The 55,335-nt window shown below is 43.0% G+C and carries 38 protein-coding genes; 16 read left to right on the top strand and 22 right to left on the bottom strand.

Annotated elements, in window-relative coordinates; genetic code table 11:
• Nucleotides 1-427: 427 nt before the first annotated feature.
• The gene (locus DP116_RS01485) at nt 428-640 is read left to right on the top strand and encodes a hypothetical protein (protein ID WP_169153479.1); all 213 of its coding nucleotides are present in this window, start codon (nt 428-430) and stop codon (nt 638-640) included.
• A 9-nt stretch (nt 641-649) separates the two neighbouring features.
• On the opposite strand, the gene DP116_RS01480 is transcribed toward DP116_RS01485, so the two are convergent.
• The 3 genes from DP116_RS01480 to DP116_RS01470 all read right to left on the bottom strand — a co-directional run bounded on the left by DP116_RS01480 (nt 650) and on the right by DP116_RS01470 (nt 4,729).
• A complete protein-coding gene (locus DP116_RS01480) occupies nt 650-2,191 on the bottom strand; it encodes a SulP family inorganic anion transporter (protein ID WP_169153478.1) in 1,542 nt (513 codons plus the stop codon).
• Nucleotides 2,192-2,579: 388 nt separating this feature from the next.
• Entirely contained in the window at nt 2,580-3,251 is a 672-nt protein-coding gene (locus DP116_RS01475) for a response regulator transcription factor (RefSeq protein WP_169153477.1), read from the bottom strand.
• A complete protein-coding gene (locus tag DP116_RS01470; RefSeq protein ID WP_246275434.1) occupies nt 3,248-4,729 on the bottom strand; it encodes a sensor histidine kinase in 1,482 nt (493 codons plus the stop codon). Before DP116_RS01470 ends, DP116_RS01475 begins: the two co-directional genes overlap by 4 nt.
• A gap of 512 nt (nt 4,730-5,241) precedes the next feature.
• Here DP116_RS01470 and clpB point away from each other — a divergent pair.
• On the top strand, nt 5,242-7,881 hold the full coding sequence (gene clpB / locus DP116_RS01465) for an ATP-dependent chaperone ClpB (RefSeq protein WP_169153476.1): 2,640 nt from the start codon (nt 5,242-5,244) through the stop codon (nt 7,879-7,881).
• 281 nt (nt 7,882-8,162) lie between these two features.
• On the opposite strand, the gene vapC is transcribed toward clpB, so the two are convergent.
• Together vapC and DP116_RS01455 are read right to left on the bottom strand one after the other, a co-directional pair.
• A complete protein-coding gene (vapC, locus tag DP116_RS01460; protein WP_169153475.1) occupies nt 8,163-8,570 on the bottom strand; it encodes a type II toxin-antitoxin system tRNA(fMet)-specific endonuclease VapC in 408 nt (135 codons plus the stop codon).
• Nucleotides 8,567-8,821 carry a hypothetical protein gene (locus DP116_RS01455; RefSeq protein WP_169153474.1) on the bottom strand — a complete coding sequence of 85 codons (255 nt, stop codon included), beginning with the start codon at nt 8,819-8,821 and terminating at the stop codon, nt 8,567-8,569. The genes vapC and DP116_RS01455 overlap by 4 nt, the downstream gene beginning before the upstream one ends.
• 479 nt (nt 8,822-9,300) lie before the next feature.
• Between DP116_RS01455 and DP116_RS01450 the strand changes: the two genes are divergently transcribed.
• A complete protein-coding gene (locus DP116_RS01450) occupies nt 9,301-9,570 on the top strand; it encodes a GlsB/YeaQ/YmgE family stress response membrane protein (protein WP_169153473.1) in 270 nt (89 codons plus the stop codon).
• A gap of 165 nt (nt 9,571-9,735) precedes the next feature.
• Here DP116_RS01450 and ilvC read toward each other — a convergent pair whose 3' ends face one another.
• From ilvC to DP116_RS01435, 3 genes are all read right to left on the bottom strand, one after another.
• On the bottom strand, nt 9,736-10,728 hold the full coding sequence (gene ilvC, locus DP116_RS01445; RefSeq protein ID WP_169153472.1) for a ketol-acid reductoisomerase: 993 nt from the start codon (nt 10,726-10,728) through the stop codon (nt 9,736-9,738).
• A gap of 80 nt (nt 10,729-10,808) precedes the next feature.
• A complete protein-coding gene (locus tag DP116_RS01440) occupies nt 10,809-11,426 on the bottom strand; it encodes a hypothetical protein (protein WP_211173012.1) in 618 nt (205 codons plus the stop codon).
• Between the two features lie 402 nt (nt 11,427-11,828).
• Complete coding sequence (locus tag DP116_RS01435; RefSeq protein ID WP_169153470.1) at nt 11,829-12,695, bottom strand: aldo/keto reductase; 867 nt, start codon at nt 12,693-12,695, stop codon at nt 11,829-11,831.
• A gap of 565 nt (nt 12,696-13,260) precedes the next feature.
• On the opposite strand from DP116_RS01435, the gene DP116_RS01430 reads away from it, so the two are divergent.
• Nucleotides 13,261-14,793, top strand: coding sequence for a SagB/ThcOx family dehydrogenase (locus DP116_RS01430; protein ID WP_169153469.1), 1,533 nt, complete (start codon nt 13,261-13,263; stop codon nt 14,791-14,793).
• A gap of 90 nt (nt 14,794-14,883) precedes the next feature.
• Here the strand turns inward: DP116_RS01430 and DP116_RS01425 are convergent, their stop codons facing one another.
• Nucleotides 14,884-16,236, bottom strand: a complete 1,353-nt coding sequence (locus tag DP116_RS01425) for a selenium-binding family protein (RefSeq protein WP_169153468.1) — start codon at nt 16,234-16,236, stop codon at nt 14,884-14,886.
• Between the two features lie 62 nt (nt 16,237-16,298).
• Nucleotides 16,299-16,901 (bottom strand): NIL domain-containing protein, encoded by a 603-nt coding sequence (locus DP116_RS01420; RefSeq protein ID WP_169153467.1) that lies wholly within the window; start codon nt 16,899-16,901, stop codon nt 16,299-16,301.
• A 629-nt stretch (nt 16,902-17,530) separates the two neighbouring features.
• Between DP116_RS01420 and DP116_RS01415 the strand changes: the two genes are divergently transcribed.
• From DP116_RS01415 to DP116_RS01405, 3 genes are all read left to right on the top strand, one after another.
• The gene (locus DP116_RS01415; protein WP_339381538.1) at nt 17,531-18,853 is read left to right on the top strand and encodes an RNA-guided endonuclease InsQ/TnpB family protein; all 1,323 of its coding nucleotides are present in this window, start codon (nt 17,531-17,533) and stop codon (nt 18,851-18,853) included.
• A gap of 101 nt (nt 18,854-18,954) precedes the next feature.
• The gene (locus tag DP116_RS28905; RefSeq protein WP_169153466.1) at nt 18,955-20,589 is read left to right on the top strand and encodes a chemotaxis protein CheB; all 1,635 of its coding nucleotides are present in this window, start codon (nt 18,955-18,957) and stop codon (nt 20,587-20,589) included.
• A 77-nt stretch (nt 20,590-20,666) separates the two neighbouring features.
• On the top strand, nt 20,667-21,644 hold the full coding sequence (locus tag DP116_RS01405) for a PAS domain S-box protein (RefSeq protein WP_169153465.1): 978 nt from the start codon (nt 20,667-20,669) through the stop codon (nt 21,642-21,644).
• A 96-nt stretch (nt 21,645-21,740) separates the two neighbouring features.
• On the opposite strand, the gene DP116_RS01400 is transcribed toward DP116_RS01405, so the two are convergent.
• Nucleotides 21,741-23,429, bottom strand: coding sequence for a DUF8738 domain-containing protein (locus DP116_RS01400; RefSeq protein ID WP_169153464.1), 1,689 nt, complete (start codon nt 23,427-23,429; stop codon nt 21,741-21,743).
• Nucleotides 23,430-24,042: 613 nt separating this feature from the next.
• On the opposite strand from DP116_RS01400, the gene DP116_RS01395 reads away from it, so the two are divergent.
• A complete protein-coding gene (locus DP116_RS01395) occupies nt 24,043-25,293 on the top strand; it encodes a glycoside hydrolase family 10-like protein (RefSeq protein ID WP_169153482.1) in 1,251 nt (416 codons plus the stop codon).
• A 45-nt stretch (nt 25,294-25,338) separates the two neighbouring features.
• On the opposite strand, the gene DP116_RS01390 is transcribed toward DP116_RS01395, so the two are convergent.
• Nucleotides 25,339-26,838 (bottom strand): site-2 protease family protein, encoded by a 1,500-nt coding sequence (locus DP116_RS01390; RefSeq protein ID WP_169153463.1) that lies wholly within the window; start codon nt 26,836-26,838, stop codon nt 25,339-25,341.
• Nucleotides 26,839-27,048: 210 nt separating this feature from the next.
• Nucleotides 27,049-28,143, bottom strand: a complete 1,095-nt coding sequence (locus DP116_RS01385; RefSeq protein ID WP_169153461.1) for a hypothetical protein — start codon at nt 28,141-28,143, stop codon at nt 27,049-27,051.
• A 645-nt stretch (nt 28,144-28,788) separates the two neighbouring features.
• Between DP116_RS01385 and DP116_RS01380 the strand changes: the two genes are divergently transcribed.
• Nucleotides 28,789-30,435: an ABC1 kinase family protein gene (locus DP116_RS01380; protein ID WP_246275435.1), complete on the top strand. Its 1,647-nt coding sequence runs from the start codon at nt 28,789-28,791 to the stop codon at nt 30,433-30,435.
• A gap of 67 nt (nt 30,436-30,502) precedes the next feature.
• Here the strand turns inward: DP116_RS01380 and DP116_RS01375 are convergent, their stop codons facing one another.
• Nucleotides 30,503-30,643, bottom strand: a complete 141-nt coding sequence (locus DP116_RS01375) for a hypothetical protein (RefSeq protein WP_169153459.1) — start codon at nt 30,641-30,643, stop codon at nt 30,503-30,505.
• On the opposite strand from DP116_RS01375, the gene DP116_RS01370 reads away from it, so the two are divergent.
• Nucleotides 30,642-31,010: a hypothetical protein gene (locus DP116_RS01370; protein WP_169153458.1), complete on the top strand. Its 369-nt coding sequence runs from the start codon at nt 30,642-30,644 to the stop codon at nt 31,008-31,010. The two genes, DP116_RS01375 and DP116_RS01370, sit on opposite strands and share 2 nt — an antisense overlap.
• Before the next feature lie 472 nt (nt 31,011-31,482).
• On the opposite strand, the gene DP116_RS01365 is transcribed toward DP116_RS01370, so the two are convergent.
• The 4 genes from DP116_RS01365 to DP116_RS01350 form a co-directional block, all read right to left on the bottom strand.
• Nucleotides 31,483-33,147 (bottom strand): phosphatidylglycerol lysyltransferase domain-containing protein, encoded by a 1,665-nt coding sequence (locus DP116_RS01365; protein WP_169153456.1) that lies wholly within the window; start codon nt 33,145-33,147, stop codon nt 31,483-31,485.
• 354 nt (nt 33,148-33,501) lie between these two features.
• The gene (locus DP116_RS01360) at nt 33,502-34,401 is read right to left on the bottom strand and encodes an alpha/beta hydrolase (protein ID WP_169153454.1); all 900 of its coding nucleotides are present in this window, start codon (nt 34,399-34,401) and stop codon (nt 33,502-33,504) included.
• Nucleotides 34,398-35,348: an alpha/beta hydrolase gene (locus tag DP116_RS01355; RefSeq protein ID WP_169153452.1), complete on the bottom strand. Its 951-nt coding sequence runs from the start codon at nt 35,346-35,348 to the stop codon at nt 34,398-34,400. Before DP116_RS01355 ends, DP116_RS01360 begins: the two co-directional genes overlap by 4 nt.
• Before the next feature lie 52 nt (nt 35,349-35,400).
• Nucleotides 35,401-36,261, bottom strand: a complete 861-nt coding sequence (locus tag DP116_RS01350; protein WP_169153451.1) for an alpha/beta fold hydrolase — start codon at nt 36,259-36,261, stop codon at nt 35,401-35,403.
• 459 nt (nt 36,262-36,720) lie between these two features.
• Here DP116_RS01350 and DP116_RS01345 point away from each other — a divergent pair, with 459 nt between their 5' ends.
• The 4 genes from DP116_RS01345 to DP116_RS01330 all read left to right on the top strand — a co-directional run bounded on the left by DP116_RS01345 (nt 36,721) and on the right by DP116_RS01330 (nt 42,212).
• A complete protein-coding gene (locus DP116_RS01345; protein ID WP_169153449.1) occupies nt 36,721-37,662 on the top strand; it encodes a putative bifunctional lysylphosphatidylglycerol flippase/synthetase in 942 nt (313 codons plus the stop codon).
• Nucleotides 37,663-37,694: 32 nt separating this feature from the next.
• Nucleotides 37,695-39,521 (top strand): aspartate kinase, encoded by a 1,827-nt coding sequence (locus DP116_RS01340; protein ID WP_169153448.1) that lies wholly within the window; start codon nt 37,695-37,697, stop codon nt 39,519-39,521.
• Between the two features lie 439 nt (nt 39,522-39,960).
• Entirely contained in the window at nt 39,961-40,767 is an 807-nt protein-coding gene (locus tag DP116_RS01335; protein ID WP_169153447.1) for an FHA domain-containing protein, read from the top strand.
• A gap of 743 nt (nt 40,768-41,510) precedes the next feature.
• Nucleotides 41,511-42,212, top strand: coding sequence for a Uma2 family endonuclease (locus DP116_RS01330; protein ID WP_169153446.1), 702 nt, complete (start codon nt 41,511-41,513; stop codon nt 42,210-42,212).
• 150 nt (nt 42,213-42,362) lie between these two features.
• Here DP116_RS01330 and dacB read toward each other — a convergent pair whose 3' ends face one another.
• Nucleotides 42,363-43,847: a D-alanyl-D-alanine carboxypeptidase/D-alanyl-D-alanine endopeptidase gene (dacB, locus tag DP116_RS01325; RefSeq protein ID WP_169153445.1), complete on the bottom strand. Its 1,485-nt coding sequence runs from the start codon at nt 43,845-43,847 to the stop codon at nt 42,363-42,365.
• Nucleotides 43,848-44,892: 1,045 nt separating this feature from the next.
• Nucleotides 44,893-46,920, bottom strand: coding sequence for a GAF domain-containing sensor histidine kinase (locus tag DP116_RS01320; protein WP_169153443.1), 2,028 nt, complete (start codon nt 46,918-46,920; stop codon nt 44,893-44,895).
• Nucleotides 46,921-47,013: 93 nt separating this feature from the next.
• Between DP116_RS01320 and cobN the strand changes: the two genes are divergently transcribed.
• Complete coding sequence (gene cobN / locus DP116_RS01315) at nt 47,014-51,108, top strand: cobaltochelatase subunit CobN (RefSeq protein WP_169153441.1); 4,095 nt, start codon at nt 47,014-47,016, stop codon at nt 51,106-51,108.
• 15 nt (nt 51,109-51,123) lie between these two features.
• The gene (locus DP116_RS01310; RefSeq protein ID WP_169153440.1) at nt 51,124-52,284 is read left to right on the top strand and encodes a peptidoglycan-binding domain-containing protein; all 1,161 of its coding nucleotides are present in this window, start codon (nt 51,124-51,126) and stop codon (nt 52,282-52,284) included.
• A 133-nt stretch (nt 52,285-52,417) separates the two neighbouring features.
• On the opposite strand, the gene DP116_RS01305 is transcribed toward DP116_RS01310, so the two are convergent.
• Nucleotides 52,418-52,873: a Fur family transcriptional regulator gene (locus DP116_RS01305; RefSeq protein ID WP_169153439.1), complete on the bottom strand. Its 456-nt coding sequence runs from the start codon at nt 52,871-52,873 to the stop codon at nt 52,418-52,420.
• Nucleotides 52,874-53,582: 709 nt separating this feature from the next.
• Entirely contained in the window at nt 53,583-54,833 is a 1,251-nt protein-coding gene (sigC, locus tag DP116_RS01300; protein WP_169153438.1) for an RNA polymerase sigma factor SigC, read from the bottom strand.
• Nucleotides 54,834-55,335: the final 502 nt, after the last annotated feature.

Genomic DNA, 55,335 nt, shown 5'->3' with positions numbered 1-55,335 from the left:
GCAGTCATCTTTTAGATGACTTTGCCTATGAGACTGGGATTTCAATCCCAGGCGGACGAGAGTGCAAGACGTGAGAATTGTGCAAGATCTGAGCCTCCAACTAGCGGTGTACCGCAAGTGAAATATGAAAGAAACACATTTTCCTTCAATCTCTAAAAGCTTTGCTATATATGGGTTTAAAAATGTGTTTCTTAGGAGCGTACTACGCAGTCATCTTTTAGATGACTTTGCCTATGAGACTGGGATTTCAATCCCAGGCGGACGAGAATACAAGGTGTGAGAATTGTGCAAAACCTGAGCGTACTTAGGTGAGGTGAAAGATTTGAGGCGATAAATTTTCAAAGGTGTCGAATATGGGAGGCTGAGCCTCTTGATATAGCATTCCCAGGCTGAGCCTGGGAACGAGAAGAACGAGAAGAAAGTGAATATGAATTTCCAGGAGGAATCTGCTCAAGAACTTTGGTATGCTTCGGTTTGTGCTCTGATGGCAGTAGGCATTGGTGCAGTACGTTTCTTTTTAGGAGCCATAATGACAGACAGAAGTTTGGGGAAAGCAAAACAAGCAATAGTGTTCAGTAATGTTAAGATTACTGCATCTATCGTATTCATAGTGAACTCCTCTTTTGTGAAAGTTGAGTAGTGAAAACTTCTACGCTGCTAGGTGCGATCGCCCAGAAATAAGCGGTTTGCGGTAGCGCTCTACCAACCTATCCCGCTGCATGACGACAGTACTTCCCTTCTTTTCCTCTTGTTTTTCCCACATCGACAAAAAGTCAAGACAAGAATGGTCAATATAGCTCAGCATCTCTAGGTGAATATGAATTTCCTTGCCTGGAGAAATTTGCTCAAGAACTTTGGCAAGATAAGGTAGCCGAATAAATGTAGCCATACCATCCAAATACACATCAACGCGCTGGTTGTTTTCATCTGAAAGGACATGGATAGAGAGATGGGAAACTTTGTAAATCAGCTTGAGTGCTGACAACACAAGACCGAGTAGCACGCCAAAAAGTAGATCAGCTGTGAGAATTCCGCCTAAGGTGGCAAAGTAGATGAATACAGGGATGCGCCCGTATTGTTGCAGCTTGCGGATATTCTCAACTTTCACCAGCTTATAGCCTGTGACCACCAAAATCGCTGCGAGGCAGGAGGTGGGAATCAGATTCAGTACAGAAGGCGCGGCGACAACAAGAGCCAACAGCCAGACTCCGTGAAAAATCGCAGACAGTCTGGTTTTGCCTCCTGCTTCCACGTTTACAGAACTGCGGACAATCACACCTGTCATTGGTAGCGCCCCTAATGCGCCGCAAACCATGTTGCCAAAGCCTTGGGCTGCGAGTTCGCGGTCAAAATTCGTTTTTGGTCCAAAGTGAAGTCGATCTACCGCTGCTGCTGAGAGTAGGCTTTCGGCACTGGCGATAAAGGCGATCGCCATCGCCTCCATAAGCACAGATGGCTTGAGTAGACCGATGAAGTTCTCTAACTTTGGCAGGTGAATCGTGCCGATAAGATTATCGGGTACATTGACGTACTGAATAGGCAACTTCATCACAGTGGCGATCGCAGTTGCAATCACGACAGCAATCAAGGAACCGGGCAGCAATTTTAATCTTTTTGGCTTAAACTTTTCCCAGAGAATCAGAGTAATAATAGTAATTAAAGCTACAATCCCAGCAATGAGATGGTTGTTGCCTTGGGCGGAAAAGATAGTCTTATATATCTGGCTAGGTATAGAAATTAAGTTATCGATTCCGTGTGCGCTTGGCTTGCTATCAAACATCACATGGAATTGAGAAGCAAAGATAAGCACGCCAATTCCTGCTAGCATCCCGTAGATGACTGCGGGAGATATTGCTCGGAAAACCTGTCCCAGCTTGAAAATTCCTGCTAGTAACTGGAACAAACCCGCCAGCATTAGGATTGGTCCTAGCATTTCAATGCCATACTGTTGAACCAGTTCCCAGACTATAACAGCAAGCCCAGCCGCTGGTCCACTGACCTGCAAGGGTGAACCAGCAACAGTACCAACAATAATTCCGCCAACGATTCCTGTGATGATTCCCAACTCTGGAGGAACCCCAGAAGCGATCGCAATTCCCATGCACAGTGGCAGAGCGACGAGAAACACAACTACGGACGCCACTAAGTCGTTGACAATGGAGCGTTTTGCTTTGAAATCTCTGATTGTCATCTTGCTTTTCTCGTAATCTTTATAAGTATTTTCACTGCAACAAAAGTTAAAGTAATCACAATATATTTTTCCAAAAATATCGTTCAACCAGCATCTTCACGAACTCAGCAAACAGAACGTAAATTTTTGCGCCTACTACCTGAGCCAGTATGTAGCTACTCTCCTGACGTTCAAAATGGCATCTCATTGCTCACCAACTGATACTAAGTTGTCGTCAAAAATAGTACTCACCCTGCTTTCTTGACACTAAGTTACACATTTGAACACAACTTGGTATGAAGTTGAAAAAATGACAATAGGCGACAATCAACAGACCCTGATTGTTACAGTTCTTCTTTATATTTATAAATACTTATGAATTGTATATGAATAATTGATGAGAAAATTTTCACGTTCGCAGCCGATAGCCCATACCTCTGACTGTTTCGATATAGTCGTGACCTAGCTTTTTGCGCAGGGAACCAACGCAGACATCAACAACATTAGAACCGGGATCGTAGTCATAGCCCCAAACCCGACTTAGCAATTGCTCTCGGCTCATGACTTGCCCTGGATGACGCACAAAGGTTTCAGCCAGGATAAATTCTCGTGCTGATAACTTGAGTAGATGATCCCCAACCCAAATCTGACGTGTCAGCAGGTTTAGCACAATCTTGCCTGTTTTAAGAATCGTTTCTTCCTGTCGTCTAACCAAACGATTGTCGCGTAACCGCGCCCGTACCCGTGCCAGCAATTCTTCAAACCGAAAGGGTTTTGTGATGTAGTCGTCAGCGCCACCTTCTAGTCCGGCAACTTTATCACTTACCTCGTCACGAGCGGAGAGGATTATGATAGAGATCTGTTCGCCCTGACCGCGTAATTCTTCCAATACCATCCAACCATCTTTGCCAGGCAGACCAATGTCAAGGAGCAGGAGGTTAAAATCCCCAGTTTGAGCCATGCTCAAGGCTTCGTGACCATCTTTGGCAATTGCGGAAGAAAACCCCGACGCTCGTAACCCTTTTTCTATGAAAGTAGCTATGCGCGGTTCATCTTCAGCAATTAGAATCCGATCAGTCATACAGAATCTCCAAAGGGTGGATCTAGTGGAATGATAAGAGTGAATGTAGAACCTTTACCGAGTTTGCTTTTAAGTTCTACTCGACCGCCATGTGCTGTTGCGATCGCTCGTACGATAGACAATCCCAAACCAGCCCCCTCAGAACGACGATAACTATGGGAGCCACGGGCAAAGCGCTCGAAAATTCGCTCTTGATCGGTAGGAGCAATGCCAACGCCTGTGTCACGCACCCAGAAATAAGCATAACCGTTCAAAACTTCTGAACCAAGGGCAATGACATCTCCATCACTGGTGTACTGCGTAGCATTCTGAGCCAAGTTCATGATAGCCTGAGTCAGACGCTGGCGGTCAGCCACAATCAGCCCTACACCCTTGTTTTCCAAACGCCAGTCTCGCTGAGCTAAAGCTGTGGCTTTAGTATATAGTTCCCCAATTAATAAACTAATATCCACCGTTTGTAGGTTTAAAAAATTTGGTTGCTCTGCCTTAGCAAGTAATAGTAAGTCATCGACAAAGCGACTCATGCGATCAAGCTCATCAGTCACTAATTCCACTGTTTCACGTCGCTCTTGGGGATCGTCACCCAGTAGTTCCAAATGACCTCGGATAATTGTGATTGGTGTCCGCAGTTCATGACTTGCATCGTTGATGAAGTTTCGTTGACTGGCAAAAGCAGTCTGGAGACGATCTAACATCTCATTGAAGGTGATGCTCAGTTCGGCAATTTGATCGACTCCCTGCACGGGGATACGTCGAGATAAGTCAGATTCGGTAATCAAGTGGGCTGTTTCGATGAGTAAGCTTAGGGGAGCCAATAACCGTCCAGCAACTACCCAAGCCAGCACCGATGCTATGGCTAGAACAACTATTGTCACCTGGATAATGACAACAACTGCCTGGTTTACCTGCTGATGAGCGCTACTACTAGAGTAAGTGACCACAAAAACACCCTGAGTTTTGCCTTTGAGTATCGGCTCAGCCATATAGTAGATAGTATGATTTGAGATGAATTCCTTACCTTGCTTGAGCTGTTTGAGTTTTTGCCAATCTTTAATAAGGGCTGAATTGGGCTGTAAACCAATTGGCAGAGCTTGCGGACTAGATTTGTAGAATTTCCCACTCAACAGCGTAATCAAAAACGAGTTTTCATGGGGAATGTTGCGGGACAAGAATACATCAAAAATGGCTGCAACATCATCCCCGAAAGGTTGAGCCGTGCTTGGGTTTTTTCCCTGAGTTAATCGTCTAAACTCGTTTACTTCCTGGGTAAGATACTTTTCAATCTCCTGTTCGAGTCGGACAAGCAGAATCTCACGGATTGCTAAGACAGATACTAATGTGGAAAATGCCATCAGCGCAACATACCAGATGAGGATGCGTGTGCGAACGCCAAAGAAGATTGTGCGCCATCCAGGAAATCGGTTTTTCTTTATCATTTGAGCATTTTGATTGCTGCTGGTAAAGGTTTTTGGAGCCATGAGCCGATAATACCGGTTGTATTGCAAAAACTCTTTGAGGACACCAGTTCCTGTGAGGTGGAATGTTGTTATGAGTAATTCTAGCTATAGGCAGTTGACACAGATGACACTTTTACTAAAGTAACATCACTTTTTGCAACACAAAAGTTATTTGACTTAAACTCTTGTATGATAAGCTTTTTATAAGATGACACGCCCCAAACAGCTAATCAATGAGTAAAAAATGGGCGGTAATACTCCTCTACAAAAACGCGAACACCGATCCAGTTATTTGCGCCCCTGTTTGTACAATCACGGTATACAAACAAAACTTATTTTTGTTCTGTTTGCATTTATTGGGTGCTTGGAGTCAATCAGGATTCATTGGACGGTAATACTCCTGAAGAAAGACGTGAACACCGATCCAGTGATTTGCTCTCCTGTTTTTACAATGGCGATATAAGAACAAACTATACACTTGTTCTATCTGCACCTTGCGTGCGCCTAGAGTCATTCGCCCGTCGATTAAGCCTATGCAACCAACTAATCCAAACCAATTTACAGAAAAAGCCTGGGAAGCGATCGCCCACACCCCAGATATAGCTAAACAATATCAACAACAGCAGATTGAAAGCGAACACCTAATGAAAGCACTGCTGGATCAAGAAGGACTAGCCAACGGTGTTTTTACCAAAGCGGGTGTGAATCTGCAAAAACTGCGCGACAAAAGCGAAGAATTTATTCAAACTCAGCCCAAAGTCTCTGGTAGCAGTAGTTCTGTCTACTTAGGACGCAGCTTGGATACTCTTCTTGACCGCGCCGACGGGTATCGTAAGGAGTTGCAAGATGAATATATTTCTATTGAACACTTGCTGCTGGGTTACGCTAAAGATGACCGTTTCGGCAAGAAACTGTACCAAGAATTTGGGTTAGACGAAAGTAAGCTTAAAAATATTATTAAACAAATTCGTGGGAGCCAAAAAGTGACCGACCAAAATCCAGAAGGTAAATACCAATCACTGGAAAAATATGGGCGTGACCTGACAGAAGCTGCCCGTCAAGGTAAACTTGACCCAGTGATTGGACGTGATGATGAAATTCGCCGCACGATTCAAATTCTGTCGCGTCGTACCAAAAATAACCCTGTGTTGATTGGTGAACCAGGGGTTGGTAAAACTGCGATCGCCGAAGGACTCGCACAACGTATCATAGCTGGTGATGTACCCCAGTCCCTCAAAGACCGCAAGCTCATAGGTTTAGATATGGGTGCTTTGATTGCGGGAGCAAAATTCCGAGGCGAATTTGAAGAACGTCTCAAAGCAGTCTTAAAAGAAGTGACCGAGTCTAACGGTAATATAGTTTTATTTATTGATGAAATTCATACCGTTGTCGGTGCTGGTGCGACTCAAGGCGCAATGGACGCGGGTAACTTGTTAAAACCGATGTTGGCGCGGGGTGAATTGCGCTGTATTGGTGCGACAACTCTTGATGAGTACCGTAAATATATTGAAAAAGACGCTGCTTTGGAAAGACGCTTCCAGCAGGTTTATGTCGATCAACCCAGCGTCGAAGATACCATTTCTATTTTGCGCGGTTTGAAAGAACGGTATGAAGTTCACCACGGTGTGAAAATTTCTGATAGTTCTTTAGTTGCAGCTGCGACATTGTCGAGTCGGTATATTAGCGATCGCTTCTTACCAGACAAAGCCATTGACTTAGTAGACGAAGCTGCAGCACGCTTGAAAATGGAGATTACCTCCAAACCCGAAGAACTCGACGAAATCGACCGCAAGATTCTGCAATTAGAAATGGAGAAGCTGTCACTGCAAAAAGAAAGCAATGCAGCGTCCAGAGAACGTCTCGAAAGAATAGAAAGAGAACTTGCAGATCTCAAAGAAGACCAAAGAACACTCAATACTCAATGGCAGTCTGAAAAAGACATTATCACGAAAATTCAGTCTGTTAAAGAAGAAATTGACCGCGTCAACTTGGAAGTTCAACAAGCAGAACGCGACTACGACCTCAACCGCGCGGCTGAGTTAAAATACGGCAAGTTAACCAGTTTGCATCGCGATTTGGAAGCAGTAGAAACTGAACTTGCTCAAGCACAACGCAGTGGAAAATCTTTATTACGTGAGGAAGTCACTGAAGCTGACATTGCGGAAGTCATTTCTAAGTGGACAGGGATTCCCATCAGCAAGCTGGTGGAATCAGAGAAAGAAAGACTGCTGCACTTAGAAGATGAACTGCATCACCGCGTGGTTGGACAAGAAGAAGCAGTCAGTGCTGTAGCAGATGCTATTCAACGTTCTCGCGCTGGACTTGCTGATCCGAATCGTCCGATCGCAAGCTTTGTTTTCCTTGGTCCAACAGGTGTTGGTAAAACTGAACTCGCTAAAGCCTTGGCGTCTTATATGTTCGACACCGAAGAAGCGCTGGTGCGGATTGATATGTCCGAGTACATGGAGAAACACGCCGTTTCCAGACTTATCGGTGCGCCTCCAGGATACGTGGGTTACGATGAAGGCGGACAACTTACCGAAGCAATTCGTCGTCGTCCCTACGCGGTGATTTTGTTCGACGAAATCGAAAAAGCACACCCAGATGTCTTTAACATCTTGTTGCAAATTCTCGATGATGGTCGAGTCACTGATGCTCAAGGACATACAGTGGACTTCAAGAACACCGTCATCATCATGACCAGCAACATCGGTTCACAGTATATCTTAGATGTGTCAGGAGATGACTCACGTTACGATGAAATGCGCCATCGGGTGATGGAAGCGATGCGAAATAGCTTCCGTCCAGAGTTCCTCAACCGTATCGACGAAATTATCATCTTCCACAGTTTGCAGAAACAAGAATTGCGCCGAATTGTGCAGTTGCAAGTTGCTAGACTGCAGCAAAGATTGAGCGATACCTCCGGTGGGCTTCGCCAACGCAAGATGTCTCTCAAACTTTCCGATGCTGCTCTTGACTTTTTGGCAGAAGTAGGATATGATCCTGTATTTGGAGCGCGTCCGCTGAAGCGAGCAATTCAACGCGAGTTAGAAACTCAGATTGCCAAAGCTATCTTGCGTGGTGAATTTAATGATGGGGATACCATCTTTGTGGATATCGAGAATGAGCGGCTTGCCTTCAAGCGCTTACCAGTGCAGGTGTTTACGAGTTAATTGGGTAAATAAGTAATATCAAGTTCGCTTAGTTACTTACAATAACAAAGACCTCACCCCCCGCCCCTCTCCTTATTAAGGAGAGCCAGTGCGTTGCGGAGCCAGTCCTACAGGAGGGTTTCCCGACAGACGGACCTGGCGTTGGGGTTCCTCCGAGGGTGCACCTGGCGTGAGGGGTGAGTTTCTTCGTATTTTAGAAGTGTTTATCCGGACATGATATAACCTCAGACAAAGGCGAGGCAGCGCCGTGGGTAGTCGCCGAGGTGAGTCCAGCGCAGTTCCTAGCCCTCTTCCTCCCAATCCGAAATCTGTAGCCCCTCCACCCGACTAAATTCGCCAGTATTGTGGGTTACTAATGTTAAATTATTTGCCAAAGCAATAGCTGCAATCTGCAAATCATAAGGACCAATAGGAGTGCCTAAAGCCGCCAAATCAGCACGAATTCTACTGTAGATTCTGGCGGCGGTATCATCAAAAGGCAAGGATACAAAATTATTTAGAAAAGCTTCTTGTAATGCCAGAGTGCGCGTAGGATTCTTGCTTTTCATCGCACCATAAAATAGTTCAGCTTTCACAACTGAACACACAGCAATATCTTGTGGCGATAGTGATTGTAATCGTCGCCGCACACCAGACACAGGGCGATTTAGATAAACAATGCAAGCATTGGTATCTAACAAATAAATCACTCTAGCGGCTCCCGTTGTTCATATTCACCCTGGGGGTATCGCACCAACGGATCATCTTGCAGACAACCAGCTGTCTGCTCAAAAAAACCGGGAGTCCAGCCCAATTCTTCTGGTGTTTTCTGCTGTGTTGATGGTTCTAGTGGTTGATAAATCACCATAACTTCTATTTCTCTGTCTGCAATACCTACTGGAATTTCTAGATGCAAGATACCATCTTGCCCAACACGAGAACGTAACTTGATACTCTGCATCGCTTTGTTCTTCAATTCATTGATTCATTCTAGAATTTTCCCACCCTCAAGCAATGCTTCCGTCTGTTCCATCTTCGTTTAGATGCTCATGGCTTGATGAGACGTTCCTCAGATTGGCGGTATTTGCACAGTGGCTCAAAATTAGTCCGCGAACGCGAGTGCGTGCTTGTATTTCCTCCAAAAGACGCTCTTGCAACGGCGCAGGCCTTCCATAGGGCTTAGGAAATAGCCGGACTTCGTTTGTGAGCCAGTCACTTCCAGTGTGAGGGGCATTTTACACATTTCGGATGCTCCCTAACCCAACAGGATTATAACTTTGGACGGATGAGAATTAACTAAGTCTTAGTAAAGTGTGACTTGCATCACTCTTGTTTTCTTACTGAAGATAAGTTCAAACTGTTTCTGATGAATGATGAATAGAAACATTGCATCAGTTTAAATAGTAAGTGTTAGTAAGAAACACAAAAGGAAACAAAACAATGAGTCTTATTGCTTGGGTCGTTTTAGGTATTCTAGCTGGTGCTATTGCTAAAGCAATCTATCCTGGTTATCAAGGTGGTGGAATCTTAGCGACTATAGTCCTGGGAATTGTTGGTGCTTTCATTGGTGGAACATTAGTTAACGTAATCCAAACTGGGACTTTGACAATAACTTCTGCAACTTTGACTCTTCCTGGTTTGTTCGTGGCAGTGTTGGGTGCGATGATCGCTATTTTCTTGTACTATCAATTTTCCCGCAGAGCATACTAGAAAATCATTTATTATTTTGCCACGAATAGATTCGACAAATACATTTTGCAGCATTTACCATCTTGTGAAGGAATTTCAGTTTAAAAAGACATTCCCAGGTTCAACCTGGGAATAAGTCTAAAAAAGATAATAATCTACGTCCAAAGCTAGTGCATCTGCGGTTAATTACTTCTTCAGCCAACTGAACATAGCGCGTAAATCTTTACCCACCTCCTCAACACGATGTTCAGCCTCTTGACGACGCATCGCAGTAAATCCAGGTTTACCAGACTGGTTTTCTAAAACAAATTCCCGTGCAAATTGACCAGATTGAATTTCTTGGAGAATTTTGCGCATTTCTGCCTTGGTTTGTTCATTCACAATCCGAGGTCCACGAGTATAATCGCCATATTCCGCAGTATTAGAAATGCTGTCGCGCATTTTTGCTAAACCGCCTTCCACAACTAAGTCAACAATCAATTTGACTTCATGGAGACATTCAAAATAAGCTAACTCCGGTTGATAACCAGCTTCCACCAAAGTTTCAAAACCAGCCTTAATTAAAGCACTCAAACCACCGCACAGAACTGCTTGTTCACCAAACAAATCGGTTTCGGTTTCCTCGCGGAAAGTTGTTTCGAGAATACCAGCGCGGGTACCACCGATACCTTTAGCATATGCCATTGCGCGATCGCGTGCCTGACCACTCGCATCCTGAAACACCGCAAACAAACAAGGTACACCTTCCCCTTGTTCATAAGTCCGGCGTACTAAGTGTCCTGGTCCTTTGGGTGCAACCATCACCACATCCACGTTAGCAGGTGGGACGACTTGACCAAAGTGAATATTGAAGCCGTGGGCAAATAACAAAACATTTCCTTCTTCCAAATTCGGTTCAATTTCGTTTTTATAAATCGTTTTTTGCACCTCATCTGGTAACAAAATCATAATAAAGTCAGCGGCTTTAACAGCATCAGCAACATTTTTCACGGTTAAGCCAGCAGCTTCAGCTTTCGCCGCTGACTTACTACCCGGATATAGTCCGACAATCACATTCAGACCACTATCTTTAAGATTAAGGGCGTGGGCGTGACCTTGAGAACCATAGCCAATGATGGCGATGGTTTTTTGTGCCAAAAGGTCTAAATTACCGTCTTCGTCGTAGTACATCCGGGCCATAATAACTTCTCCAGTCAGCAAGCGTCCTGATTTATTGCAAGTTTATAATCTTACCGCAAAACTTGACCAAAACTCCTAATTCATAAGCTAGCCAGCATCCATCCTAGTGCTAATCCAAAGGCTGCGGTTCCAGTCAAAACAGCCATAGCAGCATTGAAACTATTTAAATATTTGTTTAACCTTGTGGCGGCTTTGTTGAAAATCACTACTAAATTGCAATACAAAACTAAACGGATAACCACTTGCCAACCGATTATCATCCACAGCAAGATTACCAAAATAACTGTTAAAGCTGGAGCTACAATTCCACGAGAACTTATTACATCAAGCAATAGAAAAGCGAATAATAAAATGTTTATACAATACATAATTATTGTGAACGGTGAAAGCTTTGGCAAATGTAAAATACATAAACTAATAGCTAAAATAGAACGTGAAAAAACTACAAAAAGTACCAATCTCCAAGTAGTCTTGGAAAGACGCCTAGAAATAATAGAAGCTAAGGGAAAAATAGCAAAATAAATGACTGTAGGCACAGAAACAAAAGAAGATAGTTTGATTAACCAGCCGTCAAAAGCAGTGATACTAAAAAAAGCAATTACCCAAACCCACATTTTTGATGTCGGACGAGTGAAAATTTTGTAAAAGTATTTAAGGAAATTAAGGAAATTAATGTTGCCTCTCGTTGCTTTACTCATTGCTTTAAAAGGGAACATAGTTTTTTAATTAGATTTAAGTTAAATTTTTTATCAGTAAAATATTCTTCACTCTTGATGCAAGCATGTATAGCGAACTCATGCGGTTTATCAAAGTATTTTTTTACGTATAATACAGCACACAGAGTTAAGAACAATTGAGTAATACAATAGCTTTTATTAAAGATTTTTTCTTGAGGTAAAACGTTGTCAAGCAGATTATATAAGATTTTGGCAGTCAGAAAAGATAATAATATTTGTGAACTTGAACAAAAAAATATCAGCTTATTTTATATAGCTGATATGATACAATTTTGTATTTTAGATTCAGGTAAAATACCCAGATTTTGTCCTGAAAATATTTTGTATTGGGTTACTATGACTAAGCAAAGCAAGGTAATGTTTTTAGATTTCGCGATCTATTCTTTGCACTTCGTCATCTGATAATTTCACATCAACAGCATGTACTGTGTCTTCAATGCTGGAAGTTTTGCTTGCGCCAGGAATAGGCAATATCGCAGGCGATTTAGCACGCAACCAAGCCAGGACAATATTATAGACTGATACGCCTTTTTCTTTGGCAAGTTTGGCGATCGCCCCAATATCTTCCAAACCATCATGGCGACGACTACCGCCATAAGGACTCCAAGGTAGAAATGTCAAACTCTCATGCTGACAATACTCCAATACGCCATCAAATTCTGGCTGACGTTGCCAAGGGTTGTATTGATTTTGCACCGAGACAATATCAACCACATCCCGTGCCCGTTTTATTTGTTCTACAGAAAAGTTGGAAACTCCCACAAACCGAATCATTCCCGCATCCACAGCTTCTTTGGCTGGTGCGAGGGACTCCTCTATGGTATAATCTGGGTCTGGTGCGTGATATTGCCACAAATCAATCGGTTTTTTACCGCCCAAAGCCTCAAAGCTGATGCGGATGGTTTCGCGTAAATGCTGGGGATTACCATTGCGTGTCCAATTTCCATTAGGACGCATTAAACCGCCTTTGGTTGCTACAACAACATGACTCACATCGCCCTTGTAGGATTCTAAAGCTTGGTGAATCAATCGCTCATTGTGGTGCTTGTCGCTTTCATCTTTGCAGTAAGAGTCGGCTGTGTCAATGAACGTGATACCCAAATCCAGGGCACGATGAATGACATCAATTGACTGTGACTCTGGGGGACGATTGCTTATTGACATTGGCATAGCCCCTAAACCAATCGCACTTACGGAGACACCTGTTTTGCCTAGCTGTTTTGTTTCCATGTTTCTCGCTTTAGTTTCAGCGTTATGAATTGGATGATAACTTCGCACTAAGACGCTAAAAAAAACTCTATATTTTTACCTCTGGCACAAGAGGTAAAAGAAAATTATGGTTACACAAACTGTAACAATGCAAGAAATTAGTTTTTTGTTCAGCCATACTTGCAATATGTTCATCCATCTATGGGTAGATTATGAGTGGCTTGAGTCAAGTAATACCAGAATCGGGTCATTCTGATAGATTTGATTAGGGTGTCAGAGTTTGCAAAAAGGAGCACTCGCGTTCAGCACTGGCTACAGGGCAGGCGACTGGCGTTCTGACTCAGGAATTCTTCTTTTTGACTTCTCCATAACTTCCAGAAGTTTTGTAAATAAAAAATTAACATTTTTGAAAATTAAAATTTGGAATCTTACATTTTTGATCAAAAATTAAACAACCTCTTCAGCTTGTCTCCTTACTCGTTTATTCTCTGATAACCTTCTGTTTGCTCATTATTTGTACTAATTAAGACTAAATGATGATCCGATAGAATGCAAAGATATGTAGCAGAAGCATATTTAAGCTCTTATGCCAGAACTACGTCAATCAATCGCTCAGCACTACCACGAACGAACTAAGTACGACCCGCAGACTATCGCCTCAAAGAATAAGGGGTTAAACTGGTCTAAGCAACCAGTGCCGTTCAAAGAGTACAAAATTGGCTCTACTTTTGACCTCAAGCCCTATATCCAAGAGAAAGCAGAAGCTTTTGTTGATGAACCAGATAAGCAGTGGTGGCAAAGACTATCGCGGCTACTGTTTTGCAGCTACGGACTCACAGCAAAAATGCCTTCTATGGGAAATACGGTATATTTGAGGGCTGCACCCAGTGCGGGTGGCTTGTATCCTGCGGAGATGTATGTTGTTTCTCGTGGCACTGTGTTGTTGCCGCCGGGAGTGTACAATTACCAGTGTCGAACTCATTCTCTGATTGCTTATTGGGAAAGTGATGTTTGGCAAAAGCTGCAAGAAGCCTGTTTATGGCATCCGACTTTGCAAAAGACCCAGTTAGCAATTATTATTACAGCAGTTTTCTATCGTTCAGCTTGGCGATATGAAGATAGAGCTTACCGAAGAATTTGTTTGGATACAGGACACCTATTAGGTAATGTCGAGTTAGCTGGCGCTATGAGTCAGTATCGCCCTCACCTGATTGGTGGCTTTGTAGATGAGGCGGTGAATGAATTGCTGTATATCGATTCTTTACACGAAGGTGCGATCGCCGTTCTCCCCCTAGCAGACTTACTGGATATCAAGCAAAACATACCCACAGGACAAACAGCCTTACCCTCTGCGACGGAAACAAACTATCCTCATATTCCCGATGGTAAACTCCTGAAATATTTTCATGACTGCACGCAAATTCTACCAGGGACAACGGATAAACTCACTTCAGGTGAAGTGAAACAAGAAAAATCTTTAGAGGATAAATATAACTTCCCTTTCTGTGAAAAAATATCTACTGTCAGCCAATCTATCCACTGGGGAGAAAAACTAGAAGGACTGGAAGTGACCATTCTCAAACGGCGTTCTACCCGTGCTTACAGTGGTGATGATTTAACATTTGATGAACTAAAAGCTTTACTCGATTTTTCTTACCAACCTCAACATTATGTTGACCAAGGTTTGGATCATTCGACTGATTACTTTGACCTGAATTTAATAGAAACATTTATTGCTGTTTCTGGGGTAGAAGGTCTTGAGGCAGGCTGTTATTATTATGCGCCCAAAGCACAAGAATTACGACAAATTCGTTTTAAAAACTTCAGAAAAGAGTTACATTTCCTCTGTTTAGGACAAGAGTTAGGACGAGATGCCGCAGCAATCGTTTTTCATACAGCCGATTTAAAATCAGCAGTGGGTCAGTATGGCGATCGCGTTTACCGTTATCTGCACATGGATGCTGGTCATTTAGGACAAAAGCTGAATCTAGCTGCTATTCGCCTCGGTTTAGGCGTCAGTGGTATTGGCGGTTTCTTTGATGATAAAGTCAATGAATTACTTGGTATTCCTGCGGATGAAGTTGTGTTATATATGACTACGCTAGGAAGACCGAGGTAGTTTGCTAGAAGCATCGTGATTCACAAGTACAAATTTGTATATTTTAATACATATTTCGTGTGGCAGGCATCTTGCCTGCCATATGCTCTTTTATACCCAAATATCAGATGTAGAATCACCACCAGGATAGCGCATCTCATGAGCGCGAGATGGACCAGCTGGTTCCTTACCAAAGTCAACGTAGAAATTCTCGTTGATTTTCAGTCCCCCGTTTTCTGTGTCGCAATCAATTTGTAATAGATATGAGCCAGCTTTGGCTAAGTCAGGGTAAAACTGATTGTCCCAAGTGCTAAACAGAGAATTAGTGACATAAAGCCGTTTGCCATCAAGACTCAGTTGTAGCATCTGCGGTCCACCAGTCAGTTTATGACTTTGAATTTCGCTACTTTTGCCCAACAAACCACCAAGCCAAACTTGACCTGTCAGTTTAGGATGGGAGGGGTCACTGATATCGTATTGGCGGATATCACCATGCAGCCAGTTGGAGAAATAGATGTAGCGATCATCAATCGAAATCAGGATATCGGTAATCAATGATGGTACAGGAATGGGCCAGCCTTCCACTTCCACGGATGGTACATCAATCACTTTCTCAACTTGCCAATGACCGTTCGACTTATGCCAATGCCAAACGTTACTACTGAGTGCAGCACCAACATACCCGTGAGTGCTATCAGGGTTATGGTGAAAGCGCACTTCTAAGGGGATGAGTCCTTCTTCACCTAAGTCAAAACTTTGGATAATTTCGTGTTTTGACCAATCCCAAAAATGCAGTTGGTGACCATAATTCCCAGCAGCCACATCATTAAGGTCAAAGCCAGGATAGAAAGTTTTGGGTGCACCCCACTCACTACTCACCATGATATTGTGACGCGGCTGATACCAAAAGTCGTAGTTGAAACGCATACCGTCGGCTTTGCGTTCCCAACGTCCAGCAATGTCAAAATTTTCATCCAGCAACAAAAAGCCACCTGGACCATTCCCTTCGCTGTCACCCAACATGGAAATCATGACATGACTATCAGCTAGGCAATGTACGGTATGAGGGGCTGTCAAATTGGTTTTTTCTTTGATTTCCTCCGGTTCAATAACTTTGTGAAGTTTCGGTGCTTTGATATCCGCTGTATCTACAATGTGAATTCTGCTGGAACGTTGACCAGGAATCACCATAAAACGCCGAGATTTACTAGCATCGCCGTGACAAGAACTACAAGCATTCCAGCCGAAATGGTGGAGTTCATCGCCAACATAAGGCATTGGCAGGCGGTGAATCACTTGGGCGTATGTGGGAGAGTTGGGATCAACGTCTACGGTTGCAAGATAATCTGGTTCAACAATACTTGAACCTGTGTAGATTGCAATCGTATATAGTACCTTTTCACGTTCTGCTTTTGTTGCTGCTTCAGGAGAAGCGTAGCCGGGACCACAGCAAGCATGAGTCATCGTTATTATCTCTCCAATAGGTTGTGAAAAATTCTGATACGCAGTTTAAATAGTGTCAATAATTACAACCAAATTTGTAAGCCCAATTCTTTTAAATATCTTAAGCCCAACACAATCTGCTGACGTCTACCCCAAACCTCTAAATCAAACCAACCGTCATTTTCCGGGTTGGTATCTAATACTGCTCCGGAAATATTAACAGTTAATCCATAACAATAAACAAGCCCTGCAATCACTGGATAAGACTGATAATTTTTAGGAATACAAACTTGAAATTTAGCACGACTAGTTTGTCCTTTTACTACATGGGAGTCAGCTTTTTTTTCATTGCCGTCAATGATGTCACTGAAATTGTGACTTGTACATAAAATCTGGAATTTATCTTGATTTTCTTGGACAATGCTTTTGAAGTCTAACTCCACAATCTCTACATTTAGTTCTTGAAGATAGCTAAGACTTGCTTCTATCTGCTGAGAAACCCCTTGAATTTCAAGGTTAAATAAACCGTCATCTTTTGCATGAGATTCTAAAAGAGCCGATGCAATATTGATGATTAAATCGTAACGAGAAATCAATCGCGAGACAATCGGTTGACGATGGTAGTGCTGAGGAATTATAATATGGATGTGACCTAATGTGGAATTCAAAGTTGTAGATAATGCCATCTGCCTAATTCCTCAAATTATCAGCAATTTCACGGAAGCTGATAGAAACTAAAGTTTTTTCTATCGCCTTAGTTGAAATTGACAACGGCAAAGAATACAGTAACTTGATACGGTTACTGTTGTTTATCATAACTTAATTCTGCTTCTGAAGACGGTAGCCTAAAGGCACTTTCCTGGCTTTCATCCCTTGCCTGTTCGCGCAGCGTGCCATAACCATAGTACGGAATACGCAACTACGTTGCTGTTCCTCAAGAGTTTTCAGCCAGCCATCCTTGTAAGCGCAAAGCCGACATAGGAGCTTTTTGTATTGAGATACACTTTGAAACTTTACACTCAGTCCATTCTTTAGCTAGAAGTTAGGTGAAACAGTCGCAGTTATTTTGGTGAAAGCAGCCAGACAAATCTGATCGGGGTTGAGAACTGTAACCTAATTCTTGTCCACCTTTACAAGGGGTGAGATGAAAGCCCTTGAAAAGATGCCTGACTTAGAAAGGCATCTTTGTACTTTAGGCAAGGGATGAAAGCCACGTTTGCGTAGCGCCCCCTTCGGGGCTAGCAGGGTTTAGCCTGCCGTCAATCTTTCCGGAATTACTAACAGAAGCATTGTATACTAATTGCATACGAAAAAGGTGATTGTATTGCAAAAAGATTATGGCTGTCAACAAGTATTGTTAAATCGTTCGTTACTCGTTCACCCCGTCCTTGAGTATCTTTGTACTCAAGCAGCAAAGTTGACGAACTGCGGAATATATTATGGTCGTCAAGTTTGGTTCAAAGAGCGCAGATACCTAGGTAAATACGATCTAGAAAAAGAGTACAAAACCAATCGCAATTACCAGTCTCTTCATTCCCAATGTGCTCAACAAGTTTTAAGAACAGTTGCCGAAAGTTTTAAATCTTTCTACGAGTTAGACAAGAAAGCGCGCAAAGGGGATCTCAATCAAAAGCCGAGACTTCCTAACTACCGCAAAAATGGATTGGCTTCATGCACTTACCCCAAACAAGCTTTAAAGCTAATCGATAATCAGATACGGATTCCTTTAGGACAAACCGTTAATACGTGGTTTGGCATAGATTCTTTCACTATCCCCGCTCCGTCAAACCTCGATTTTGCATCAATCAAAGAGCTACGAATTCTGCCACGTAACCGTGAATTCTACGCCGAATTCGTGTATGAGCAGTCACGGGCTAAACGACCACGCTTAAATGAGAAATGGGCTTTGGGAATCGACCCCGGAATTAATAATTGGCTGACATGTGTTGATAGCTCATCCTCGGGTGAAGGCTTCATCATTGATGGTCGTCACGTCAAGTCTCTTAATCGCTGGTACAACAAACAAATCAGCACTCTCAAAGAAGGAAAGCCCCAAGGCTTCTGGTCAAAGAAGTTAGCTGCTATTACCGAAAAGCGCAATAGACAAATGCGTGACGCAATCAATAAAGCAGCGCGCATTGTCGTTGATTACTGCTTGAGGATGAAGGTAGGTAATGTTGTGTTTGGTTGGAATGAAGGGCAGCGACAAGAAGCCAATATGGGGAGGAGAAACAATCAAGCATTTGTCCAAATCCCGACCTACAGACTAAAGGAACGTATTAGGCAATTATGCCTTAGACACGGCATAAATTTTGTTGAAACCGAGGAATCGTATACCTCAAAGGCGTCTTTTCTTAACCATGACTTTCTGCCAACCTTTGGTGAAAAACCCACAAGCTGGAAGCCATCCGGGCGACGCACAAAACGCGGTCTGTACAAATCTCTGTGGTATGGAACAATCAACGCAGATTGCAACGGAGCCGCCAATATTATACGCAAAGTAGACACAACGCTGGATATAGATACTAGCCGAGTGAGTAGGGGCGCTTTGACACGTCCCACCCGGATTAAAGTCTGGGTGACAGCTAAAAAAAGCGTTTGCGCAGCGCCCCTAAAAGGGGCTAGCGGTACGGGTTAACCCTGCCGCTTCGCATCAATTTAGAATCCCCGAGCCGCGAGAAAGGGGAGATGTCAATCATTCCTCATCATTTTTGAGTCAATATATTAAGGAGAGACAAATTGCCCGGTCACGACATTATTGTTATTGGAGCCTCAGCAGGCGGCGTGGAAGCGCTGAAGGAACTGGTCGCCCCTTTGCCAAAAGATCTAAGGGCTGCAATCTTCATCGTCGTTCACATTTTCGCCCAAAGTAAAAGCTTTCTGCCGGATATCCTCAGCCGTTGTGGTTCCTTGAGGGCGACTCATGCAAAAGACGCTGAGGCTATAGAGCACGGGCATATCTACGTGGCACCGCCTGACTATCACCTGCTGGTCAAACGCGGCTACATACGCGTAGTGCAAGGTCCCAAGGAGAACCGCTCTCGTCCGGCGGTAGATCCCCTGTTTCGCACGGCAGCAAAGGCGTACAAAAGCCGAGTGGTCGGTGTGGTGCTATCGGGCACGCTCGACGACGGTACTGCGGGGCTTATAGACATAAAAAAGCTTGGTGGTGTGGCTGTCGTTCAGAACCCGGATGATGCCCTGTTTTCCGGGATGCCCAACAACGCCATCGAACACGTAGACGTTGATTATATCCTGCCAGTGGTGTCAATAGCTCCCCTTTTAGTACACCTAGCTTGTGAACCAATACCCGACCAAGGAGCTTTGAATATGTCTAACGAGGACGAACTGGAAATGGAACCCGACATTGTGGAAGTGGATGGGGCAGGTTTACGGAACAAGGGACTGCCTGGGATAAGCGCGGGCTTGGGCTGTCCAGACTGCGGCGGTGTTCTGTTCCAATTGCAGGAAAGAAATTTGCTCCAGTTCCGCTGCCGCGTAGGTCACGCCTTCTCAGCAGCTAGTTTGCAGGCGGCTCAAGCTCAGGTCCAAGAGGAGGCGTTGTGGGCGGCAATTCGTTCTTTAGAAGAGCGAGCGGAGCTGATGTCTAATATGGCTACTGATGCGCGCTCTAAGAACCGCACCAAGTCAGCAAACCTTTTTGAAGCACAGGCACAGGAGGCGCAACAACGCTCTGACTTCATCCGACAAGCACTGTTCATGGGTCAATTGCCTGTTGGGGCTACTGGAACCGCAATTAACCAAGTACCTAATAAGGGAACGGAACAAGAGCTAACTGCCGACAAAGTGGTGGTGCTGGCGGCAGGTGACGGTGGGATAAGCGCCTTAAGCCAGATCCTAGTTGCCTTACCAGTGAACTTTCCGGCAGCCATCATTGTAGTGCAGCACTTAGACACCCAATCCGACCCCAGCTTGATGGCGATCGCCCTAACCGACTCCATAACTTTACCACTCAAGCTTGCCCAAGAAGGAGAGCGATTACGAGCGGGAACGATTTACTTTGCTCCCCCAAACGAACACCTCTTCGTCACCCCGAACGGTACTGTTTGCCTTTCGCAAGCGGTACTCGTGGATTTTGTCCGCCCTTCTGCCGACTTGCTGTTGGAGTCAGTTGCAGCTAGTTTCAAACACCGGGCAATAGCCGTAGTCCTCAGTGGTACAGGCAACGATGGCGCTTTGGGGGTGCAGGCGATTCATCAGATGGGCGGTAAGGTTATTACCTCTGATGATAGTACTAGCGAGTTTTTCGATATGCCCGACGCTGCCATTGCTACCGGGACTGTAGATTTTGTCCTCCCAGTGAACGAGATTGCTTCAAGCCTTTTAAACCTAGTGACGGAAGCAACCGATTGAGCAAAGCGTCAAGAATCGGTAATAAAAGTTGTCTGAAATTTAAAGAAGTTAATGTTGCAGCAGGAGGGAGGCGATTCGTGAACTTGAACGATTTTTACCGACAGATGATTGCAGCGCGTCAGCGTGCAGCTGAACTTTGCCACAGAGCAAATGAATCATTTTTCCAGGAAAAAGAGTTACTAGTTTTAGGCTATGAGGAACTTTACGCTACCTTATCCAAGCTTGAAGTCGCTTTCGAGGAGTTACACCAGATCAACTGGGAGCTTGCTTGCGCCCACCAGGTAGTGCAAATGGAACGCCAGCGCTACCGGAATTTGTTCGAGTTCATCCCAAACGCATACTTGGTGACTGATGGTAAAGGAATCATCCAAGACGCTAACAAGGCTGCTGCCATGCTGCTGGGTGTTCAGCAGTATTTCCTAGTGGGAAAACCACTGGTCATATTTATCTGCTGGCAAGAGCGGCGAGCCTTTCTTAGCAAACTTCTCAAGCTGCACCTGCACCACCAAACCCAGGAGTGGGAAGTGCGTCTTTGTCTACGTAACGGTGATTCCATAGACGCAACCTTAACAGTGTCCATTGCCGACTCTTGGGGAGGCAAACTCAATACCTTGGGGTGGCTAATACGCCCTATAACTGAGCGTAAGCAAGTAGATCCGGCACCTTGGCTACTTAGTAATACTGTGCAATATGCTACCGAATCAATCATTGTCACTGAAGCAAACCTTGATGAACCAGGTCCTAAAATTGTCTTTGTCAACCCAGCTTGTACGAAAATCACAGGCTACACCTCCCAAGAGATGATTGGCAAAACACCGCGTATGCTGCAAGGACCTAAAACAGAACGCTCAGTCTTATATAGATTACGTCGAAACCTGTCGCAGGGACAATTCTTTCACGGTGAGTTAATAAACTACCGCAAGGATGATACTGAATATAACATGGAATTGTTTTGCGCTCCCATTCATAACGAAAGAGGAGACATCACGCATTTCTTCTCAATACAACGCCAAATCATACCAATTCAAAATTCAAAATTCAAAATTCAAAATTAAGTGAAGCTAGTAGGTTGGGTTGAATGGAATGAAACCCAACCTACACTTTACAGGTAACAAATTTTTCCGGTGCTTTCATTCCCTATTCTCTGTCCCCTACTGATCGCGACTGCTTATCCGGTTCCAAGCCTTGACTATGAGCCGTAAATCTTCAGGTAAGCTTTTTTGAGAAATATCGTTGTATTTAACCGTACCATAGCGGTTGGTCAGAGTGTATGTGATGTAATCAGCAGCGCCGTTGGGTGCTGGATAACTTAGATTCTTGAATTCATCGCCCTGGCGTTCAAGCAATTGCTGAAATTTTTCCACTTGTTTTAGAGGAATGCGGCGAACGCTACGTTCAGAATCATTAATATCACCAATCCGAACACGAATCAGACGTCCGTCGTTAAGCAAAACAGTTTCGTATGTTCTCCCAGTAAAGCCACCACTGGAGATTTGTCGAAAAATGACGCCGCTATCTAAAGGTTGTGGTAACTCACTTATGGGGATAGAAATTGGCTTGAGCGAGTTATTATCATCAGCAATGGGACTAGCCTTTTCATCCAGAAAAACAGCACCTGATTCGCCAACACGATAAACCAAGCGTTGTTGTCCATCGCTCACAATGACCTCCCAACCTGGTACAATGACAGCAGCGCATGAAGTTAACGCATCTGCTAGACCCAAACAACTATCGGGCCATTGTTTTGGTTGTACCTCAATTATCCCTAATTGCGAAATAGGTGCTTTTAAACGCTTAGATGCTCGTACCAAAACTCTCTCGGCAATATCTCTGGGTAAGTTGACATTGGGTGTTTGACTATACTGTCTTGAAAGCTGAATTCGAGAACCACGCTCATCAGTGAGAAATACCCAGCGATTTAGCCCAGCAGCTACTGTGACTTGCCAACCAGAAACGGCGGAATCGCAAGGATTGGCATTACTCTGAAGATCGCACTCATTCCATCGAGTCGGTTGAGATGCAGCAACACTCAGCGACTTTTCAGGTAAACCTGACTCTTCACTTGCTCGACGCAACACAGCATCTCTAACTGTTGCGGGTAACTTGCCTTCACTAAATTCGCTTTCCTTTTTATTAAACCTGATTTTGGAACCTGTTGTATTGGTGTGATAGACCAAAGTTTGCTCAGGTGATTTGACAACGACTCGCCAACCCTTTTCTAAAGCCTCGGTACAAGCTTCACCCGAGTTTGGTAAGTTCAAACAGCCATTGTTCCAAGTCCGCTGTTCAGCTTGAATGATAGTTACCCGAGAGGTTGGTAAACCTAAGCGTTGGGATGCGGCTTGCAAAACAGCATCCTCTATATAACTTGGAAAGTTTTGTGGTACATTGTCTGCCAGAATATATGGATTTGCTAAGCGAATAAAACGCCCATTGGTATCGGTATGATAAATCCATGTTTGACTACCATTCGAGAGGACAACTCGCCAACCAGGAACTAATGCTTGAGTGCAAAGTTCATCCGGCTGAGGTAAACCCATGCATCCGTCACGCCAAGTCCGTTGAGTGTAGTCAATGATTTCTATTTTTCTCACATGAGTTGGTTCTCGGTTAGATAAATCTCGTAGTATCGCAGAAGCAACTGGACGCGGTAAGCTGTTTGTTTTAATGTTTTCTTTTAAAACTTGGTTGGCTGTGGAAGGAAAATAGTTTGTAGGGGCAGCTTCAGCACTTTTTATTGCTGATAAACTACTACCAATAGACAAAATTCCCGATAAAACTAACGCTGTGACAATTTGTGCTTGTTTCGTAGTAGTATAGTTTTTTAGAATGTTTTTCATAGTAATATGGCAAAGAAAATTATAGTAAGAATAGTAAATTTAACGTTTGTATCTTAGTCAATAGATATTAGTATGCGTTAAGAAACTAAAACTAATAACTAGAAACTCTGCGCAGAACAAATAAGTTTATTATCCCTCATAATAAGAAGGATTTGCGATAATTAAAGCGCCTCTGTTTTGAGGAGATGTGAAAATAGACGCTGTTATGATTGTCTATTGTTCCTTTGTTTTTATACTAGATTTTGATTGGGTGAAAAGACTTCATCCTACTGAGTCACCTGTAGTGGTGATTTAGATAAGAAAAACTCAGAAAGATTACTGATTGATATCCTTCCCACACTACCACTCATCTAAATGGTGAGAATTAACACAAGCTCACGCGCAATAGTTCCTGCTTATTCGGTTATGCTCTTCGATTGTGAGTATACGTTAGCACATAGAATCGACCAGTTGGCAGAAATTGGGAATCTTGAAAAAAGATAAACAATATATGTAACTAGTATCGCTAAGCGGGCATGCTATGTATAAGCAACTATAGCAACTTCTGCCCATTGCTCTAAGTCATTGTTGATAGTTTTCTCATACAAAATTCAACTTTTCTAACAAGTAGATGATGAAAAAATTGGTGAAGTGGTGCAACAGGCTTCTATCGCAGGAACCTCTGGCAATTAATAAACAGTCATTTTTCGCACTTTTGGTAGCTTTAAGTATGGTAGCGGCAATGCTGCTCTCATTTCCTTCATATGCTCAAAATACTTCCTACCGTCCGCAGACATCTGAGTTACGGGGGGTGTGGTTAACGAATATAGATAGTGATGTGCTTTTTGGGCGCGATCGCCTCCAAAACTCTTTGCAAAGCCTAAAAAACCTAAACTTTAACACTGTATATCCTACTGTTTGGAACTGGGGTTGGACATTGTACCCCAGCAAAGTGGCACAAAAAGTTATTGGGCGATCGCTTGACCCAGCCCCCGGACTGCAAGGGCGAGATATACTCAAGGAAATTGTCACAGTTGGGCATCAAAAAGGCTTAACAGTCATTCCCTGGTTCGAGTTTGGCTTTATGGCACCTGCTGACTCACAACTTGCCAAAAATCGTCCCCAATGGCTCACCAGCCGCAGTGACAGTAGTAAAATTTGGAAAGAAGGTACCCACGACCGGGTTTGGCTAAATCCCTTTCACCCTGAAGTTCAACAATTTATACAAGATTTAGTTGTCGAAATCGTTAAAAACTACAATATCGACGGTATTCAGTTTGATGACCATTTCGGCTTGCCTAGTGAATTGGGATACGACGCGTACACAGTTGCATTGTACAAAAAAGAACATCGTGGTCAAGCTCCTTCAACAAATCCTCAAGACGCAGAATGGGTAAAGTGGAGAGCTAATAAAATAACTGACTACATGAAACGGGTATTCCAGGCAATTAAAGCGACTAAGAAAAATTGTCTAGTCTCTGTAGCGCCTAATCCTCAGGACTTTTCCTACAAAACCTTTTTAGCAGACTGGCAAAGCTGGGAACGGAACGGACTGATTGAAGAACTGGTTATACAACTATACCGTGATGATCTAAATGTCTTTGTCAAAGAACTGGAGTATCCAGAAGTGAAAGCAGCACAAAGTCATATACCAGTGAGCATAGGTATTATGACTGGGTTAAAAGCCAAACCCATATCTATGCAACAAATCCAAACACAAATACAAAAAGTTCGAGAACGCAACTTTGCTGGAGTCTCCTTCTTTTTCTACGAAACCCTATGGAATGTCAGTGGTGAAACACCACAACAACGTCAAGCTGGTTTCCAGAAAATTTTCCCAACATCAGTTGCTTATCCAAACCTGCTGGCTGGTTGGAAACGGTAACAAGTAGAAAAGTCGGAGGGTGGACTGTGTAGTCCACCACTAGCATCATCCGCCAATTCCCAAACGCCCAGCTAAACCAGGAGTTAGAGGAAGCAGAGTCGCAACCATCAAGAACAAAGCCAAAAGACCCAAAGCAGCGCGTGCATCATCGGGTTCGCTAATTTCATTCAAGCTGGGACGTTCTAAATCTCGTTGTAAAAACACAATCACAATTGCCCAATACATAGCTAAAGGATTCACGAGAGACACTAACGCCAACACAATTAAAGTTGCTATTGTTGCCCGTCCTGCAATTTTTCGTCCGTAAATTGCTTGGACAATACGACCACCATCTAATTGACCTGCTGGCATTAAATTTAAAGCAGTAATGACCAACCCTAACCAACCAATGACGACAAGTGGATGTATATCCACCAAAGGTGACTGTAATGCAGAACCAAGAATAACTCGCGCCAAAGTTCCGACTAGAATTGAACCAGAGAAAAACTCATTTGGCAATTGAAATAGACTACCTTTGTGAGAAAGCAGCAATCCACCCACCAACATTAATAAAGATACAATTCCTCCAGCCGCTGGTCCTGCTGAGGCAATATCAAATAGTACCTTGCGATTGGGTAGTAAAGATTCAAAACGGGTAATAGCACCGAAAGAACCAATTTGTATAGCGGGAAGAAAGTAAGGCAAGCTGAGGCGGATCTGATGACGACGGGCGAGTAACCAATGACCGATTTCGTGAGCTATCAAAACTGTTAAGATACCAGCACCGATGGGTAGAACTTCTCGGAAGCGTTCTGGGTTGGCAAAGAAATCAAAATTCAGGAGTAACCCCGCAGTTTCCAAGCTTGTAGCAATTGTTCCCACGAGCAAGACAACAGCAAAAACTTTCTGCGGTAATGTCATCGGACGGGGGTCATTGCGACTGGGAAGCACAATGAGGACAGGTTTACCATCTGTATTTTCCACTAAAAATAGGCTATATTTATCACCTAAACGTTCTTGTAAACTCGCAGACAGACGGTTATGAACCTCTTCTGGATCTCCTCGCAGATTTCCTTTAAAAATAGCTCCTTCCTGGTAAGCAATAGTTTCTGTGCTAAAAAAGGTATCAAGGCCGAAAATACCTTTAATCATGTTCAAGTCTTCTTCAGGAATCGCTAAGACTTCAGGTTTTAACTGTGCATTTCCTTCCGGAAGATTGGAATTATTTGTGGGGCTAGCTTGCTCAAGGGCATCAGCTTCTAGCCTTTGAGTTGCCCGTTGCCTAAGTATTGCATCCTGTCCCCCTGCTCGTAACTGTCTTCCTAAAAAGATGTACACTCCGGTGGATACGACCAACAAGAACAATACGCCTACTATATTGATGTAAATCCCAGCTGCAAACAAACCAAAAAACAGCAACCAAGGAGTCATCAATACCACCGACTGTAACCAGGCTAGGATTCCCAGCTTGCCATAAGATCTGGCGCGATAAAAGCCCCAACCTAAAATTCCGAAAGCGACTAGCACAATAGTGGCGACAATAGGTGTTTCTGAAGAACTCAACATCTTTTAACCTTTTTAAACTTTTGCTTTTGAAACCAAGCCTGAGTAAGTCAGTTGTTTGTGGATATTAATAATTTATAACGAGGCTGTCGCAAATTAGAGATTAATGTAACGAATGTCAGTAAATGGTATATTATGTTATGTGCTATGAGAAGCGATAAAACTCGGCTTCATTATGAAACCGAGTTTTTAAGTGTTGGATTTATTTCCGTATCAGTTCCCAATCGGTGGAGCAAGAGCTACACGGGGAGTTCCACCACCACCGACGCTATTTGAGCTATTGTTATCAACAATGTAAAGCGCTTGGAATAGCTTCATAAAGTCTTCATAAAATGAACCATTAGATCCCTCAAAATCGTAACCAAAGGTGTTGCGAAACTCTTCTGTAACTCCGTCCTCTACTGCAAAGTAGTGAGCATCCCAGCCTGCGTCGTCAACCACGTAGGCACCATAATCTTGCAAGGCATGAAATAACTTTTTAACAGCAGGTGTTTGCAAGTCGAGATTTGCTTCTGTTACGTTGGGAGGAATTGCTAGTAGTGTCCCCTGTACCAAAGAGGGGTTTTTACCGTGGTATTGGTTGGCTGCATTGGCATCTGCTCTATCTGCAGGCCAGCGATACCCAGGATTAGACGTAGAGTAGTAGAGGTATTTTTCCCCCCAAATGACAACTTTTAAAGCGTGACGAATTGGTTGATCGCTGGTTAGTTCACCTTTGCGAATAGACCCACCAATCGACGAAAGACCAGAACCAAAATGTGCTCCGCCGATTCCATCCCCGTAAATATCAACATTTGGATAACGCCAACCGTAGATGTCGCCTCCTGTTTTACAGCGAGCAAGAGGTTCAAGCTGTATTAAGGTTTTCCCATCTGGCATCAGAAAGGCTGATGCATTGTTGGGGGTGCTATATGGGTTGCTCGTGGCATCTGGAATGATCAGGTCATTTGGAATTGGCAGCCAGGTGCCCATAGATGTGGTGCCTGTACAGCGTCCTTCACCCCAAGCACCAGGACTATAAACTGGACGCCACGGGTCACTATTGTTGAGTTGGAAGAAATATTCTTTATCTGCTGCAGCATAGCCCGCTTTTCCAATGTTTGCGGGGATATAATAAGCACTCGACCCAATTGCCATATTCCAAGGTGATGAGGATGCAAATGGCCAAAGAAATTTGTCACGTGTAGAGGTTTGGCCAGGACTAGGGGTTGCAAAACAGCTAATAAGTAGAGCAATAATGACACTAGCGACAAATGCAACTGTGTAAGACATCCGCTTACGCCTTGTCAAAGGTTGAGTAATGCTCATGAAAAAGCCACTCCTCAATTATTTCCCGTAATAATGCTAATTCTTGGCATGGTTCATCAGATAATGTGCTTGCCAATTATGCCCGTAATATCGTACATAAAGTCGTTCACATTTTTGCAAACTTATCTTTTTTTAAAGAAAAACTTACAAGAATATAAAGTTTTGATTTGGAAGTCGTTTACTCTTTTCTTTGTTTGGGATAGACGGCATCATCACTCTCGCAAAAATTTATAAAGTCTTATATTATACTTATCAAGACAAATAATAGTTCTCCGGAGAAAGACAATAATCTTTTTAAATCAGCCTCAAGTTCGGTGATTATAGAATTTTATATACTTAAATTAATAAATAACAAATTACACATAATTTTATGTTTTTTACTTGAATTTACTAGTTTGTCGCTCCGCTCATATAAGTATATATACTTTTATGTATTAATATAAAATAAAAGATAAAAAGTAACGTTAAGTAAAGATTAGCGATCAGGACAAGGAACAACAAAGGAAATGCCTACAAAGCATTTGTATGGCGACTTGCGTATCCTTGTTTGGCTTTAGTAAAGTAAAACCTTTTTCAGTTTATGAGGAAGATAAGGGAGTGAACTGGCAGACCCTTACACAACAAAATCATCGACGCTACGATCCAATGGCGATCGCCCGCTACTACCGCTACCGTCCTTGGCTCGCTTGGATGCGGGCAATAAAGATTATTTGGTTTTTTGCCGTCTTTATTCTTAGTCTCAAGTCGGACCAATGGCAAAATCAAGAGGAACAAAACAAGTTCAAACGAGCAACTCAATTGCGACAGTTGCTCACTCGCCTTGGTCCCACCTTCATTAAAGTTGGTCAAGCTTTGTCAACACGACCAGACTTGATACGTAAAGATTATCTGGACGAACTCATCAAGCTGCAAGACCAATTGCCAGCTTTTGATAGTGCACTCGCCTACAAAATTATTGAAACCGAACTAGAACGTCCAATTAGCGAAATTTTTAGCTCGTTATCGTCATCTCCCGTCGCTGCAGCTAGTTTGGGTCAAGTTTATCGCGGTCGTTTGATGAACGGCGAAGAAGTGGCGGTGAAAGTACAGCGCCCCAACTTACGCCCAATTCTTACACTTGACCTTTATCTGATGCGATGGGCGGCTGGTTGGTTAGCCCCTTGGTTACCCTTAAACCTCGGTCATGATCTGACGATGATTGTAGACGAGTTTGGTACCAAGTTATTTGAGGAGATAGATTACATCAACGAAGCCCGCAATGCCGAGAAATTTGCAAATAACTTCCGCGATGATCTCCAAGTCAAAATACCAGCTATATATTGGCGTTACACCAACACCCATGTTTTAACCCTAGAGTGGATTAACGGCTTCAAACTCACCGAAACAAACAAAATCCGCGAAGCAGGTTTAGATCCAGAGTTAATTATCCAAATTGGCGTAACCTCTGGTTTGCAACAACTCCTAGAACATGGGTTCTTCCATGCTGATCCACATCCAGGTAATTTATTTGCCATGCCTGATGGTCGTATGGCTTATATAGACTTCGGGATGATGGATCAGTTAAATGAAACCACAAAAGAAAGTCTGGTAGATGCACTAGTACATCTGGTTAATAAAGAGTACAACGAATTAGCCAAAGACTTTGTCAAGCTAGGTTTTCTGAGTTCAGACACGGATATTCACCCAATAGTACCAGCACTAGAAGCAGTTCTGGGAGATGCGATCGGTAAAAACGTTGGGAATTTTAACTTCAAAACCATCACTGATCAGTTCTCAGAATTGATGTATGAATATCCTTTCCGAGTTCCTGCTAAGTTTGCTTTGATTATTCGTTCTCTGGTAACACAGGAAGGAATTGCCCTCAGCCTCAACCAAAATTTCAAAATTCTTGAAGTCGCATACCCCTACGTTGCAAGACGCTTGCTGACGGGAGAATCTCCACAACTGCGGCGACGTTTGCTGAATCTGCTTTTTAAAGATGGTCGATTCCAGTGGTCTCGATTGGAGAATTTGATTGCGATCGCCCGCAGTGATACTAACTTTGACGTATTACCTACAGCTCAATTGGGATTGCAATATCTACTTTCTGATGAAAGCAAGTTTCTCCGACGACAGTTAGCGCTTGCTTTGACTGAAGATGATCGTCTTCATACAGAAGAAGTCCAACGCTTGTGGAATTTAGTCAAAGATGACTTAAAACCAACTCGCTTATTCAACGTAGCGATTGGAGTTTTGACCGAATTTTCCAGAGAGGGAGTAGCAGCTATTCTACCGAAAGCGCTAAAAGAATGATGAATTTTGAGTTACAAATTATGAAAAAATATTAATATTCATAATGAAAAACTCATATAGCAGGGAACTAGGGAACAGGGAACAGTGAAAACTGGTAACTGGTAACTGGTAACTGGTAACTGGTAACTGATAACTGGTAACTGGTAACTGGTAACTGATAACTGGCAACTGCTATATTTCCGTACTCAATATCCACAGGAGTTTTCATGTACTACATTCCTGAACATCCACCCTATTTTCTATTCGTTTTTGGATTGTTTGCAGCATTAATTTCAGATATCGCGTTATGGGGAACGCTGAAAGTCATTGTCCAGAAATGGCAAGATGAGGGTGCAGAAACTTCTGGGTCTCGTCTACCCGTTAAACAGTTATCTGTACCATTTATAGGAATTACTGTTGGTCTTTGTGTATTTCTCTGTTGCGGTTTTGAAATATTTGGCTTTCCGCCCTTAATTGCCTATGGAGTTGGTATACCAGTTGCTTTTATAACTGCCTTGCTGATTTGGTTACAGTTAGGAAGTATGCTAACTTTTGTAGAACGCCAAGGGATACAAGCTCTAGATTTAGATTCTTAGCAGTAGAGCTGCTCACTACTAATGATCTTTTATCTAATTTTAGGAGAGCTTCACGAAAAGTTTATCATTGCTCTACTCCTAGTACTGGATGATTTTAATACTAGCCGCGCTGTATGTAGCAATATCTTGTTGATATAAACAGGACTTACGCAAAATAATGAAAAAATAAACCGCAAAGGACACAAAGAACACGAAGTTAATAGGGTTTAAAAGAGTTTTTGCGTAAGTCCTAATAAAAAGCGCGGCTTTTTTGGAGTAAGCTTGATAAAACTTATGACAACCAGAACAGTCTTCAATTCACTCAAAAATTGTCAGAGTACTTTTATTGTAGGAGTACTCTTCTCAATATTTGCAACTGTAGCATCACCAGTTGGAGCAATTACATTCGTTTCTGAATTGATTTGGGGTGGGATGTCCAAGCTGAGTTCTACGTTCTGATAACTGAGTTTTTCTTAACACACAACTCACATCTTCACCCTTTAAAATAATCTAAAAGCCGATCGCCTGAATCAGCACGAACCAATGCAACAACAACGTCGGGTAAAGCGGTTAAACTGGGGAAAACCAGATAACGTGATTCCCAACGAGGGTGAAATTTGTCTTTGTATGCGTGCAAGCCTTGGAAGTTGTAAAATCGCTCCAAATGCTTGTAAAGATAGTGCAAAACTTTCTCCAAACGACCCGACTCTTGAGTTTTACCCACTCCAGAAAGGGCAGAAAGACCAATATTAAAACTATCGTAACTTCGGTCCTTGTAGTGCTGGAACATAGAAAGAAACAAAAAGTCCATTGTTCCATTTTCAATCGACTTTCGGTGTCGCATCATGTCGTTAGTCACTTCGTTGAGTTGGTACTCTAATACAATGTTGGTAAAAGCAATAATCTCACCGTGGGAAGACTGCACCGTTACGATTTCACACTCTCGCAAATAAGTTTCGTCAAACCAACCTAGAGAAAACTTTTTTTCGGAACCTTGCACCAATTGCAGCCATTCGTCACTAACAGTTTTGAGTTGATGCAACAATTCATCAGCAATCGGTGGTTCGTAAAATTTCACTTCATACCCCAGCTTAGTCATGCGATTGATTGCTGTTCTGAGGTTTTTACCTGCTTTTCCTTGTAAGGTGAAAGTTTGCAGATCAACTATTCCTTCTTCACCAATCTTGAGTACCTGAAATCCCAGCGACTTGTAGAGGCTAATGTCATTGGGTAAAGTTTGGTAAAATGCTGGATACCAGTCGTTACGTTGGCAAAATAGCTGGAAACTCACAATCACTTCTTTACGATCTTCAAATGGTCCAATGGGATCACCTAGGGCGATCGCACCCCGTCCCTTAGGCACATAAGCAATCACACTACGACCAGAAGGACTAAAAAAGTAACTTTTATCACTTAACAATGTAAATGCTGCTAACGAAGAGCATCCATACTTTTCTACAATATCTCTTGCTTGCTGACGTTCTCTAACAGTGGTGGGTTCACGTAGAAAAACTGGTCTTAATAGCATGAACAGCGCATAAGCGATCGTACTTGCTGCAATAATATAAATAGAATTAGCAAAAAAATCTCCAAATCGGCTTTTTGGTTTCAGTCCGTCATTATTATCTGTGAAGAACATAGCAAAAGTTTGGGCTATGGCATCACTCCAACTGAAATTTTCCGTAAATTTGCCATCTAACAAGTAAAACCCAATTGTTCCATATGCCAAGCTAAACAGCAAAGCTGCAATTAACACCCGTACTCCCTGTGCAACAGAAGGACGGTCTGATTTTGCTGTAAAAACATGGCGCATCAAGAGTAATTGCATCAGCAAAACACCAGACAAGAAACTCTCTTCATAGTCCAGTCCCTTAATCAAGTGGCTGAAGATAGAAATAATTAATAATCCAATCGTGAGTAACCAAGCAATTCGTTTTCGACGCAACAAATTCGTTGCAAGTGTTAGCAAAACAAACCCAGTCAGTGCTGCAAATAAATGACCGCTAGCGCGAATATCAAAGGGTAAAAAGTGCTTCAACCAGTGATTTCGTTCATGCAGGTTAGGCGTCACGGCTGATACCAAGTTTACCACTCCGACTAAACCTGTGAGGAAAGCTGCACTCCAAAGCCCAATCCGAGTTCTGAAATCAAGAGTCATTGGTCACTTAATTTTGAGTGAATTTTTAACAAGAAAGAACACAGAACACAGTTGTCAGAATATATCCTGCGGACACGCTGCGCCAACAGCAATATGTCGATGGAACTTGTAGGAAGAATCAACAAGGAATTCTGTACAGCTGTGTGCGAAGTAGAGTTGGTCAAGTCAAGAACACCAAAATTGAAGCGGAGGCGTGGTCTTTTATTAGTGGGGAATTGGTGATCCCCACTAATAGATTCTGAGTTCTGAGTTCTGAGGAGCCACTGCGTTGCGGAGCCAGTGCTTGATGAGGGTTTCCCGACAGAGGCATCTGGCGTTGGGGTTCCCCCCGTTGTAGCAAGTGGCGTTTCTGAGTTATTCTTTAAACTGTTTTCCCACATAAGATAGCGAATCTTTGAGATGCTTGTGAAAGTAATTCCAGCCAACATCTGGACCTGACAAACCATGTCCTCCAGGGAAGGCATAAAACACATTTTCTATACCTAATTTGTCTAAGGTTTCATGGAATTTTCGGGTAGAAGCAAGTAAATTGGAGTCACTTTCTCCAGCATCAAGATATACGCGTAGTTGCTGCCTATCCTGAACTGGTAATTGTTGGACAATTTGTTGGGGGCTATTTTGTGGACCACTGTTATCGGTAAAATAGCCGCTATGGCTGAACAGAATATTGAAGTTTTTCAAATAGCGTAATCCAATATTAAACGCGCCCCATCCTCCAGAAGATAGACCTCCCAACGCCCAAAACTTTGGATTTTCTAATGTACGGTAGCGTGACTTGACTACTTGTACTAACTCCGAACCGATCAACGTTCCTACTTTACCATTAGGACCATCATAATAATCAGGGTCGATAATGGGACTCGAACCTCGCTGATCATTTCCATCTGGTGTAATTACAATCGAAGGCGGTAGTTTGTGATCTCTATAAAGTTCATGTAGTACTTTTAAGACTCTATATTTATCAACATAAGCACGGGCATCATCATGACCGCCATGTAATAAAAATATGACAGGATAGCGTTTTAAAAGATTCTTGTGATAATCTGGGGGCAAAATAACACCATATTGCCGTTGTGTGCCCATTGCTTGACTGTTAAAAGTTTCTAGTTGAAACTTCAACCCAGTAGTGATCTGTTGTTGAGGCGGGTCTGAATCTAGCTGCGGCGCACCTAAGATAAAGACATACCAGTAGCCTGCAGCAGTCAGGATTGCAATTGCACCTGCAACGCCAATTAGGACTTTAGATAATTTCATGGCTTTTTAAAACCCAAATTATCACTAGCATGTATAATCGCCGATATTTTAAATTGTCTTCCGACAAATGTTAGCGAATCTGCCAGATGTTCGTGCCAGTAGTTCCAAGTGTGACCACCGGGAAACGCATGAAATATATTATAAATTTTTTCTGTACTGAGTATTTGATTAAATTTTTTGGATTCGTCAAGTCCGACTTCAGTATCTTCTATACCTGCATCCAGGTATATCCTTAAGCGTTTTTTAGCTTGAGGTGAAATGGTCTTGATATAGGTGATTGGGCTATTTTGCGGTCCACTCTTGTCTTGAAAGTAACCGCTATGACTAAATAAGATAGAAAAATTATTTAAATTATGCAATCCCACATTCATTGCACCCCAACCTCCAGAAGATAATCCTCCCATTGCCCAAAAATCAGGACTGGTGAGTGTACGGTAGCGGTTTTGCACAACTTTCACCAGTTCATCCCCAATGGCTGTGGAAACTTTGCCATTGGGGCCATCAATATAATCGGGATCCCAGTAGCGGCTAGAACCACGTTTGTCATTACCATCTGGTGTGATAATAATACTGGGTGGCAACTTGCCTGTTGCATAAAGCTGTTGGAGAACTGTCAAAGCATCTCCTTTGGCAAACCAATGGTCAGCATTTCCGTTTCCACCGTGGAGGAGAAAGATAACTGGATAGTGTTGATTTTGGTTTTGATCATAGCCAGGAGGTAAAACAACGCAGTAAATGCGACTTCCTCCCATAACTTTGCTATCGTAAGTTTCGGTTTTATATGTTAGTAGGGTAGCTAAATCGCTAGCACTTGGTTGTGGCGGTAACACAGAAGTTAGAGTTGGCGGACGCATCTGTACTTGTGCTTGTGCAGATTTTATGTTAGCGCAGCTACAGAAAGTCAACACCGAAAGCAGCAGCACAATTTTATATTTGAAGCAATTCATCAAGAATATTGATTGATAGCAATTGAATCAAAGCTGTAAAAAATGACAAAATTTATAGAGCTGAAGTCTGTGAAGACGAAGGTATTTGTGTATTAATCCCAATAAGATATTTCAATATAGCACTGTTGATTAACTCTGGAGACTCCGCCATAACTAAATGTCCTGCATTAGCAAAATGTAAATGAGTACCGTTGACGAAATGTCTTGCTAAATCGTTCCCCATTTGGTGTGTAAACATGGGGTCAAGACCCCCGGTTATAATCAAAGCAGGGATATGCAAATTCTGCGGCAAAGGGTGACGCGCAAAGAAGTCATAACCCCAAAAGATTTCTAGGGCTTTGTAGGATTGAAAATCTGTGGGTGTTGGACATTCGGCAAAAAACCGTTCTATGACGCTGTGTCGGTAAGAAGTCGAGAAAAAGTTTGAGATTGCTTGTACGCCAGGTAAAGAGTATAAATATCTGCCGCCCCAAGCCATAAACTTCATCAGCGGAATTTCCCACCAAGGTGCTAAGTTATGAGTTCCGCCGGCGATCGCAATAAAACCACTCACACAATTGTGCTGGGCAAACTCTAAACCAATAGGAACTCCGTAGCTATGACAACACAGCACTGGTGAGGAAATCCCCAATTTGTACAACAGTCGCTGTAAATCCCGACGATGTCGCCCGATGGAGTAGCGAGGATAGGGACTCGACTGTCCGTGTCCTGCCAAATCATACACCAGAACTTCCCAACCTTGACTTTGAGCAAACTCATACTGAGAACGAAAGTTAAAGCGGTTTCCCGTTCCTCCGTGCAGAAAAACTATAGCTGGAGTTCTCCCCGAATTGTGACAAACTTGTAAATTTATCCCCCGTCGCAGATGAATTGTTGAACCAGCTAAGGCATCTTGAAAAGAGTCATTAGTCATTGGTTATTAGTCATTAGTCATTAGTTAATGGTCAACTATAAAACTCCTGTGCAGATTTTTGTGAAACTAGGTACACCTTTATCAGTTACCAGTTACCAGTTACCAGTGATCAATTGTTCACTGTTAAGCGTTCCCTGTTAAGCGTTCCCTCCCTACGCTAAGTAATTTTACCCTTCGGGGAGAACCTCCGGTTCCGCTGCGCTAACGCCAGATGCCTCTGTCGGGAAACTCTCATCAAGCACTGGTCTCACCAAATCAAACGGGATTTCTATAGAGCCAATAATTTAGTGACAATAAATTAACTTCGTTTATTGTCTGAATCCTATAGTCAAAAGCTTACGCTAGTGATGTGTCAATTTTATGTCAACATAATGAAACTTTTGCGAATGTCGAGTCATTAGTCGTTTTCTGCTTCTGGTCTCTCCACGTCTGTAGTCTCCCCCCTTCCCTGGTTGTACTATGCTTCAAAAACTCCGACTCAACTTCAGTTCGTTGTTTGGCTTGCTGCTTTTGGTACTTTCTTTATGGGCAATTAGCCACGAACTACGTGAGTATCGTTACCAAGATGTGTTGAACTCTTTAGGAAAGATTCCTAAAAGGTACTTAAGTTTGTCAATTTTATTGTCAAATATAGGCTATCTAGTGATGGTGTCGTATGATGCTCTTGGCTTTAGCTATATTGGTCGTTTTCTGGCTCTGCGAAAAATTGCTTTCACTGGGTTTATTAGCTCTGTACTCGGCAACACCATCGGTTTTGCTTTGGTAACTGGCAGTGCTATCCGTTATCGTTATTATTCCAATTGGGGAGTATCACCACTGGCGATCGCCCAAGTTATTGCTTTTGCCAATTTCACTTTTTGGTTAGGAGTTTTTGCCGCATCTGGGGTAATATTTATCTTCAACCCCTTGGAAATCCCTACCCAAATACATTTATTTTTTACAGACACACGTCCTCTGGGTGTTATTTTCCTATTAATAGTTATTTGTTATTTATTAGGAAGTATTTTTATTAAAACACCGTTAGTCATTCGTCGCAAAGAGTTTCGTTTTCCTTCTTTCAAGATAGCTTTTGCTCAAGTCGTCATTTCTAGCATTGACTGGATGATAGCTGCAGCAGTTCTTTATTTGCTGCTTCCTATGAATAGTGTATCTTTTCTGGATGTGTTGAGAACCTACTCACTCGCTATGTTTGCAGGTGTAGTAAGTAATGTCCCTGCTGGGTTAGGAGTGTTTGAGATTGTGATTTTGCATTTTCTGTCTGCGAAACTTTCTCCTGTAGTCGTTTTGGGTGCAACGCTAGCTTACAGAGCAATTTACGACTTATTGGCTTTGCTAATAGCAACAAGTTTACTGGGATTCTATGAAATTAAACACAATACTAGAAATATAATTAACAGATAGAATTCCTAGGGACAATTGACTACATAAAACTTATGGCGCTCATAGTTCAGAAATATGGTGGTACATCTGTCGGTTCAGTAGAGCGTATTCAAGCTGTTGCACAGCGCGTGTGCAAAACTGTAAAAGCAGGACACTCTCTTGTTGTCGTACTTTCGGCGATGGGGAAAACCACAGATGGACTCGTTAAGCTAGCATACGAAATCTCACAAAATCCCAACAGCCGGGAAATGGATATGTTGCTGTCCACAGGTGAGCAGATATCCATTGCTTTAGTGAGTATGGCTTTGCAAGAACTGGGACATCCAGCTATTTCTTTGACAGGAGCGCAAGTAGGAATTGTTACTGAAGCAGACCATACGCGAGCGCGGATTTTACATATTGAAACAGAACGCGTCAAGCGACATCTTAATCAAAACAAAGTTGTTGTTGTAGCAGGGTTTCAGGGGATTACCAGAACAGAGGAATTGGAAATTACAACATTGGGACGTGGCGGTTCAGATACCTCAGCGGTGGCTTTGGCAGCTGCATTGCACGCAGATTTTTGTGAAATTTATACTGACGTACCAGGGATTTTAACAACAGACCCCCGTTTGGTTCCAGAAGCACAACTGATAGATGAAATCACCTGCAATGAAATGCTGGAACTCGCAAGCTTGGGGGCAAAAGTCTTGCATCCTCGTGCAGTGGAAATTGCCCGGAACTATGGCGTTCCTTTAGTGGTACGCTCTAGTTGGACAGATGAACCTGGAACTTGGGTGATTTCACCAGCGCCACGTCCGCGAGCACTTGTGAATTTGGAAATTGCTCGTTCAGTTGATGATATTGAATTTGATACCAATCAAGCGAAAGTGTCAATGTTGCGTGTTCCAGATAAACCAGGCGTAGCAGCGCGGTTATTTGGGGAGATAGCACGTCAGAATGTGGATGTGGATTTGATCATTCAATCAATTCACGAAGGTAATACGAATGACATTGCCTTTACCGTGATGGCACCAATATTAAAAAAGGCAGAAGCCGTAGCACAAGCGATCGCCCCTGTTCTGCGTTCTCAAAAGGCAACAGAAAATGGAGAAGCGGAAGTGATGGTACTGCCCAATATTGCTAAAGTTAGTATTGCAGGTGCGGGGATGATTGGGCGTCCTGGTGTGGCAGCGAAGATGTTCGCGACTCTTGCAGAAGCTGGTGTTAATATCCAGATGATTTCTACAAGTGAAGTGAAAGTGAGTTGCGTAATTGATAATGCAGATTGCGATCGCGCTGTTGCTTTTCTTCGCGCCGCCTTTGAAATTGAAGAAGACAAACAAACAACCCAACAAATCAATTCAAAATTCTCCTCTCCCTCATCTGATCATCCTCCCGTCAGAGGTGTCGCCCTGGATATGAAGCAAGCGCGTCTAGCTATTCGTCAAGTACAGGATCGTCCAGGAACAGCGGCGAAGATATTTGGATTGTTGGCAGAACACAATATCAGCGTAGACATGATTATTCAGTCCCAACGCTGTCATATGATGAATGGAGTTCCGACACGAGATATAGCCTTCACTACTGCCAGAATAGATGCACAAGTAGCACAAAAAATGCTCCAACAATCAGCAGCAGAATATGGATGGGGTGAAGTCGTGCTGGATAATGATATTGCCAAAGTCAGTATTGTAGGAGCAGGCATGGTCGGACAACCAGGCATCGCGGCTACAATGTTTGAAGCCCTATCACAGCACCAAATTAATATCCAAATGATTACGACTTCGGAAATTAAGATTAGCTGTGTTGTCGCGCAAGAAGAAGGCGTGAAGGCGTTGCAAGTCATTCATACAGCCTTTGGACTTGCGGGTAGTCAGAGTATTCAAGTACCTGCTTGATGGTTGGTTTTGAAATAGAGATTTTTTGTATTACGAGACGCACCCGCGTTCCCAACCTCACCCTGCCCTACCGGGCATCCCTCTCCTTATGAAGGAGAGGGAAAGATTTTGGCGTAGCTAAAAGCGAGGGTGAGGTGAAAAGCCAGTGTACCAGACGCACCCGCGCTTTTCACCTCACCCTGCCCTATCGGGCATCCCTCTCCGCGAGTTCGGAGAGGGAAAGATTTTAGCGAAGCTAAAAGCGAGGGTGAGGTTTTAAGTGAGATGTGTGTACACCGTAGCCTTAGCAAGGGGAGGGGTTATCTGTGGCAAATATTTTTTGAATCTGTAAGTATTAAAATTAAGACAATCAAGTTTAAGATGATCACCGAAGCATCTTTGTTGTCAGACAAGAAAGATATTTTAGATAAATCAAAACATTGCTCCTTAAAAGCAGGTTATGCCAAACCTCAGCACATCACACACAACAGGACAAAATTTAGAGCTTTTTCATCTCCAAAGTAACACCTCCTTTGAATTGCCACCAAATCTTCCGATTTTTCGGATTGGTAAGCCAAACGAGGAAATTGCACCGGACATCAATGTTTTAGCTTTGCCAAATGCCGATGTTGTTTCTCGGCTTCATGCAGAAATTCAGGTAGAAGAAAACATTTATTATATTATTGATACGGGAAGCTCCAACGGCACATTTCTTAATAGTGTCAAACTAGAGCCAAAAAAGCGCTATCCTCTTAATTTAGGAGATAAGATAGACCTAGGTCAACAAGAAAAGATAACTTTCATTTTTCAACAAAAACAAAATTTTGCTTCGACTTCTTATTCCAGACTGACTCGTCAACCCACAGTTCTTCAGGCTCAGATTGTACAGCCTGAGATGATTGGAAACAATAAACAATATCAAGTGGATCGTCCTAGTAAACTTGTCGGCTTAGTGCTGATGGTTTTAGGAATTTTGATTATATCTACAAACACTCGAATTGGTTTTTTTATAGGTCTCCCTAGTATATTGTTATGTCTTGCAGGAGTTATCGTTTTAAGCCGACGCCATCTAAATCGTAAAATAGGATGGATTTTGATCGGGTTGGGAGTTGCAATCATGCTGTTCACAGGCAATTTTTTTGCATCCGTCAATCTTTTCGCTATCCTGGCATCATCTGCTTTCTTATTCGCTGGATATCAATTGTTTAATACGGGTAAAGTCTTGAATTATAGTTTGCACTCTTTGAAGGGATTCTTAAAAAGATAGTTAAGTAGCTCAACCTAATTAAACGTGAAATGTCATTGCGAGCAAAACGCAGTGGAGCGTTCGCGCAGCGTGTCCCCTTGGGACTCAGCAATCGCAAGAATCGTATTTTATGTTTTTTTATGTTGACCTACTTATTATGGCGATCGCCAACACAATCCTCCTCAACGTGATCCGATTCAACAGCTGATATTTCTGTGCCTCTAAGCAACTTGTATGGCCCTGTGCACTTGATTGAAAAATCTTGAAACAAAACCGCCTATTATGTAAAAAACTTGACAACCATAAGTGATATATTTTATTTTTAGAAGAGTGTGTTGAACTTCATCGACGCATCTCCTCCGATCCTTGAAAACCGCGTAACTTCGTTGAGATGCGTCGATTGCTTACCCAGTAAGCTTTTCAGACGCTAAAAAGTATTTATTGTGCAGAAAGTTTAATTCCTTTTTAGGAGTACGTCGATTGGGGTATCTAAAACCCTCTCCCAGTAAGGCTTCCAGAAGTGAACTCTTTCCACTTACATCGCCCCTAACGGGGATGGAAACTCTGGTACTTCAAAACAATGAAGTATTATTTTCAAGCCTTTCCACTTACATCGCCCCTAACGGGGATGGAAACAAGCCCAATATTCAGAATTGGTAGACGTTACAGTAGACTTTCCACTTACATCGCCCCTAACGGGGATGGAAACATTACTAATGCCATATTGTGCTAACTTTGAAGCATCCAGAGTCATAAGCTTGGTTATGGTTTCTCAACCCCTGGCAACAACTCCATCAGAAATTATTTACCCAGAAAGCGACGGCAAGCCAATGGCAGATAATACCAAGCAGTTCCGTTGGATTGTGCAGATTCAGCAAAATCTTGATTGGCTGTACGCTGATGATCCAAATGTCTTTGTGGCTGGGGACTTGTTATGGTATCCACTAAAAGGTCGAAATACGATTGTCACAGCACCAGACGTGATGGTAGTGCTTGGCAGAACAAAGGGCGATCGCACTTCATATAAACAATGGGAAGAAGACAACATTCCGCCGCAAGTCGTCTTTGAAATTCTCTCTCCCAGTAACAGTTCTACTGAGATGGACAAAAAGCTTTTATTTTACGATCGCTACGGAGTTCAGGAATATTACATCTACGATCCAGACAAGAATATTTTGAGAGGCTGGTTGAAAGCAGAGGATGGACTAGATGTGATTGGAGAAATAGCAAACTGGGTAAGTCCCCGCTTGGGTATCCGGTTTGACTCATCCGGCGAAGAGTTGCAAATCTATCGTCCCGATGGTAGCAAGTTTTTCTCTTATGCTGAAGTTAACGAGCAGCTAGAACAGGAAAAGCAACGCGCTGAACAAGCACAACAGGAATTAGAAAAAGAACGTCAGCGATCACAAAACCTAGAGGATGTGTTGAAAAAGTATCGCGATCGCTTTGGCGATGTCATCGAGTAATTTAAAAACCTCACCCCGCCCTCCGGGCACCCCTCTCCTTACTAAGGAGAGGGGCAGGGGGTGAGGTTCCTCGTTTTTTATAGCTGTCGCCACCATTGTTAGGACATTTTCCTGTTCCCTGTTCCCTGTTCCCTGTTCCCTAAATGATATTTAACAATTTTGCAATTGAGCTAACAATACTACAATTTCATCAATAGCTTGCCGCACAACTCTTGCAGGCTGTTCGCTTTGATTTACCATAATACTGAAAACAACTGGCTCGTACTTTGGCACATTAATATATCCTGCCAAAGAAACAACACCGCCCATCGTACCAGTTTTTGCTTGAACAATACCTTCAGCAGGTGTGTTTTGAAAGCGACTTTTTAGAGTCCCGCTTCTACCTGCGACAGGTAAAGATGCTCGATATACCAACGCTGCTGGTGATTTTGCCATCGCCTGCAAAGTTTGTACCAAAGCCTCTGGACTCACTAAGTCTTTACGAGATAACCCCGAACCATCTACTAAAGAGTAGCCTGTTGAATCGACTCCCATTTGAGTTAGTGTTGCTTTCATGACTTCCAAACCAGCATCAGCAGAAGTTTGATTCTCTGTAGGTGGTTTTTGAAAACCTAATGCCCTCAACAACGACTCAGCAAAAAGATTATTACTGTTAATATTTGTTTGCGCGACAAGTTCTGAAAGTGGAGGAGATTCCACATTCGCTAATTCCTCTTCATTCTTGCCATTAGTTGATGATACAAACGTCTGTAGAACAGGAATTTTCTCTGCTATCAAAGTACTACGAAAACGACGTGAGAAATATTCCGCCGGAGAAACAACAGGTAAACTGACTAACTCCGGTTTAGAATTGAGCGCCAACTGTCCTTGAATTCGCAAAATTTTTCCTTTCAAGTCGCGAGTCACATTGATAGAAGTTGGTTGGTTTTCTGCTGTTGTTACCGACTGATTAATAACTTGCCATTGTGCAGCCTCACTAATATCATTCCAGATAACTTTGAGAGGTTGTCCCACACTTTGCGGCAGAAGTCTTATATGAAAAACATTTTGATTTAAAATTAGGCTATTAATAGGTGCGCCATAATCTGACTGTATATCTTCCCATTGCCAAGAGGGGTGAACAATATCTCCTCGAATATAAGTATCATCAGCAATCAACTGATTGACTCTCCCAATCCCCCTTTGTTTCAACTGCTTTGCCAAAACTGCTAATTGTGCATCAGTGAAACTGGGATCTCCTCTACCCACAACATATAAAACCCCGTTACCACCGCCATACACAGAAGTGCGAATGCGAAAGTTTGTCCCTAATTGCTGTAGTGCAGCAGCTGTTGTCAGGAGTTTCGTCGTGGAAGCCGGGGTAAAGTATTTTTGGGCATCCCGACTGTAAAGAGTTTGGGTAGAAGACAGAGGTTGTACTAATATGCCCCAACGCGCCCGATTGAATACAGGACGATTAATCACAGCATCTATAGATCCTCCCAGTTGGGCAGGGCAAATTGATTTTGTGGTAGCTTCTGTGGGTACAACTGTTGGTACAACTTGTGTTTGTTGTGCTGACACAGGTTTAGTGGTGATACCTACTTGGGTTCCCAAGAATAGCAGCAGGAACCCAAAAGTGATTTTTTTCGGCATTATGTGAATAAATATTAAGTAATTGTTTTTACTTTATGAATGTTTTTAGGACTTACGCATTGACGAAAGTCTGATTATGTGCGTTAAGTTATACCTGTTTACTGAACGGAAGTTTGCGATTAAGAGCTAACCAACAATATCTTCTTTTTTATAGGTGTCAGACTCATCAACTTATTCACTTAGGGGATTATATGGGAAAAAATGGCACTTCTATCGCTTACAGATTTGATGTCTGGGGCTGTTCCACACAAAGCGCCTATTTGTAAAGTGCGTAAGTCCTAGTTTTATAAGGACGCTAGCTCGAAAACCCTGTTCCTTTAGAGCAGGCATTCAGGGCAGCTTGACAGGCTTTAGCCTGAAGTGGTATCCTGCCTAACAATAAGTAGGTAACGTAAAAAGCATCTCTAAGTAGAAATGCTGCGTAAACCAATCTAACGATTGAGTAACCTGCGAAAACCAAAAAAAACGTCAAAAATTGATCGTTATCAAACAAAATACGGTAGGGCATACCGGAATTTACGATTGGGGACATGAATCCTCTACTAAGCGCTAGATACGTCCTGTTGGGGCAAGATTTGTGGAAGAACCAAGAATCCCCTGACTTCTAGTCAGGAGAGTGTCAATATATTGACGGTTCCAAAAAAAATCCTCTAGTCTATCACCCAGAGGATACGAAAACCACGACACAATATGACTACTCATCATATGCTGTCGTGGAGTACAAGACCCAGTAGCTAATCGTTAAGAGGAGGGATTGAGCCTTGTACTGTGTCATTTTTTGTGCAAGAACGTATTAACACCTACGATACTCCTGGCAAAATCGGCAGAGTTGCCAAAATGCCAACTTAATGTTCTACTACAGTTCAGATAAGCCTTTTTTCTGTCCCCCTTCTCTGCTTCCGGAGCATCCAAATGTTTAAATTTGTGGTGTCTCGTAGTGCGGGCTTATAGCCCGCTTTGGTTAAAATTTGGGAGCAAGATGCTCCCACTACTCGTCCTCTTTCACGCATTGGGATGCTCCCCTCTGCTTCCCTGCACTCAAAACTCAACACTCACTACTGGAACCTTGTGCTGGTATCCAAACGGTAAAAATTGAGCCAACACCTACAGTAGATTCTACTTCAATTCGCCCCCGGTGAAGTTCTATAAGTTGTTTCGTTAGAGCCAAACCTAATCCAGTTCCTCCATAACGACGACGGTAAGGTGTATCAAGTTGGTGAAATTTCTCAAACAGCAGTGATAACTGTTCTTCTGGAATTCCTATGCCAGTATCCTCTACTTGAAATATGGCAGTTTTGTCTTCTACCCAAAGACGTAAAATCACCTCACCATCTTCTGGTGTGAATTTGATCGCATTAGTTAACAGATTCCACAAAATTTGTTGCACTCTCCTGACGTCAGCAGTGAACAGATCGCGCTGCGTGTTGAGTTGCAGATCAAGTTTGAGCTTGACTCCCTGAGTATTTGCTTTTTCTTTGAGCGCGTTAACTGTAGATTCTGCTATGCTTGTTAATGAAAATTCTGTGATATCTAAAACTGCCTTGCCCGCCTCAATTTGAGAGAGGTCAAGGATGTCATTGATCATTTCTAATAAATGTTCTCCACTATCGTGGATAGTTTGTAGGTAATCCCTTTGGCGTTGAGTCAACTCGCCAAAAGACCAACGCAATAAAGTGGAAGACATGCCGATAACATAAGTTAAAGGTGTCAGTAACTCATGGCTAACGGTAGCCAGAAATTCACTTTTCAGGCGGCTGGCGGCTTCAGCAGCAACAAGGGCGTCGTGTAACGCCATTGTGCGCTCAACAACGCGTTGTTCTAGGGTTTGTTTTTCTTGAGTGAGCGATCGCATTAACTCTGTTTGGTGAATCGCAATTGCAAGTTGTTCGGCTACAGAAGTGAGCAAATTTTTCTCACTTTCAGTCCACTGGCGTGGCGCATTGCACTGATGAGCAATCAACAGTCCCCAAAGTTTGTCCTCATACACAATTGGAGAAGCTAGCTTTGCGCGGACTCTAGCTTCTCTTAAAAAATTCAATAAACACTCTTGCAGAACATAAGTTTTTTCCACATCATCCACTGCTAAGGTTAAGCCTCTGCTGAACTTTTCCCAACATTGGATTGTTCGCGCCAAGCAATTTTCTTCTTTGTTATTCAGAACTGACGGAATCTCATCACTCGCACAGACTTCGTAGATAATACAACCTGTCTGATGAGACAAGTCTTGCTGGGAGGATTTGGATGATGGAGGGCTTGAAGTTCCCGTATTGGGGTATACCTGCGGTGTGTTTGGCGTAAAGCCCGTCCAATGAATATAGTCAGGCTGAGGGGGAATACAAAAGTGCCCAGATGAAACAGATGAGAGATTTGTTACTTCTTTACTCTTGACTCTTGATGCTTCAAATTTGTAAACTACAAGCCTATCTAATTGTAAAAACTCTCGTACTTGTGCAACTGCCGTTGCTATAATGACAGGCAAATCAAAACTTTTACGGATTTGAGTTGTCACTTGATTTAACAGTTGCTCCTGAGCAATCTGTTTTTTCAGAGCTTGTTCAACTGGTTGACAAACAGAAACATGAGGATAAGTTAGAGGTGATAATTCTGTGTTCTCAGTATATAATGGTGGTAAAAAATACTTTAATAACAACAGTGAAAATTGACTTTGAAGCTGGACATCATTAGCAGTAGCAATGTGACAATATTGTTCAAGCTTTTGGTAGGTATGAGAATCTCGTTGAAAGAAATCTCTTAAGTTCAAAACAAAGGAGGCGATCGCTTCTGAACAAAAAGTCAACCTGACATTCACTGCTGAGTCCAAACTCTGCCCCCCCTGGTTATCCATCTCTTGTGGAAAACCAACAAGCAGAGCACTAAACTGTTCAGAAACCACTACGATAAAGCGTTGTGTCTGCCATTCTTGAGGTATGTCAATTGGAATCAACACAGCTTCTGTCAGTACTAAAGCCCCCTTTCCTACTGCTTGAGCCATCTGTTGCAAAATTGCTCCAAGCTGATCAAACACATTACTAGGCAAGGTTCGAGAGAAACTCAAATCGGCAGAACTAGACATTGTTACAAACAGGAGTAAAAGGGGCTTTTTGCTATTGCTCAAAAAATTTTGTATTGTGTCCTAACAAACAGTTTAAGACGTTAAGACAAGATTATGCATCGTACTAATGCCACATCGGGAGGATGGAATCCTCAGTCGGAAAATATCATTTTTCTGGAACAAACCCCTGCTCCCATAGTATTTCTAACGTCTGCTGATACCGATATTCAAACTCTAGCGGCTGCTGTACCCAAATTACCCTCCACATTTCCTGGTTTAAGAGTTGTTAACTTACTGCAATTGCAGTATCAAATCAGCATTGATAGCTATGCCGAAAAAGTTTTAGAGTCCGCAAGCGTGATAATTCTCCGCCTATTAGGAGGACGCTCTTACTGGGCTTATGGCTTAGAAGTCGTGCAGGAAATTGTGGAACGTAATGGTACAACTCTCATTGTAATGCCAGGAGATGACGCAATAGACCCCGATTTCATCTCTCAGTCTACCCTACCTTTGAGTACTGTGAATCAGGTATGGCAATACTTTAACGAAGGTGGAGTCGAAAATTTTCTCCACGCTCTCCACTTTATCTGTGATACTTGCTTTTCAACTTTTTTTAATCCTCCATCACCGCAAGTTGTTCCTCGTGTGGGGTTGTATGAGTGGGAGAGGGAACAGGGAACGCTTAACAGGGAACGCTTAACAGGGAACAGGGAACGGTTAACAGGGAACAGGGAACGCTTAACAGGGAACAGGGAGAAAAATAACTCCCTCACTCGCTCACTCCCTGAATCTGTGACTTCTAAAGTAGGAATTCTCTTCTACCGTGCTCATTATTTGGCGGGAAATACTAAGGTGATTGATGCTTTGTGCAATGCTTTGGCAAAGCAAAATCTCACACCAGTTCCAATTTTTGTTTCTTCTTTGCGTGATGTTGATGTTCAAGAGGAGTTGTGTGAGTTTTTTCAACCCAAAGACACTCCGCAAATTGCGCTGCTGCTGAATACGACTAGTTTTTCTTTAGCCCGGTTGGAAACAGAAACACCGCAGATTGATTTGTGGCAAAAATTGGATGTGCCGGTGTTGCAAGTTATCCTCAGTGGTGGTTCAATTGAACAGTGGAGGGTAGAATTTCAAGGGCTTTCACCCCGTGATATGGCGATGAATGTGGCGCTTCCAGAGGTAGATGGGCGAATTATCAGTCGTGCTGTGTCTTTTAAGACGGTACAAAGTAGGAATTCTTCTTTGGAAACTGATGTCGTGGTTTATGAACCAGTGGGCGATCGCATTGAGTTTGTCACTTCTTTAGCCGCCAATTGGGTACGTTTGCGCTCAAAACCTCCTCAAGAACGTCGTGTGGCGCTCATTTTGGCAAATTACCCGAACCGTGATGGACGCCTTGCAAATGGTGTCGGGTTGGATACGCCCGCGAGTTGTGTAGAAATTCTTAAGGCTTTGCAGTTGGCTGGGTATCAGGTGGAAAATTTGCCTGACACTGGAGATGAGTTGATTTCATGTCTAACTGCTGGGGTGACGAATGACTCGGAAGGTAGGGAGTTGCGTCCGGTGCTGCAGTGTGTTTCTTTGGCGGAGTATGAGGAGTTTTTTAGTTCGTTACCGGATGCTGTGCAGAAGGGAATTGGCGATAGGTGGGGAGGGGTTTTTGAAACGAACCGCCCTTCGGGTTCGCCAGTCCCCCATCGTGACGGAAGCCGCCAAGACGGGGGCTGGACTCACCAAGGCGCAAAGGACGCAAAGGAAGAAAGAGAAGAAGATTTTAATTTTCCTCCCTCGTTTCCTGTTCCTGGAATTCAACTTGGTAACATTTTTGTAGGAGTTCAACCAGCGCGGGGTTATGATGTTGATCCAAGTTTGAGTTATCATGCGTCTGATTTAGAGCCAACTCACGATTATTTGGCTTTTTATTATTGGGTGAGACAATGTTTTGGGGCGGATGCAGTGGTTGATGTTGGAAAACATGGAAATTTAGAATGGTTACCAGGTAAAAGTGTGGCTTTGTCGAGTGAGTGTTATCCAGAAGTGGCTTTGGGGGCGCTTCCACATTTGTATCCGTTTATTGTGAATGATCCTGGTGAAGGTTCGCAGGCGAAACGTCGCGCTCAAGCTGTGATTGTGGATCATCTGACGCCACCTCTAACTCGTGCAGAACTTTATGGTTGTTTACATGAGTTGGAAAATTTGATTGATGAGTATTATGAGGCTCAGAGTTTGGATCCTTCTCGTTTACCAATGATTGGCGATCGCATACGCGAACTTGTTGTCAAAGAAAATCTTTTCTTGGATTTGGAATTGAAGCAAAAGGCAAAAGGGATTAAGCGAAAAGAAGAATTTTCTGTTTCAAGTTTTGATTTTTCAGTTTTACCTTCACTTGATGGTTATCTTTGTGAATTGAAGGAATCTCAAATTCGTGATGGATTACATGTTTTTGGACAATGTCCTCAAGGGCGACAGTTACGAGATTTAATTGTTGCGATCGCACGTCATCCCAATCGCCATCATATCGGACTGACTCGTGCTTTAGCTCAAGATTTTGGCTTAGATTTTGACCCCCTCACGACTGATTTTAGTACTGGGCTATCAGTCCAAGATATTCAAATTTTAGCTAACAAAACTCAACACCCCTGTCGCACTGTCGGCGATGCTGTCGAATTTTTAGAAGAACAAGCCGCCAAATTAGTAGAAGAACTCCAAATTCCGAATTTCGACTTCCCAACTCCGAATTCCTCACTCCCAACTGTCCTTGACTGGATACGCACCACCCTTCTCCCTTCTTTACTACAAACCCAGCAAGAAATTACCAATTTGTTACATGGACTCGATGGTGGATATGTCCCAAGTGCCCCGGCTGGCGCACCAACGCGAGGACGTCCGGAAGTCCTGCCAACTGGTAAAAATTTTTATTCTGTTGACATCCGCGCTATACCAACCGAAACTGCTTGGGATGTAGGTAGAAAAGCCGCTGAGGCACTTATTGAGCGTTATGTACAAGAAGAGGGTGAGTATCCGAAAACACTGGGTTTATCTGTATGGGGAACCGCCACGATGCGGACTGGAGGTGATGATATTGCACAGGCGTTAGCTTTACTTGGCGTGCAGCCTGTATGGGATGGTGCGGCGCGGCGAGTTGTAGATTTTGAAATTTTACCGCTTTCTGTTTTGGGACGTCCGCGTGTGGATGTGACGTTGCGAATCTCTGGTTTTTTTAGGGATGCTTTTCCTAACTTGATTGATTTGTTCGACTCGGCTGTGCAAGCAGTGGCGGCTTTGGACGAAACGCCAGAAGAAAATCCTCTAGCGGCGCAAGTGCGTCAAGAAACTGAGTATTGGACACAACTTGGTTTAAGTTTACCAGACGCAAGAGTGCGATCGCGCTACCGCATCTTTGGTTCTAAGCCAGGAGCTTATGGTGCAGGACTCCAAGGTTTAATTGAAGGACAAAACTGGACAGATGATCAAGATTTAGCTCGTGCCTACATCAATTGGAGTTGCTATGCTTACTCTTGTCCTCCTGCAGCCAAAGTTTCCACAGCAGCTGGACAAGACAATTTGGAATTCGGAATACGGAATTCCAAATTAGAAGTCTCTCCCTCATCTCCGTCATCCGTTCAACAAGGACGTTCCGCGCCAGAAGCATTTGAAATGCGGTTGCGAGAAATGCAAATAGTGTTACATAACCAAGACAATCGCGAACACGATTTGCTTGATTCTGATGATTACTACCAATTTCAGGGTGGTTTAACAGCTGCAATACGTGCTGTACAGGGAAAGAATCCCCAAACTTATTTTGGTGATCATTCCATTCCAGCCAAACCCCAAGTCCGTCAACTTAAAGAAGAAATCGCACGAGTGTATCGTTCTCGGGTTGTCAATCCTAAATGGATAGCAGGAATGATGCGCCACGGTTATAAGGGTGCTTTTGAAATGGCGGCGACTGTTGATTATTTATTTGCTTACGATGCCACGGCACAATGTGTGGAAGACTATATGTATCAAGGGATAACCGAGGCATATTTGTTCGATCCAGTTGTTTCGGAATTTGTCTATCAAAAGAACCCATATGCTTTGCGTGATATGGCTGAAAGATTGTTAGAAGCACATCAGCGCGGTTTATGGGAGGATGTAAATACACAAACACTGGAACATTTACGAAACATAGTACATCAAGCTGAAGCAGCTATTGAAGAAAAATAAATGGTGTAACAAATTATGGAAACCCTTGCGTATTTACACGTTTCATCGGTCTACGAGGACTTACCTCCCAGTGAATTAATCTCCCTCAGCCGTTTGTTTAAGCAAACAGTAGCACCAGATTGGAAACGTCTGTCTGGTAGGGCTTGGAAATATATGCTACCTTTAGCCCTCGGTTTATCTGTTCTTAGTTGTGTGAGCAGCGCCTTAGCACTTGAAAAAGGCGATCGCGGTCCTTCTGTCAGAAGTTTACAACAACAGTTGAAAGCAGCAGGCTTTTATCAAGCTTCCGTCACTCAACTCTATGACACTGAGACAGAAGCTGGTGTGCGCCGCTTCCAAAGAGCTGCTGGTTTAGATGTTAACGGTGTTGCTGGGTCTGTCACTTTAGAAAAATTAGAGAATTGGCGTATCTCTAATAGGAGTTCGCAAGTGACAAAGATCAGCACTGGAAGTGTTCAAGCCAGAAGAACCAGTACAGACAACTCTCAAGTCATAGCAACCAGTTCTGAAAATCCATCAGTAACTAACAAGCGTCGCAGTTCTAACGTTCTCCAAAAAGGAGATGAAGGTGAGGATGTCAGAGTTCTACAAGAACAATTACGAATTGCAGGCTTTTATACAGGTAACGCCACAACGGTATTCGGTCCAATTACTGAAGAAGCTGTCAAGCGGTTCCAAGAAGCTTATAACTTAACCCCCGATGGAGTTGTCGGATCAGTAACGCAAGCAAAACTTCCAACACTCTCTATTGGTTATGGAGAAGATTCAGTTAGTAAGCCACCTGCTACTGGAGATAAACTTCGCTTGGGAGATCGTGGTGAGGCTGTAAGAGTTCTTCAAGAACAATTAATTAAAGCAGGATACTTACAAGGAGAGCCAAACGGTTACTTTGGTCCTAATACAGCAGATGCTGTACGCCGGTTCCAGACAGATAATTACCTCGCCGCAAGCGGTATTGCTGGTCCAACAACCCGCGCTAAATTGTACAGCATGGCAAATGATGCTCCCACAAGTGGTGATTTTAATGTTTTGGAGATTCAAAGACGACTACGAGACCAAGGTTTTTACAAAGGTGCTCTTAATGGTGTGATGGGAGACGAGACAAAGAAAGCTATTAGACAAGCACAACAATTCTACGGTATCAGTCTGAATAATGTCAGAAGCGGACGCTTTTAGCATCCGCTCAGGTGTTGGTGTTGATACCTAACAGTTTGCCAACCTCCCATAACAACAAGTTCAAAGCTGCTAATGAAATTTACCAAAATATTTCATTGCAGCCAGGGCTTTCTTGAATCGTAAAACCCAGGTGCTACAGTGGCATGAGTGCCCTTTGGCACTTGGGACAAACAGCATGGATGGTTAATTGGCAATCAAGCAGGTGAAAACCTTCTTTTTGTGCTGTTTTCGCTCCAATTTTTAAAATCGAGTCGTTCTTGAACTCAATTGTTGTGTTGCACCTAACACAAATCAGGTGATGGTGGTGATGGGGATAGGGCTGATTAAGTTCGTAATGTTTATGCCCTTCTCCTAGTTCCAGCTCCCGTAATATCCCCATTCGCGCCATCAACTTGAGAGTCCGATAAATCGTCGATAGGCTAATTCCTTCGTGTTCAGCTTCTAGCCTTTCGTAAAGATCTTCAGCACTGAGGTGTTCTCCTTGCGGCAGTTCTTGGAAAATGTGTAGAATGACTTCGCGCTGGGGTGTTAAACGCCAACCACGTTCATTAAGTTCTGCCTTTAGCGAGGCTGCTGTATAGGCTGTCATACTAATTTTTCTCAACAAAGTCCATTAGTTGCGAATATAGCAAAAATTTGGACTGATTTGCAATAATCAAACCCTCTTGAGAAGAGTTATTAAATATTAAAGGTAAATTTTGAAACTTTGAGCAGTAAGTAAAAAAACAAGCGATCCCCATCCTATCCTCTATAAATGTTCCCAAAGACGAATCGAAAGATTCTTATGCAATTAGATGAAAATAACTTGCCATAAGTTAGTGAAAAGTTTTGGGAACGGAGATAAAGTGAGTCAACAACCATTAGTTAAAAGTCTTTTAGAGCAGGCATCTTGCCTTATGTGTAGAATGTATAAGTTTTTTGACCTAGTAACTACTTAGGAGTCAGGAGTTAGGGGGTATATTTCTGTGCAAGTGGTGAACAAGTCCTGCAGCGACGTCTCCCGACAGAGGTATCTGGTGTTTAAAGCAGCCTCTTATGGAGAAGATACCCGTAAGTCCTATGTCCAGAGGACACGCTGCTTTGAACAGGTCCGATTCGTGCGCTTTGCGCATACGGCACAGCAGTGCCGTAGGAATACGGCGGATGAAAATGGGGTTCAAGCTCTCACTGAATCAAAAATTTCGTGGTCAGTAAGACTGATGAGTTCAAGAGCTTACTGATTGGATTCCGAATTCGGAATTCCGAATTCCGAATTCTTCTTTTTGAGTGGTAACCATTGACTATTGACTATCGACTAACTAGCTTAAAGACTCCAAGTAGTCGCGGATAAGATTGCGCCGCTTTGGTTGGCGCAGCTTTTGCAACGCTTTAGACTCGATTTGTCGTACCCGTTCCCGTGATAAATCCAAAGCACGTCCAATTTCTGCTAAGGAGTAAGGATGACCATCTGCCAAACCAAAGCGCATCAGAATCACATCACGCTCCCGGCTTGTTAAATCTGACAGAAGATTTTGCAAGTCTCTTTGTAAAGACTCTCGCATTAATGTCTCTTCTGGAGTGATATTGTCAGTTTCGAGTAGTTCTCCTAACTCTGTGTCTTTGTCCTTACCAACTTTTGTCTCTAGAGAAACAGAACGAGGAACTCGCAAAAGAACTTCCCGCACTTGTGTAGGTGTCATGTCTAGCTCTTGAGCAAGGTCTTCCAAAGTTGGGGTACGACCTTTTTCTTGTGCGATTTTACGCTGAGCTTTTTTAATTTTGTTCAGCTTTTCTGTGATGTGGACAGGTAGGCGGATTGTGCGGCTAGAAGTTGCGATCGCCCGTGTGATTCCTTGACGAATCCACCAATAAGCATAAGTGCTAAAACGATAACCCTTGGTTGGATCAAATTTCTCAACTGCTCGTTCTAAACCAAGAGTTCCTTCTTGGACTAAGTCCAACAATTCCAAACCGCGATTTTGATATTTCTTCGCAACGGAGACGACAAGACGAAGATTTGCCTTAATCATGTGTTCTTTTGCCTGGAGTCCATTGCTTTGAATTTTCTCCAGTTCTTCCACAGTTATTTTGGCGATTTCAGCCCAACGCCGTTTTCCTAGTCCTATAATCTGCTTAAGCTCTAAAAGACCTACACCAGCTTCACCAGCCCAACGTTCAAGAGAAGGACGATGTCCTAATGCAGATGCCAAACGTTCCTGAGTTTCAATCAGTCGGAGATATGGTGCGATCACTTCATCTCCTTGTTCTGCAGCTTTAGACAGAAGTATTCGCATCCGCAAATAGCGCTGGACTTTTTGTGCTTCTGAAACTTCTTCATCCCGTCCTAGTAACCGAACTCGACCAATTTCTTGAAGGTATAGACGTACTAGATCTGTGCTGCGGCGGTTGAGATTTGCACCTAAGCTCGCAGAGTCAACAGAAGCTATCTCCAGATCATCAAGTTCATCAATCGGCAACTCAGTTTCGTCAACCGTGATATCTGGGTCAAAGACTGGATCGGATTGTTTGTTATTGAAAGCGGCATCTGCGTAAAAAGATGTTGCTGGCATAAAGATTTGTCTCAATGGCTCCAGGTAACAATAGATTACGGTCAGCTAATTAACTGTTGCTATTGTTCCCGTGATTTTTGAAGAACTAACACGGTTGAGGGTTCCATTTAGGGTTTTTGAAAAAAAACCTGTACTGGTTTTTATTGACACAGTGCCTCTGAAGGCTCCGTTACAGTAGCATTCCCATGAACCAATAGCTATTTAAATGTCTTACGGGGCGTTAAATTGCAAATGACCTGATGAAAATTTGAACATTCACATAATTTTAACTGTAGTTTAGGCAGTAAAGTATAAATACATATTAGTGAAAAATTCGATTCTTTAAATGCATAGTCATATCTACATGAGTCTCTAGGTGCTTTCCTGACAATTTACGAATTTTCCTTCAAAAATGATTAGTCATATGATGTGGGGGATAAGAGCGTGAGGGAGTGAGACAGCGCGAATGACGGGTTTCCAACGCCAGATGCTCCACTTGGGGAGACCCCAAGACCCTTACGGG

The organism is Brasilonema bromeliae SPC951 (genome assembly GCF_012912135.1).
Classification (GTDB): Bacteria; Cyanobacteriota; Cyanobacteriia; order Cyanobacteriales; family Nostocaceae; genus Brasilonema; species Brasilonema bromeliae.
This window is presented reverse-complemented; position numbering and strand designations above follow the sequence as displayed.

What these genes read in the sequence shown, in the direction of transcription:
- DP116_RS01485 (WP_169153479.1), top strand. Translation starts at nt 428, where the DNA reads ATGAATTTCCAGGAGGAATCTGCTCAAGAACTTTGGTATGCTTCGGTT.
- DP116_RS01480 (WP_169153478.1), bottom strand. Translation starts at nt 2,191, where the DNA reads ATGACAATCAGAGATTTCAAAGCAAAACGCTCCATTGTCAACGACTTA.
- DP116_RS01475 (WP_169153477.1), bottom strand. Translation starts at nt 3,251, where the DNA reads ATGACTGATCGGATTCTAATTGCTGAAGATGAACCGCGCATAGCTACT.
- DP116_RS01470 (WP_246275434.1), bottom strand. Translation starts at nt 4,729, where the DNA reads ATGGCTCCAAAAACCTTTACCAGCAGCAATCAAAATGCTCAAATGATA.
- clpB (WP_169153476.1), top strand. Translation starts at nt 5,242, where the DNA reads ATGCAACCAACTAATCCAAACCAATTTACAGAAAAAGCCTGGGAAGCG.
- DP116_RS01455 (WP_169153474.1), bottom strand. Translation starts at nt 8,821, where the DNA reads ATGCAGAGTATCAAGTTACGTTCTCGTGTTGGGCAAGATGGTATCTTG.
- DP116_RS01450 (WP_169153473.1), top strand. Translation starts at nt 9,301, where the DNA reads ATGAGTCTTATTGCTTGGGTCGTTTTAGGTATTCTAGCTGGTGCTATT.
- ilvC (WP_169153472.1), bottom strand. Translation starts at nt 10,728, where the DNA reads ATGGCCCGGATGTACTACGACGAAGACGGTAATTTAGACCTTTTGGCA.
- DP116_RS01440 (WP_211173012.1), bottom strand. Translation starts at nt 11,426, where the DNA reads ATGAGTAAAGCAACGAGAGGCAACATTAATTTCCTTAATTTCCTTAAA.
- DP116_RS01435 (WP_169153470.1), bottom strand. Translation starts at nt 12,695, where the DNA reads ATGGAAACAAAACAGCTAGGCAAAACAGGTGTCTCCGTAAGTGCGATT.
- DP116_RS01430 (WP_169153469.1), top strand. Translation starts at nt 13,261, where the DNA reads ATGCCAGAACTACGTCAATCAATCGCTCAGCACTACCACGAACGAACT.
- DP116_RS01425 (WP_169153468.1), bottom strand. Translation starts at nt 16,236, where the DNA reads ATGACTCATGCTTGCTGTGGTCCCGGCTACGCTTCTCCTGAAGCAGCA.
- DP116_RS01420 (WP_169153467.1), bottom strand. Translation starts at nt 16,901, where the DNA reads ATGGCATTATCTACAACTTTGAATTCCACATTAGGTCACATCCATATT.
- DP116_RS01400 (WP_169153464.1), bottom strand. Translation starts at nt 23,429, where the DNA reads ATGAAAAACATTCTAAAAAACTATACTACTACGAAACAAGCACAAATT.
- DP116_RS01395 (WP_169153482.1), top strand. Translation starts at nt 24,043, where the DNA reads ATGAAAAAATTGGTGAAGTGGTGCAACAGGCTTCTATCGCAGGAACCT.
- DP116_RS01390 (WP_169153463.1), bottom strand. Translation starts at nt 26,838, where the DNA reads ATGTTGAGTTCTTCAGAAACACCTATTGTCGCCACTATTGTGCTAGTC.
- DP116_RS01385 (WP_169153461.1), bottom strand. Translation starts at nt 28,143, where the DNA reads ATGAGCATTACTCAACCTTTGACAAGGCGTAAGCGGATGTCTTACACA.
- DP116_RS01380 (WP_246275435.1), top strand. Translation starts at nt 28,789, where the DNA reads ATGGCGATCGCCCGCTACTACCGCTACCGTCCTTGGCTCGCTTGGATG.
- DP116_RS01370 (WP_169153458.1), top strand. Translation starts at nt 30,642, where the DNA reads ATGTACTACATTCCTGAACATCCACCCTATTTTCTATTCGTTTTTGGA.
- DP116_RS01375 (WP_169153459.1), bottom strand. Translation starts at nt 30,643, where the DNA reads ATGAAAACTCCTGTGGATATTGAGTACGGAAATATAGCAGTTGCCAGT.
- DP116_RS01365 (WP_169153456.1), bottom strand. Translation starts at nt 33,147, where the DNA reads ATGACTCTTGATTTCAGAACTCGGATTGGGCTTTGGAGTGCAGCTTTC.
- DP116_RS01360 (WP_169153454.1), bottom strand. Translation starts at nt 34,401, where the DNA reads ATGAAATTATCTAAAGTCCTAATTGGCGTTGCAGGTGCAATTGCAATC.
- DP116_RS01355 (WP_169153452.1), bottom strand. Translation starts at nt 35,348, where the DNA reads ATGAATTGCTTCAAATATAAAATTGTGCTGCTGCTTTCGGTGTTGACT.
- DP116_RS01350 (WP_169153451.1), bottom strand. Translation starts at nt 36,261, where the DNA reads ATGACTAATGACTCTTTTCAAGATGCCTTAGCTGGTTCAACAATTCAT.
- DP116_RS01345 (WP_169153449.1), top strand. Translation starts at nt 36,721, where the DNA reads ATGCTTCAAAAACTCCGACTCAACTTCAGTTCGTTGTTTGGCTTGCTG.
- DP116_RS01340 (WP_169153448.1), top strand. Translation starts at nt 37,695, where the DNA reads ATGGCGCTCATAGTTCAGAAATATGGTGGTACATCTGTCGGTTCAGTA.
- DP116_RS01335 (WP_169153447.1), top strand. Translation starts at nt 39,961, where the DNA reads ATGCCAAACCTCAGCACATCACACACAACAGGACAAAATTTAGAGCTT.
- DP116_RS01330 (WP_169153446.1), top strand. Translation starts at nt 41,511, where the DNA reads ATGGTTTCTCAACCCCTGGCAACAACTCCATCAGAAATTATTTACCCA.
- dacB (WP_169153445.1), bottom strand. Translation starts at nt 43,847, where the DNA reads ATGCCGAAAAAAATCACTTTTGGGTTCCTGCTGCTATTCTTGGGAACC.
- DP116_RS01320 (WP_169153443.1), bottom strand. Translation starts at nt 46,920, where the DNA reads ATGTCTAGTTCTGCCGATTTGAGTTTCTCTCGAACCTTGCCTAGTAAT.
- cobN (WP_169153441.1), top strand. Translation starts at nt 47,014, where the DNA reads ATGCATCGTACTAATGCCACATCGGGAGGATGGAATCCTCAGTCGGAA.
- DP116_RS01310 (WP_169153440.1), top strand. Translation starts at nt 51,124, where the DNA reads ATGGAAACCCTTGCGTATTTACACGTTTCATCGGTCTACGAGGACTTA.
- DP116_RS01305 (WP_169153439.1), bottom strand. Translation starts at nt 52,873, where the DNA reads ATGACAGCCTATACAGCAGCCTCGCTAAAGGCAGAACTTAATGAACGT.
- sigC (WP_169153438.1), bottom strand. Translation starts at nt 54,833, where the DNA reads ATGCCAGCAACATCTTTTTACGCAGATGCCGCTTTCAATAACAAACAA.